54 protein-coding genes, 2 tRNA genes and 1 pseudogene (1 of these 57 only partly in view) are annotated in these 57,671 nt (G+C 32.7%); 31 read left to right on the top strand and 26 right to left on the bottom strand.

The window, feature by feature from the left end; all coding sequences use genetic code 11:
* The 3 genes in view from ACFWV9_RS06250 to ACFWV9_RS06240 are tightly spaced (at most 19 nt apart) and all read left to right on the top strand, a layout consistent with a single transcriptional unit that may run on beyond the window.
* Window positions 1–2,099, top strand: partial view of an efflux RND transporter permease subunit gene (locus tag ACFWV9_RS06250; protein WP_411894385.1) — the 3' portion only. 1,015 nt of this gene lie to the left of the window's left edge; the window shows 2,099 of its 3,114 coding nt (coding positions 1,016–3,114); its start codon lies off the left edge, out of view; its stop codon occupies window positions 2,097–2,099.
* 6 nt (window positions 2,100–2,105) lie between these two features.
* Window positions 2,106–2,777, top strand: coding sequence for an ion channel (locus ACFWV9_RS06245; protein ID WP_411894384.1), 672 nt, complete (start codon window positions 2,106–2,108; stop codon window positions 2,775–2,777).
* 19 nt (window positions 2,778–2,796) lie between these two features.
* Entirely contained in the window at window positions 2,797–3,231 is a 435-nt protein-coding gene (locus tag ACFWV9_RS06240) for a hypothetical protein (RefSeq protein ID WP_411894383.1), read from the top strand.
* Window positions 3,232–3,250: 19 nt separating this feature from the next.
* On the opposite strand, the gene ACFWV9_RS06235 is transcribed toward ACFWV9_RS06240, so the two are convergent.
* Window positions 3,251–4,273 (bottom strand): S1C family serine protease, encoded by a 1,023-nt coding sequence (locus ACFWV9_RS06235; RefSeq protein WP_411894382.1) that lies wholly within the window; start codon window positions 4,271–4,273, stop codon window positions 3,251–3,253.
* Between the two features lie 100 nt (window positions 4,274–4,373).
* On the bottom strand, window positions 4,374–5,204 hold the full coding sequence (locus tag ACFWV9_RS06230; RefSeq protein WP_411894381.1) for a universal stress protein: 831 nt from the start codon (window positions 5,202–5,204) through the stop codon (window positions 4,374–4,376).
* A 150-nt stretch (window positions 5,205–5,354) separates the two neighbouring features.
* Between ACFWV9_RS06230 and ACFWV9_RS06225 the strand changes: the two genes are divergently transcribed.
* Complete coding sequence (locus ACFWV9_RS06225; RefSeq protein WP_411894380.1) at window positions 5,355–6,377, top strand: quinone-dependent dihydroorotate dehydrogenase; 1,023 nt, start codon at window positions 5,355–5,357, stop codon at window positions 6,375–6,377.
* A gap of 31 nt (window positions 6,378–6,408) precedes the next feature.
* Here the strand turns inward: ACFWV9_RS06225 and ACFWV9_RS06220 are convergent, their stop codons facing one another.
* Together ACFWV9_RS06220 and ACFWV9_RS06215 are read right to left on the bottom strand one after the other, a co-directional pair.
* The gene (locus tag ACFWV9_RS06220) at window positions 6,409–8,148 is read right to left on the bottom strand and encodes a T9SS type A sorting domain-containing protein (protein ID WP_411894379.1); all 1,740 of its coding nucleotides are present in this window, start codon (window positions 8,146–8,148) and stop codon (window positions 6,409–6,411) included.
* A gap of 99 nt (window positions 8,149–8,247) precedes the next feature.
* Entirely contained in the window at window positions 8,248–9,177 is a 930-nt protein-coding gene (locus ACFWV9_RS06215; RefSeq protein WP_411894378.1) for a spondin domain-containing protein, read from the bottom strand.
* Between the two features lie 93 nt (window positions 9,178–9,270).
* Between ACFWV9_RS06215 and ACFWV9_RS06210 the strand changes: the two genes are divergently transcribed.
* Both ACFWV9_RS06210 and ACFWV9_RS06205 read left to right on the top strand, forming a co-directional pair.
* Window positions 9,271–9,888 (top strand): LysE family translocator, encoded by a 618-nt coding sequence (locus ACFWV9_RS06210; protein WP_411894377.1) that lies wholly within the window; start codon window positions 9,271–9,273, stop codon window positions 9,886–9,888.
* 44 nt (window positions 9,889–9,932) lie between these two features.
* Window positions 9,933–10,796, top strand: coding sequence for a hydroxymethylglutaryl-CoA lyase (locus tag ACFWV9_RS06205; protein ID WP_411894376.1), 864 nt, complete (start codon window positions 9,933–9,935; stop codon window positions 10,794–10,796).
* A gap of 61 nt (window positions 10,797–10,857) precedes the next feature.
* Here ACFWV9_RS06205 and ACFWV9_RS06200 read toward each other — a convergent pair whose 3' ends face one another.
* Window positions 10,858–13,089, bottom strand: a complete 2,232-nt coding sequence (locus ACFWV9_RS06200; protein ID WP_411894375.1) for a TonB-dependent receptor family protein — start codon at window positions 13,087–13,089, stop codon at window positions 10,858–10,860.
* Between the two features lie 229 nt (window positions 13,090–13,318).
* On the opposite strand from ACFWV9_RS06200, the gene guaB reads away from it, so the two are divergent.
* The 4 genes from guaB (at window position 13,319) to ACFWV9_RS06180 (ending at window position 18,188) form a co-directional block, all read left to right on the top strand.
* Window positions 13,319–14,791: an IMP dehydrogenase gene (guaB, locus tag ACFWV9_RS06195; protein WP_411894374.1), complete on the top strand. Its 1,473-nt coding sequence runs from the start codon at window positions 13,319–13,321 to the stop codon at window positions 14,789–14,791.
* 146 nt (window positions 14,792–14,937) lie between these two features.
* Window positions 14,938–16,419: a 1-hydroxycarotenoid 3,4-desaturase CrtD gene (gene crtD / locus ACFWV9_RS06190; protein WP_411894373.1), complete on the top strand. Its 1,482-nt coding sequence runs from the start codon at window positions 14,938–14,940 to the stop codon at window positions 16,417–16,419.
* Complete coding sequence (locus tag ACFWV9_RS06185; RefSeq protein WP_411894372.1) at window positions 16,413–17,048, top strand: carotenoid biosynthesis protein; 636 nt, start codon at window positions 16,413–16,415, stop codon at window positions 17,046–17,048. Before crtD ends, ACFWV9_RS06185 begins: the two co-directional genes overlap by 7 nt.
* The gene (locus tag ACFWV9_RS06180; RefSeq protein ID WP_411894371.1) at window positions 17,049–18,188 is read left to right on the top strand and encodes a lycopene cyclase family protein; all 1,140 of its coding nucleotides are present in this window, start codon (window positions 17,049–17,051) and stop codon (window positions 18,186–18,188) included.
* On the opposite strand, the gene ACFWV9_RS06175 is transcribed toward ACFWV9_RS06180, so the two are convergent.
* Window positions 18,185–18,421, bottom strand: coding sequence for a hypothetical protein (locus ACFWV9_RS06175; protein ID WP_411894370.1), 237 nt, complete (start codon window positions 18,419–18,421; stop codon window positions 18,185–18,187). The two genes, ACFWV9_RS06180 and ACFWV9_RS06175, sit on opposite strands and share 4 nt — an antisense overlap.
* Window positions 18,408–18,869, bottom strand: a complete 462-nt coding sequence (locus ACFWV9_RS06170) for an SRPBCC family protein (protein ID WP_411894369.1) — start codon at window positions 18,867–18,869, stop codon at window positions 18,408–18,410. Before ACFWV9_RS06170 ends, ACFWV9_RS06175 begins: the two co-directional genes overlap by 14 nt.
* 280 nt (window positions 18,870–19,149) lie before the next feature.
* Here ACFWV9_RS06170 and ACFWV9_RS06165 point away from each other — a divergent pair, with 280 nt between their 5' ends.
* The 7 genes from ACFWV9_RS06165 to ACFWV9_RS06135 all read left to right on the top strand — a co-directional run bounded on the left by ACFWV9_RS06165 (window position 19,150) and on the right by ACFWV9_RS06135 (window position 28,192).
* Window positions 19,150–21,081 carry a peptidylprolyl isomerase gene (locus ACFWV9_RS06165; protein WP_411894368.1) on the top strand — a complete coding sequence of 644 codons (1,932 nt, stop codon included), beginning with the start codon at window positions 19,150–19,152 and terminating at the stop codon, window positions 21,079–21,081.
* A gap of 7 nt (window positions 21,082–21,088) precedes the next feature.
* Entirely contained in the window at window positions 21,089–21,940 is an 852-nt protein-coding gene (locus tag ACFWV9_RS06160) for a peptidyl-prolyl cis-trans isomerase (RefSeq protein ID WP_411894367.1), read from the top strand.
* Window positions 21,924–23,339, top strand: a complete 1,416-nt coding sequence (locus tag ACFWV9_RS06155) for a peptidylprolyl isomerase (RefSeq protein ID WP_411894366.1) — start codon at window positions 21,924–21,926, stop codon at window positions 23,337–23,339. The genes ACFWV9_RS06160 and ACFWV9_RS06155 overlap by 17 nt, the downstream gene beginning before the upstream one ends.
* 4 nt (window positions 23,340–23,343) lie before the next feature.
* On the top strand, window positions 23,344–24,297 hold the full coding sequence (locus ACFWV9_RS06150) for an AAA family ATPase (protein ID WP_411894365.1): 954 nt from the start codon (window positions 23,344–23,346) through the stop codon (window positions 24,295–24,297).
* Window positions 24,298–24,553: 256 nt separating this feature from the next.
* Window positions 24,554–26,821, top strand: coding sequence for an aconitate hydratase (locus ACFWV9_RS06145; protein WP_411894364.1), 2,268 nt, complete (start codon window positions 24,554–24,556; stop codon window positions 26,819–26,821).
* Window positions 26,822–26,944: 123 nt separating this feature from the next.
* Entirely contained in the window at window positions 26,945–27,616 is a 672-nt protein-coding gene (locus ACFWV9_RS06140) for a Crp/Fnr family transcriptional regulator (RefSeq protein WP_411894363.1), read from the top strand.
* A 9-nt stretch (window positions 27,617–27,625) separates the two neighbouring features.
* Window positions 27,626–28,192, top strand: a complete 567-nt coding sequence (locus tag ACFWV9_RS06135) for a TlpA family protein disulfide reductase (protein ID WP_411894362.1) — start codon at window positions 27,626–27,628, stop codon at window positions 28,190–28,192.
* A 3-nt stretch (window positions 28,193–28,195) separates the two neighbouring features.
* Here ACFWV9_RS06135 and ACFWV9_RS06130 read toward each other — a convergent pair whose 3' ends face one another.
* The 6 genes from ACFWV9_RS06130 to ACFWV9_RS06105 all read right to left on the bottom strand — a co-directional run bounded on the left by ACFWV9_RS06130 (window position 28,196) and on the right by ACFWV9_RS06105 (window position 32,276).
* Window positions 28,196–28,642, bottom strand: coding sequence for a beta-carotene hydroxylase (locus ACFWV9_RS06130; protein ID WP_411894361.1), 447 nt, complete (start codon window positions 28,640–28,642; stop codon window positions 28,196–28,198).
* Window positions 28,643–28,652: 10 nt separating this feature from the next.
* On the bottom strand, window positions 28,653–29,492 hold the full coding sequence (locus ACFWV9_RS06125) for a phytoene/squalene synthase family protein (protein ID WP_411894360.1): 840 nt from the start codon (window positions 29,490–29,492) through the stop codon (window positions 28,653–28,655).
* A 49-nt stretch (window positions 29,493–29,541) separates the two neighbouring features.
* Entirely contained in the window at window positions 29,542–31,002 is a 1,461-nt protein-coding gene (locus ACFWV9_RS06120) for a phytoene desaturase family protein (RefSeq protein WP_411894359.1), read from the bottom strand.
* A gap of 9 nt (window positions 31,003–31,011) precedes the next feature.
* Window positions 31,012–31,914 carry a MerR family transcriptional regulator gene (locus ACFWV9_RS06115; protein ID WP_411894358.1) on the bottom strand — a complete coding sequence of 301 codons (903 nt, stop codon included), beginning with the start codon at window positions 31,912–31,914 and terminating at the stop codon, window positions 31,012–31,014.
* 151 nt (window positions 31,915–32,065) lie between these two features.
* Window positions 32,066–32,151 (bottom strand) — tRNA-Leu (locus tag ACFWV9_RS06110).
* Between the two features lie 52 nt (window positions 32,152–32,203).
* Window positions 32,204–32,276 (bottom strand) — tRNA-Lys (locus ACFWV9_RS06105).
* A gap of 128 nt (window positions 32,277–32,404) precedes the next feature.
* Here ACFWV9_RS06105 and ACFWV9_RS06100 point away from each other — a divergent pair.
* Complete coding sequence (locus ACFWV9_RS06100) at window positions 32,405–32,926, top strand: shikimate kinase (RefSeq protein ID WP_411894357.1); 522 nt, start codon at window positions 32,405–32,407, stop codon at window positions 32,924–32,926.
* Here the strand turns inward: ACFWV9_RS06100 and ACFWV9_RS06095 are convergent.
* Genes ACFWV9_RS06095 through ACFWV9_RS06085 form a run of 3 tightly spaced genes read right to left on the bottom strand, consistent with a single transcriptional unit; the run spans window position 32,918 to window position 34,368 of the window.
* Window positions 32,918–33,421 carry a phosphoribosyltransferase family protein gene (locus ACFWV9_RS06095; protein ID WP_411894356.1) on the bottom strand — a complete coding sequence of 168 codons (504 nt, stop codon included), beginning with the start codon at window positions 33,419–33,421 and terminating at the stop codon, window positions 32,918–32,920. The two genes, ACFWV9_RS06100 and ACFWV9_RS06095, sit on opposite strands and share 9 nt — an antisense overlap.
* Window positions 33,378–34,007, bottom strand: a complete 630-nt coding sequence (locus ACFWV9_RS06090; RefSeq protein WP_411894355.1) for a methyltransferase domain-containing protein — start codon at window positions 34,005–34,007, stop codon at window positions 33,378–33,380. Before ACFWV9_RS06090 ends, ACFWV9_RS06095 begins: the two co-directional genes overlap by 44 nt.
* Window positions 34,000–34,368 carry an RNA-binding S4 domain-containing protein gene (locus ACFWV9_RS06085; protein WP_411894354.1) on the bottom strand — a complete coding sequence of 123 codons (369 nt, stop codon included), beginning with the start codon at window positions 34,366–34,368 and terminating at the stop codon, window positions 34,000–34,002. The genes ACFWV9_RS06090 and ACFWV9_RS06085 overlap by 8 nt, the downstream gene beginning before the upstream one ends.
* A gap of 135 nt (window positions 34,369–34,503) precedes the next feature.
* On the opposite strand from ACFWV9_RS06085, the gene ACFWV9_RS06080 reads away from it, so the two are divergent.
* On the top strand, window positions 34,504–35,556 hold the full coding sequence (locus tag ACFWV9_RS06080; protein ID WP_411894353.1) for an FKBP-type peptidyl-prolyl cis-trans isomerase: 1,053 nt from the start codon (window positions 34,504–34,506) through the stop codon (window positions 35,554–35,556).
* A gap of 65 nt (window positions 35,557–35,621) precedes the next feature.
* Here the strand turns inward: ACFWV9_RS06080 and ACFWV9_RS06075 are convergent, their stop codons facing one another.
* Genes ACFWV9_RS06075 through ACFWV9_RS06060 form a run of 4 tightly spaced genes read right to left on the bottom strand, consistent with a single transcriptional unit; the run spans window position 35,622 to window position 38,785 of the window.
* Window positions 35,622–36,221 carry an outer membrane beta-barrel protein gene (locus tag ACFWV9_RS06075; RefSeq protein WP_411894352.1) on the bottom strand — a complete coding sequence of 200 codons (600 nt, stop codon included), beginning with the start codon at window positions 36,219–36,221 and terminating at the stop codon, window positions 35,622–35,624.
* Between the two features lie 54 nt (window positions 36,222–36,275).
* Window positions 36,276–37,229, bottom strand: coding sequence for a transketolase family protein (locus ACFWV9_RS06070; protein WP_411894351.1), 954 nt, complete (start codon window positions 37,227–37,229; stop codon window positions 36,276–36,278).
* On the bottom strand, window positions 37,226–37,936 hold the full coding sequence (locus tag ACFWV9_RS06065; RefSeq protein ID WP_411894350.1) for a hypothetical protein: 711 nt from the start codon (window positions 37,934–37,936) through the stop codon (window positions 37,226–37,228). The genes ACFWV9_RS06070 and ACFWV9_RS06065 overlap by 4 nt, the downstream gene beginning before the upstream one ends.
* A 3-nt stretch (window positions 37,937–37,939) precedes the next feature.
* A complete protein-coding gene (locus ACFWV9_RS06060; protein WP_411894349.1) occupies window positions 37,940–38,785 on the bottom strand; it encodes a transketolase in 846 nt (281 codons plus the stop codon).
* Window positions 38,786–38,953: 168 nt separating this feature from the next.
* On the opposite strand from ACFWV9_RS06060, the gene tgt reads away from it, so the two are divergent.
* The 11 genes from tgt to ACFWV9_RS06005 all read left to right on the top strand — a co-directional run bounded on the left by tgt (window position 38,954) and on the right by ACFWV9_RS06005 (window position 50,440).
* Window positions 38,954–40,084 carry a tRNA guanosine(34) transglycosylase Tgt gene (tgt, locus tag ACFWV9_RS06055; protein WP_411894348.1) on the top strand — a complete coding sequence of 377 codons (1,131 nt, stop codon included), beginning with the start codon at window positions 38,954–38,956 and terminating at the stop codon, window positions 40,082–40,084.
* A gap of 56 nt (window positions 40,085–40,140) precedes the next feature.
* The gene (locus tag ACFWV9_RS06050) at window positions 40,141–41,163 is read left to right on the top strand and encodes an LptF/LptG family permease (protein ID WP_411894783.1); all 1,023 of its coding nucleotides are present in this window, start codon (window positions 40,141–40,143) and stop codon (window positions 41,161–41,163) included.
* Window positions 41,150–42,058 (top strand): DMT family transporter, encoded by a 909-nt coding sequence (locus tag ACFWV9_RS06045; protein WP_411894347.1) that lies wholly within the window; start codon window positions 41,150–41,152, stop codon window positions 42,056–42,058. The genes ACFWV9_RS06050 and ACFWV9_RS06045 overlap by 14 nt, the downstream gene beginning before the upstream one ends.
* Window positions 42,059–42,108: 50 nt before the next feature.
* Window positions 42,109–43,062 (top strand): acetyl-CoA carboxylase carboxyltransferase subunit alpha, encoded by a 954-nt coding sequence (locus tag ACFWV9_RS06040; RefSeq protein ID WP_411894346.1) that lies wholly within the window; start codon window positions 42,109–42,111, stop codon window positions 43,060–43,062.
* A gap of 169 nt (window positions 43,063–43,231) precedes the next feature.
* Entirely contained in the window at window positions 43,232–44,764 is a 1,533-nt protein-coding gene (gene dnaB, locus ACFWV9_RS06035) for a replicative DNA helicase (RefSeq protein WP_411894345.1), read from the top strand.
* Between the two features lie 72 nt (window positions 44,765–44,836).
* Window positions 44,837–45,877: an AI-2E family transporter gene (locus ACFWV9_RS06030; RefSeq protein ID WP_411894344.1), complete on the top strand. Its 1,041-nt coding sequence runs from the start codon at window positions 44,837–44,839 to the stop codon at window positions 45,875–45,877.
* A gap of 56 nt (window positions 45,878–45,933) precedes the next feature.
* Entirely contained in the window at window positions 45,934–46,851 is a 918-nt protein-coding gene (locus tag ACFWV9_RS06025; RefSeq protein WP_411894343.1) for an aminotransferase class IV, read from the top strand.
* Window positions 46,844–47,569 carry a sulfotransferase family protein gene (locus ACFWV9_RS06020; RefSeq protein WP_411894342.1) on the top strand — a complete coding sequence of 242 codons (726 nt, stop codon included), beginning with the start codon at window positions 46,844–46,846 and terminating at the stop codon, window positions 47,567–47,569. Before ACFWV9_RS06025 ends, ACFWV9_RS06020 begins: the two co-directional genes overlap by 8 nt.
* Window positions 47,570–47,714: 145 nt before the next feature.
* The gene (locus ACFWV9_RS06015; RefSeq protein ID WP_411894782.1) at window positions 47,715–48,899 is read left to right on the top strand and encodes an asparagine synthetase B; all 1,185 of its coding nucleotides are present in this window, start codon (window positions 47,715–47,717) and stop codon (window positions 48,897–48,899) included.
* Between the two features lie 10 nt (window positions 48,900–48,909).
* Window positions 48,910–50,001: an adenylate/guanylate cyclase domain-containing protein gene (locus tag ACFWV9_RS06010; protein WP_411894341.1), complete on the top strand. Its 1,092-nt coding sequence runs from the start codon at window positions 48,910–48,912 to the stop codon at window positions 49,999–50,001.
* Window positions 50,002–50,011: 10 nt separating this feature from the next.
* Window positions 50,012–50,440 carry a secondary thiamine-phosphate synthase enzyme YjbQ gene (locus tag ACFWV9_RS06005; RefSeq protein ID WP_411894340.1) on the top strand — a complete coding sequence of 143 codons (429 nt, stop codon included), beginning with the start codon at window positions 50,012–50,014 and terminating at the stop codon, window positions 50,438–50,440.
* Window positions 50,441–50,473: 33 nt separating this feature from the next.
* Here the strand turns inward: ACFWV9_RS06005 and ACFWV9_RS06000 are convergent, their stop codons facing one another.
* The 6 genes from ACFWV9_RS06000 to ACFWV9_RS05975 are packed head-to-tail and all read right to left on the bottom strand — an operon-like array spanning window position 50,474 to window position 57,322.
* Window positions 50,474–51,202: a hypothetical protein gene (locus ACFWV9_RS06000; RefSeq protein ID WP_411894339.1), complete on the bottom strand. Its 729-nt coding sequence runs from the start codon at window positions 51,200–51,202 to the stop codon at window positions 50,474–50,476.
* A 10-nt stretch (window positions 51,203–51,212) separates the two neighbouring features.
* Window positions 51,213–52,085 (bottom strand): toll/interleukin-1 receptor domain-containing protein, encoded by an 873-nt coding sequence (locus ACFWV9_RS05995; RefSeq protein WP_411894338.1) that lies wholly within the window; start codon window positions 52,083–52,085, stop codon window positions 51,213–51,215.
* 49 nt (window positions 52,086–52,134) lie between these two features.
* Window positions 52,135–52,359, bottom strand: coding sequence for a hypothetical protein (locus tag ACFWV9_RS05990; protein WP_411894337.1), 225 nt, complete (start codon window positions 52,357–52,359; stop codon window positions 52,135–52,137).
* 2 nt (window positions 52,360–52,361) lie between these two features.
* Window positions 52,362–54,596, bottom strand: coding sequence for a caspase family protein (locus ACFWV9_RS05985; protein WP_411894336.1), 2,235 nt, complete (start codon window positions 54,594–54,596; stop codon window positions 52,362–52,364).
* 9 nt (window positions 54,597–54,605) lie between these two features.
* Complete coding sequence (locus ACFWV9_RS05980) at window positions 54,606–55,316, bottom strand: hypothetical protein (RefSeq protein WP_411894335.1); 711 nt, start codon at window positions 55,314–55,316, stop codon at window positions 54,606–54,608.
* Window positions 55,313–57,322 (bottom strand): tetratricopeptide repeat protein, encoded by a 2,010-nt coding sequence (locus ACFWV9_RS05975; RefSeq protein ID WP_411894334.1) that lies wholly within the window; start codon window positions 57,320–57,322, stop codon window positions 55,313–55,315. The genes ACFWV9_RS05980 and ACFWV9_RS05975 overlap by 4 nt, the downstream gene beginning before the upstream one ends.
* Before the next feature lie 108 nt (window positions 57,323–57,430).
* Here ACFWV9_RS05975 and ACFWV9_RS05970 point away from each other — a divergent pair.
* Window positions 57,431–57,671, top strand: a pseudogene (locus tag ACFWV9_RS05970) (hypothetical protein); the annotation flags it as partial.

The following is a 57,671-nucleotide window of genomic DNA, read 5'->3' as shown; positions in this document are numbered from 1 at the left end:
TAATTCAGGCTATTGTAATTGTTCTTATAGTGATGCTAATATTCTTAGGGTTAAGAACAGGAGGAATAATTGCTAGTCTTATACCTATGGTAACCATCATGACATTGATGCTTATGGGTGTTATAGATATGGGACTTAATCAGGTAACGCTTGCTGCTTTAATTATGGCCTTAGGTATGATGGTAGATAATGCCATTGTTGTTGCAGAAACCATAATGGTAAAAATGGAAAATGGTGTTGATGCCAAAACTGCAGCAATTGATGCTTGTGCAGAATTATTTACGCCACTATTGATATCAACTTTAACGACCTCAGCCGCATTTTTAGCTTTTTATTTGGCAGAATCTACCATGGGAGACATCGTTGGTCCTATTTTCGTGGTTATATCGCTGGCTCTATTATCGTCTTGGATATTGGCCTTGACGGTAATCACTCTGCTTTGTTTCCTATTCTTAAAAATTACACCAAAAGCAGAAAAAAAGGAGAGTTTAATAGATAAGGTAATCAATAAATTAAAGCTCTATTATAAAGATCTTATATTATTTGCACTATCATTTAAACGCATTGTAATAGTAATAATAGTCTTGCTCTTTTTCTTGTCCTTAAAAGGATTTGGATATATTCCATTTATATTTTTCCCAGATAGTGACCGTAATATGGTGACTATTGATATTAATTTACCGCAAGGAAATAGAATTGAAGCTACTGAAGATATAATAAAACAAATAGAAAGCTACATGTTATCTGATCTTGTGGTCAATGAAACTAGGGCTAATGGTATCACAGATTGGTCTGCTTATATAGGTAAAGGACCAGAATCATATGATTTGGGTTACTCATCAGATGAACCAGACCCTAGTTATGCGCATATTTTGGTAAATACGTCCGATTTTATATACAATAATGAAATGGTTGAAAAACTAAATAGTTATTGCTACGATAATTTTCCAAATGCTGATATTAAAGTAGGAGTATTAGGTTCAGGTGGTGGTGGTACACCAATTGAGATTAAAATTTCTGGCGAAGACCCTGACGTTTTAGCACGATTAGCAGAACAAACCAAACAAAAACTGAGTACTGTTAATGGTACTAAAAATATCAAAGATGATTGGGGCCCTAAAACTAAAAAATTTGCTGTAAATATCGATCAAAATAAAGCACAGTTGGCAGGTGTAACAAGTGCTGATGTTGCGACATCCTTACAGACTGTATTAGACGGTTTTCAAACTGGAGAATATCGCGAGAATGATAAGTCAATTCCAATTTTAATGCGAAGTAATGAAAGTCAGCAACAAACCTTGGCTTCTATCGAAACATTGAATATCTATGCTCAAAATACAGGTAAAAGTGTTCCGTTGCTTCAGGTGGCAAGTATTGAGCCTCAATGGCAATATGCAAAAATTAAGCGCTTAAATATAGATAGAACTATTAACGTTAGTAGTGAATTAAATTCCATAGGTAATGCTTCTGCAATTATGAAAGAAATGGATCCTTACATGATTGAAGTTTCTGAAAATTGGCCTGAGGGATATACCTATAAATTTGGAGGCGATGCGGAGAATACGGCAGAGAATATGGGTGCCGTAATTAATTATTTGCCATTATCTGGTTTTATAATTATCCTGCTTCTCATAATTATGTTTAACTCAGTTAGGAAAACCATTATGGTTGCTGCTACAATTCCATTAGGAATTATCGGTGTTGTTATTGGCTTACTTATTTTTCAAGAACCATTTGGTTTTATGCCATTTTTGGGTGTTATTTCATTAGCTGGAATAGTTATTAATAATGCAATTGTATTAATTGACCGTATACAAATTGAGGAGACTGAAATTAAACGCCCTATTCAAGACGCAATAATTGCTGCGTGCCTGCAACGCTTTAGACCAATATTGTTGGCTACATTTACTACTGTACTTGGTCTTATCCCTCTTTATCTTAGTGGAGGCGAAATGTGGGAAGGTATGGCCGTAAGTATTATGATAGGCTTACTATTCGGTACTGTAATAACCTTACTTTTTATACCCTCTCTTTATAGTATTTTGTTCAAAGTTGATTATAAAGGCTATGAATTTGATAACTCTATATTAGATGAATAAATTTAAATGCTAGATAGACTTTATCCATACCGGTTTGAACTTTTTCTAATAACACAGCTCGCCGTATTATTTGGGTCTTTGTTTATACCCTCTGCTTGGTTTGAAAATTTTGTACTACCTTTTTTGCTATTGTTAAATTTAACTTTTGGATTAATACTGGTTTCAAAGAAAAAGGCTATAACGAGGTTTCTATTTGCAATTTTTTGTCTAACAGTAGTATTCGTAATATTTGAATTTGTTAATAGTGCGAATAAGCTGCACAATATAAAACTTACAGCTTACTTTGTTTTTTATAGTGTTGTCACAATAGAAATCATAAAACAAGTTTGGAAGGCACAAGTAGTAAGTAAAAATGTAATACTTGGTTTAATAAGTGGTTATATTTCCTTAGGATTGCTATCCTTTTTTTTATGCTTGACAATAGAAATTATTAACCCAGGTTCTTTCTCAGGTATTGAAAGTTCAATAAATAGTCCCAACAAATATGAACAGTTGATGTACTTTGCCTATATAACTTTAATGACCATTGGCTATGGTGATATTTTGCCCATTACGGATATGGCCCAAAAAGCCTCCATGTTTATAGGGTTAATAGGACAATTCTATTTGGTAATATTAACAGCCATTGTGGTTGGTAAATACATAAACCAATCGAGTACTGAATTTAACACGCATTGATATTTTAAAATATAGAATTATGAAAATTTATAAATTAGGATTATTACTGGTTTCACTTTTGTTATGCTCAAATTCATTTGGTCAAAGAGACAAAGAACTTGAAAGGAAAATCATTGAACGAAAGGTTGATACGACTTTTACAGTTGAAGAGGCAGCCGAAAATTTCTTGTTATTTTATAATAACATGAAATTAATGAAAATGAATGATGAGCTTGAAAATGAATATTCCAATATTGTTCTAAATAGTGCTGCACGTATGCGCAGATTAGATGATAATGATAAAGATTATACAATTGAAGAACGAAAAGAGCTTTTTGAAGAAATGCTAGATAAGTTAAGTGCTGATCTAAAGAAAATATTAAGTAAAGAACAGTTTAAGCTTCATGAGAAAAATTTCAATGTAATTCTAAAACGTTTTTACGAAAGAGCGCATTGGGCATGGAAACGTGACTAATAGAAGCAAATTATTACCGTTATTTTGATTCTATCGTAATAATTTTCCCTTCTCTCAGAATTTTTAATTTAATCTTTGGTTCATCTCCAAGATTATTAGCAACATCACTCAGTTTTAATAATGTTTCATCATTTAGTTCAATTTTGATATCATTAAAAGCTAGTATAATATCTCCACCAATAATGAGATTTTTACCGTTTAGTTGAACTTCAGAATCACCTCCTTTAACACCCATTCTACCAAAAATTGAATTGGACGAGACGCGTTGCACTAAAAGACCATACTGTTGAGGAACATTTAAAAGTTTAGCTTGTTTGAGTGTTAGTAAATGTAATTCAGCACCAAGCCATGGCATTTTATTTTCAATAAGTAGTTTTGAAGCGAGATTAGAACTACTTGCATATCCAATTCCATCAAATCCTCCAGATTGGGTTGTGATATGACTTACAATCCCAACAACTTCACCTTCTAGATTGAACATTGGCCCACCCGAATTACCTTGATTTATTGCAGCGTCAGTTTGAATAAATTCCGTTGATGTAAATGGATTTTCCCCTAAATTATTTCGTCTAAAACTACTCACATATCCTGAAGAGAAAGAAGCACTTAGCCCATAAGGAGAGCCAACTATGAAAATTTGTTGACCCACTTTTAGCTTATCTGAATCACCAAATTTTACGGTCACGGCGTTTAATTTTGGTCTAAATAACTTAACTAAAGCAATATCAGGAGCATTATAAGAAGAAACAACCTTACCAGTAATTATTTCACCATCACTAAACTTTATCTGAATTCTTTCTGGTACTCTAACAACATGTGCAGCAGTTACTAATAAATTATCTGAAATCATAAATCCTGAACCCAGTCCGTTTACACTTACTTTTTGTGATTTCAAATCACTCGAAGTTACAACTGTATTCTCTTCTACAAATATTGAGACAACTGCAGGGTTTACCTTTGAGTAGACTTCAGACAAATCTTGGGCAGTTAGTTTAATAAAAGTAAAGCAGAAAAGTGAAATTAATAAAGTGATTTTTTGCATTATAACTTGGTATTTAAGAGTATTCGTAACTTTTTATATAACATAGAATTAAAAATAAATAATGAATAAAAAAGCCTTGAAAATCAAGGCTTTTAATTTATTATTTCCTAAATGTTACAACAGGTCGTTTGGCATGATTTACAAGATCTTCTGATATACTACCGCCAAAGAAATGACTTAAGCCTTTTCTGCCATGTGTAATCATGGCTACAGCATCTGCATTAATTCTTCTTGCATAACTTAAAATACCATCTTCAACGTTGTGGTCTGCTATAAAATCAACATTTACATTCTTATCTTCAAGCTGAGACAATTTCAAAAATTCTGATACTCTTCGGTCAATTTCATCTGTGCTCAAGAAACTTAAATTAGGCAGATTAACATGCAATAGAATGACATTCTCAGAAAGATTATTCAGTAATTCAAGTCCAGTTTTAACTGCAGAAATACTACCTTCTAAAAAGTCAGTTGCCATGACTATATTCTTGTATTCAACTGAAGTTGGTTTTGATTTAACCACCAAAACAGGGATATCGCTATATCTAACGACTTTTTCTGTATTAGAACCTGTAAATATACCGTCGTGTTCACTATGTCCTCGAGAACCCATCACCACTAAATCTGCTTTTTCGTAGGTACCCACTTCAGATACTTCTTTCAATACCTTATGGTGTTTGATAAGCGGTGTTACACTAATACCTTCTAGATAAGGCTTATCTAAAAATTCTTCAAACCGTTTATTGGCCAACATTAACATAAATGCTGTTTCTTCATTTCGCGCTGAACTAGAGGATGATATTAGAGATTCTGAAAGTTCTAACATATGCATCACAATTAATTCTGCATTATGTTTTTTAGCAAGTGCCGCACCTGTTTCTAGGGCATATTCTGAATAGACAGAAAAATCGACAGGAATAATGATCTTTTTCATGATTGTTCTTTAATTAGTTATTAGTCAAAGTTAAGAATTACTATGGTTATATTTGATGATAAATGACAGTTTATAGTTAAATATTTATTATGTTTTGTAGCTTCTAATAACTAATAAGATTCTTATTTTTGCAAAGCAAATTAGCACTTCATGTATAAAACTGTTATTAGACCAATTCTTTTCTTATTTGATCCAGAAAAAGTACATTATTTTACCTTTTCATTAATAAGAAATCTATCAAAAATACCAGGTGTAAAAAGCTTGTTTAAAAACTTATATCTAGTTGAAAACCCATTATTAGAACGAGAACTATTTGGTTTAAAGTTTAAAAATCCTGTTGGTCTGGCTGCAGGCTTTGATAAAGATGCCAAGTTATATAATGAATTATCAAATTTTGGTTTTGGATTTATTGAAATTGGTACTTTAACACCTAAGCCACAACCAGGCAATCCTAAAAAAAGATTGTTTAGATTAAAATCGGATTCTGCAATAATTAACAGAATGGGCTTTAATAATGGTGGTGTAGAAGAAGCAGTGCTTAGACTGAAAAAAAATAAAGGTGTTTTAATTGGAGGCAATATTGGTAAGAATAAAATTACTCCAAATGAAAATGCCATAGAAGACTATGAAATCTGTTTCGAAGCCTTGTTTGATTATGTAGATTATTTTGTAGTTAATGTTAGCTCACCAAACACACCTAACTTAAGGGCGTTACAAGATAAGGAGCCATTAACTAATTTATTAAAAGCATTACAGGTCTTAAATTTTGGTAAGGATGTATCTAAACCAATACTCCTAAAAATAGCACCAGATTTAACGGATGAACAATTAATGGATATCATCGATATTGTTAAGATAACTAAGATTGATGGTGTTATAGCAACCAATACAACTATTTCTCGTGAAGGACTAAAAAGTTCAAATAAATCTGAAACAGGTGGGTTGAGTGGTAAACCATTAACAGATCGATCTACTGAAGTTATACGTTTTTTAGCGGAAAAAAGTGATAAATCATTTCCTATTATTGGAGTAGGAGGAATTCATTCTGCAGAAGATGCTCTAGAAAAATTTGAAGCTGGTGCAGATTTGGTTCAACTCTATACGGGTTTTGTTTATGAAGGACCAAAACTTATAAAAGATATTAATAAAGCACTAATAAAAAAGGCGCAGTAAATGCGCCTTTATTTATATTATGATTGTTCTATTATTGTTTTACAAATGACAATACCTGACTAGAATTATCTCTTGTGAGCTTTATAAAGTATATGCCTTCTTTTAAGCTCTCAACTGAAATGCTTAAATCCTGATTTGAGATTATTTTTGATTGTTGGATTAATTGTCCCAGTGCATTATAAATTTCAAAATTATCCGGAAGTGTTTTTGACTTTATTGTCAATGTACTTGAAGTTGGATTTGGGAAAAGACTAATTTCCTCGTTACTAAATTCATTTATACTAAGAACACCGTTAAAAAAACTATTAGATGTACCACTACTAAAATTACCTCCACTTGCCAATAAGGTATTATCATCAGCTCTTAATTCATAATTTCCATTTCCTGAAGCACAACAAATTCCGTCACCATAACTATCATTTATTTCAAATTTGTAGCACAGATCTGGGTTAATTGTAAATGTTTCGGTTTTTGTAGTAAAATCATCAACGCCTTCAATATAAGGCCCTCCAGAATACAAAACATTACCATCTCCATCTGAGAAGTTCCACGATGTTTCTGCCGGCCAATCATCTAATGTAAGACTCAGTCCTATCGTTGCTGTGCTTATTTCTTCAGCACCCACATTAATATATTGTGATTTTACCTTACTAATATTGCTGCTGCCATCTGAGATGGTCAAAGCAACATCATAAGCTCCAACGCCATTGTAAGTATGCGTTATATTTTGCGTAGTGTAATCTACAATATCGTCACCATTTACGTCCCACGACCAAGACGTAGCACCAACGCTATTATCAGTAAAATTTACTGTTAAGTTAGTCTCACAACTATCCGTTTCATCTGCAACAAAATCAGTACTAAAACTTGGGCAAGCCATACTTACTCTAGAAACTTGATAAATAGCGTTAATTCTTGCATACTGCTGTGGTGAAAATAAAGATCTGCATCGTTTACGAGAATAAGACATTAAATTTAATGGATCTGGCTGATATAAATCTCCATTACTATCTAAGCTAGTAGTATCAGTGTAATTACAATCTTGATTAACGTTATTAACTCCTAATTTTGGATCAGCTGGTGTATCACATATAAAATCGCCTGTACTATCACAGTTAGAACCATCTACTAGCTCCTGTGAAGAAGCAAAAACATTGCTGTTGCCATGCGTATGAGACAATGCAAAGAAATGACCCATTTCATGTGATAATGTACTTCCGTTTGTTGTACAACTATTTGCCATTAAAATAGTCTCTGGACCTCCTGGGAAATATGCATATCCACAAAGACTGCCACCTGAGCTGCTAGTTATTGAATTTGTAAAATAAATGTTTATTACACCGTTTACATTATGAACTGATGTCATCAATGACTCTTCAGCACTTTGATAGGTATAATAGTCATCACTATTGATATAATTTATACCATCACATAAAAAGAATTCCAATCCTGCATTAACATAAATTGAATTCATTGCAGCCATGGCATCATTAAGTTCAATATTTGTTAAACCACCAGTACCATCAGACTGTCTTATTATATGTGCCTTTACAGGTACAGAACTTAATAATGTAGAACTTCTACCGGTTAATTGGTTTTCTAAAAATTCAGTTTCTAATTCTTCAATTTGGTCTTTTATAGAATCATAATAGTTTTGAGCTGCTTCCGTAAATTCAAAACCACAATCATCACTTTGTGCATTGATCGAAGTTGAAACGAATAGTAAAAGAAATAATAATAATGTTGTGTGAAGTAAAGTTTTTGGGTTCATTCGGTTAGTTTTATAATTTTCAAAGCACCCCAAAATAAGAATTTACACACAATTAGCAATGAATATTCGATAAAACGCTAAGTAAATTAACAACTAATTCTATTGGATAATCAACTTTCTACTTACAATTTGACCTTCAATACCGTACAGTTTCATTAAATATATACCAGCTTTTAAATCGGGTAATACAATATTAAACTCTTGGTCAGAAGCATTTTGCAAAATTCGTTTTACTTGTTTACCTAACACGTCAAAAAGTTCAATTTTGTTGACAGACGATCCGTTTGAAATAGAAATTATTCCATTGGTTACAGGATTCGGGTAAATCTTTAGATTGTCAAAGTTTTCAAACTCATCAGTGCTGAGAGAGGTACTTTTAAAGGTTACCGTCAATGTTCCTATTTTTTCAGGCCCAAATGGATAACCAGAGGCACCAGCAATGTTTGTAATAACTCCTCTAGGAACAGTCGGAGCGTTACTTGTAGAATAGTTAAATCCGTTTTCTGTACCAGCATCGTAGGGAAAAAGATCTATGGTAAACGATTCCTTCCATTTATTCATGCTTGCATCCCAAAGATTTAAACTATTTACTGCAATCATCCAATCAGGACTTGGTGCGATCATCGAAACTAAAGTTAATAATGGATAATCCTCAGAAACTACTACATCAACCAGCGTTGCGGAACTTATGGCAGCAAAAGGAGAGAAACTTTGTTCTAACCACTGTTCAGCATTACCAGAAATAATAGCCGTTTGTACCTCACTGTTAAAAACACTATTTGATCCTAATTCAGCTACATTTTCAATACCTTGGGTTGCTGAACCACCCATTTCTAAAAAAGTAATATTAGAATTGTGGTTGGCACCAACCAAATTAGACCAATGGGCGTTACCTGGTAGAGTTCCATGATCAGTGGAGTTCCATGTACTTGTAAAATCAATATCATATGTCGCAGTAGACTGCGTAAATCCAATGCTAGATAATAGGCAGGTTAGGATTATGGTAAGTTGAAGTGTAATTTTTTTCATAGCAGCAGTGTTTTTTAATAGGGTTAGTTGGTAAATACCTTTCCTCCTTACATATTATTTCTCATTTAACGTATTTTAGAGCAAAATTAAATTGTGAACATAGAAATACTCATATCCTTTGCATTGGCAACATCTGCACTTGCGATTTCACCAGGTCCGGACAATATTTATGTGCTGGTTCAAAGTATTTCTAATGGCAAGTCATTTGGACTGGCTACGGTTTGTGGCTTAATCACAGGATGTATTGTACATACAACATTACTGGCCTTTGGCGTATCTGCCATAATTAAGGACAATGAGAATATATTTTTAGCTATTAAAATTTTTGGTGCTATTTACCTCTTGTATTTGGCTTACAATGTATTTAAATCAAATTCGGAAATAAATTTTGGTGATAATACAGCACCTAAAAAAAGTTTAAATGCACTTTTTGTACAGGGTTTTTTTATGAATGTTCTAAATCCAAAGGTTACTATATTCTTTCTTGCTTTTTTTCCGGGATTTCTTTTTAGTGATTCCTTAAGCACTGTGATTCAGTTTTATATCCTAGGAGGAATTTTCATGTTAGTATCATTTGTTATCTTTTCAGCAATAGCTTTGTTAGCTGGTGAAATTAAGACCTATACACTAAGTCATAAAAATTCTGGTGTGGTTTTTAAGTGGCTTCAAATAGTTGTTTTTGTTGGTATTGCCATATTCATTCTTATATAATTTATAGTTATGAATTGGATTTTGTAAGCCTTATATTTGAAGCAATGAATAGGCAAATAAAACTAATTGAATGTCCTAGAGATGCCATGCAAGGCATTAAGGAATTTATACCTACCGAGAAGAAGGTGCAATACATTCAGTCATTGCTCCGAGTTGGTTTTGATACAATAGATTTTGGGAGTTTTGTTTCTCCAAAGGCCATACCACAAATGGTTGACACTGCACAAGTTTTAGAGCAATTAGACTTGAGTAAAACACAAAGTAAATTGTTGGCTATAATCGCTAACACACGTGGCGCTAATGATGCTTCAAAACATGCTGAAATTAATTATTTAGGCTTTCCTTTTTCTATATCAGAAAACTTTCAAATGCGTAACACGCATAAGACTATTGCTCAATCAGTAATAACATTACAAGAAATATTAGAAATTGCGGATAAATCTAAAAAGGAAGTTGTTGTTTATATTTCAATGGGATTTGGTAATCCTTATGGTGACCCTTGGAATGTAGATATAGTAGGTGAGTGGACCGAAAGGCTTGCTAAGATGGGTGTTAAGATTTTATCCTTGAGTGACACAATTGGGAGTTCGGATGAAGAGAACATAAATTATTTGTTTTCAAATTTGATACCCAATTATCCAAAAATTGAATTCGGTGCTCATTTGCACACCACACCTTCAACTTGGTTCGAAAAGATTGACGCGGCTTATACGGCAGGATGTAGACGTTTTGATGGTGCTATACAAGGGTTTGGTGGTTGCCCAATGGCTAAAGATGAATTGACAGGGAATATGCCTACCGAAAAAATGTTGTCATACTTTACACAAAAAAAAGCGCATGATCTTAATGCCATGAGCTTTGAAAGTGCTTATAATGAGGCCACAAAAATCTTTTCTAAATATCACTAAACAGAAAAAGCGCTACTTAAGTTTAAGCAACGCCATTTCCAACCAATTAAGCTATTAATTATTAAAATCTAAACTCAAACCCTAGGTTTGCACCAAATGGGTGTCCAGGTCTTAGACCAGCAGGAACTCTAGAAACTGCATAGACTTCATCTAACATATTTATAATATTCGCAGTGAGACTTAAATTTTTAGAAAAGTGATATTTAGCAGAAAAATCAATTATAAAATTTGAAGCTACCAATGCATTATTTGGAATATCTCCAGAACCTGCAAGCGTTCTAAATTCACCATTGTATCGGCCACTTAAGTTTAACTCGTATTTAAAGTGTTCTAGTGAAATAATCGCATTAAACTGATGTGTTGGAATGTATGGCAACTGATCACCCTCATTTACTTCTCCCCAAACGCCTTCATTACTTCCAAAACTATTTAAGAACTCAGTATTAGTAAATGTATATCCAAAAGATACAGGCATTTTAAACTTAGAGTTGTTTGGTAGTAACTCATAATTTAAAAGTAACTCAAGTCCACTAACAGCTACTTCACCAGCATTAAATTGATCTAAAGAACCAGTACCTCCTGTGGCCGCTAAGTCACTTCCTAATAAATTGCTATAGTCATTGTAGAAACCTACAACTTCACCTCGTAACTGACCAATTGTAAAGCGAGTACCTAATTCATAATTTATGCTTTCTTCTGGTTTCTCACCTTCTTCACTACCAGGTGGAGAAAATCCTTTATGTACGCCTCCGAATACAGCAACGTCATTTGAAAAGGCATAATTGAAACCAATACCTGGAATAAAAATGTCAACCTTATTTTCTCGAAATGCTAATTCACTTCCAGTTCTGTTTGGATCATCACTACCAAAGTTTTCACGTTGTAATACAATATTTTCATAACGCACACCAGGTGTCAAGGTTAAGTCATTGAATTTTAATTTATACATTGCATAGGTTGCAAATGCTGTTGCACTGCTAATGCGATTTCCTTGAGCTCCTCTTGGACCTAAAGACGTTCTAGACATCTCTTGGTTTATAATACTGTAACCATCTTCCCACTGAAATCGGTCTTCTTCATCATAATGATAGCGTAAGCCAATCTCTATATCATGAAATGTGTTTTCGCCATACCAGTGATAATCTAATTTTGTCTGTATACCTTTTGAATAATACACACGATTATTGGCTTTTAGTAAAAGTGCATCTGGAGCTGAATCAACATCTCCACGAACAATGGCCATGTGATCTTCAAATTGAGAAGGATTACCAACAACATCAGCAATACGTTGTTTGTCACCATTGAATACAACATCATCCAGTTTAAACCAATTACGTGAAAACTTGTTGTAATATCCATTTGTGGTGATCCTAAAATTCTTAGTGAAATCTATGGTGTGAGTTAACATCAACTGAATTTGTTCAGCTGTCATTTTATCATCTTGTGACGACGCATATCTTCTATATGGAGAGGTTTCAAAGTCTTCTTCAGTTAGTCCGATATAGGTTTCATTTGAACGTTCATCATAATAATGAAACTTTGTTTCAAAGGCTTGCTTTAATTTTGCATTCGGATTTGTATTGATTTTAAATTTAGCTGTAACTTCATTGATGTCAAAGCCGGTGTTACTATTATCTGGAAGATTTTTAAATCCGTTAGACCCAAAATTTAAATATTCGACCATATAACCAAAATTTTGCTTGCTGTCTCCAATTCTTGCTAAAATTTGTTGTGTATCAAAAGCACCGTAGCTGGCTCTAACTTCGCCTTTTAACTTATTTGGGATTTGTGCAGAAATCATATTAATGGCACCACCAGTTGTAAATGGTCCAAATTGTACTTGACTACTTCCTTTTAAAATTTCTACAGCTTGCATACGACCAACAGAAGGAAAGTAGTACGCTGCAGGTGCACTATATGGTGCAGGTGCTATGAGCACGCCATCTTCCATCAATGATATTTTTGCACTACGTTGAGGTGATGTTCCTCTTAGACTTATGTTTGGTCTCAAGCCAAAACCATCTTCTTCGTAAAAAGTGACACCAGGAATACTTCTTAAAACTCTATTAATATCTGTATAATTGAATTTTTTGAGTTCTTCTGGAGATACATAATAAGCAGAACCGGTTCTGTGTCTAGCAATGTACTTATTCCCAAAAATAGTATTTGCATTTAATATGACTTCATCAAGTTTTTGAATTGAATCTAGTTGAGATTTTGTCTGATTTTCTTGGGCTTGTAGTTTTAAGAGTGTTACTAAACCAAGCAGTGATAGGGCTAATTTTACTTTCATTTATTTAGACTGGTTAAAAATAATAATTTAATCAGTGTGCAAAATTAAAACTGAATTTCGTTTTTTCAAAGTTTATTTAGAATAAATAAAAATAAAATTTACTTATGGCTCATTATAAGACATTTATAATATCGCCTTCTATTTGAGTATATATTCATTTAACCTTTAGTTGGCATCAAGTAACTTAAAAAAGACTTATATTTGCACGCAATTATATTTTAATTGCATCATGACAGCACACGAAAACAAAATCTTAGGTGAAGGTCTTACCTACGACGACGTCCTTTTAGTTCCAGCATTTTCTCAAGTATTACCACGCGAAGTAAATATTCAGACAAAATTTACACGAAATATTACTATCAACATTCCTGTAGTTTCTGCAGCAATGGATACCGTAACCGAAAGTAAAATGGCAATTGCCATGGCACAAGAAGGCGGCATAGGCGTATTGCACAAAAATATGACGATTGAAGATCAAGCCGCAAAAGTGAGACGCGTAAAACGTGCTGAAAGCGGAATGATTATAGATCCTGTTACATTGCCGTTAACGGCTACAGTGGCTGATGCCAAACAAAATATGGCAGAGCATAGTATTGGCGGCATTCCTATTGTTGATGAAAAGGGAAAGCTGAAAGGTATTGTGACCAATCGTGATTTACGTTTTGAGCATAAAAATGATAGACCGATTATTGAGGTTATGACTTGTGAAAACCTAGTTACAGCCGCTGTTGGTACCTCTTTAAAAGATGCTGAAAAGATTTTACAACAAAATAAAATTGAAAAGTTACTCATCGTTGATGATAGTTATAAATTAGCTGGTCTAATTACATTTAGAGATATAACTAAAGTAACTCAAAAACCAAATGCTAATAAAGATACTTATGGAAGATTGCGAGTGGCTGCAGCTATTGGTGTTACAGGAGATGCGGTTGAGAGGGCAGAGGCATTAGTAAATGCAGGTGTTGATGCTGTTGTTATAGATACAGCTCATGGCCATACAAAAGGTGTGGTCTTGATATTGAAAGAAATAAAAAAGAAATTTCCACAATTAGAAGTGATTGTAGGTAACATCGCTACTGGTGAGGCTGCAAAATATTTAGTAGATGCTGGTGCTGATGCGGTTAAAGTAGGAATAGGTCCAGGTTCAATTTGTACTACGCGAGTTGTTGCTGGAGTTGGTTTTCCTCAGTTTTCTGCAGTACTTGAAGTTGCTGATGCCATTAAGGGATCTGGTGTACCCGTTATAGCAGATGGAGGAATCAGATACACTGGTGATATTCCAAAAGCAATTGCCGCAGGTGCTGACACAGTGATGTTAGGTTCCCTTTTAGCAGGAACAAAAGAAAGCCCAGGTGAAACAATTATTTATGAAGGACGTAAATTTAAGTCTTATAGAGGAATGGGCTCAGTCGAAGCAATGAAACAAGGAAGTAAAGACCGTTATTTCCAAGATGTAGAGGACGATATTAAAAAATTAGTACCAGAAGGAATTGTTGGTAGAGTGCCATACAAAGGGGAATTGTTTGAAAGTATTCATCAGTTTGTTGGTGGATTAAGAGCTGGTATGGGTTATTGTGGAGCCAAAGACATTGAAGCCTTAAAAGAATCAGGTCGTTTTGTAAAAATAACCGCTAGTGGTATTAACGAAAGCCATCCACATGATGTTACGATTACAAAGGAGGCACCAAATTATTCTAGATAGTACATTTCTAATTAAATATAAATTTCGACATAAAGCAACAGCATCAATTTGATGCTGTTTTTTTTATGGTTTATTAGAAAATCCCTTATAATTATGTTAATACCTATATTAACAAAAAAGCTTTGCTCGTATCTTTGCAAAGACCAATGAAAAAAAAGAAAATTGTTATTATAGGAGCTGGAATTGCTGGTTTAGCATCAGCTATACGTTTACAATCTCAAGGCCACCAAGTTTCCGTTTTTGAAGCAAATGACTATCCAGGTGGTAAATTAACAGCATTTAGTAGTAAAGGTTATCGTTTTGATATGGGACCTTCGTTATTTACTATGCCACAGTTCATTGAAGAATTATTTGAAGTTGCAGATAAGCCGATAGAAAACTACTTCACCTACAAAAGAAAATCTGTTGTTTGTAATTATTTTTTTGAAGACGGTACAGAATACTCCGCTTTAGCTGATATCAATCTGTTTGCTGAGCAAGCATCAAAGACATTCAATGTAGATAAGCATACTATTATTGAATATCTTGAAAGAAGTAAAAGAAAATACGATTTGACTTCAGCACTTTTTCTTGAAAAATCATTGCATAAGTTTTCAACATACCTCAGCACCGAAACTTTGAAGGCCATCATACAAGTTAATGCTCTAGATATTAATGTAGCATTAGATTCATATAACTCTAGTGTTTTTGACGATAAGCGTTTGGTGCAATTCTTTAATAGGTTCGCAACCTATAATGGATCTTCGCCTTACCAGACTCCAGGAATAATGTCGATGATTCCTCATCTAGAACAATATTATGGAACTTTTTTTCCAAAAGGCGGCATGCACTCGATTACGAAAAGTTTATTCCAACTTGCAAAAGACCTTGATGTTAAGTTTAACTTTAATAAAAAGGTTGAAGAAATAGTAACAGAAAGAAATCGAGCTAAAGGGATTAGAATTGATAATGAATTCATAGATGGTGACATCATAATTTCAAATTCTGATGTAGTACCTACTTATCGTCATTTATTAAAAAAGCATAAAGCACCAGAAAAAACATTGAAGCAACCTAGAAGTAGTTCTGCGTTGATTTTCTATTGGGGAATTAAAAAAGAATTTCCAGAATTAGACCTTCATAATATTTTCTTTTCTGAAGACTATAAAACAGAGTTTGATTTTATTTTTAATAAAAAGAAAGTATATGAGGATCCAACTGTATATATAAATATTACCTCTAAGGAAGAACCCGATGATGCGCCAAAAGGATGTGAAAATTGGTTTGTTATGATTAACGTGCCAAGTAATACAGGTCAGAACTGGGATGCAATTATTGAGGCATCTCGTTCTAATATCATCACTAAACTGAGTAGACTTTTAAAGGTGGATATAGAAAAGTTAATAGACTATGAAAGTATTTTAGATCCAAGACGTATTGAATCTAATACACAGAGTTATCAAGGTGCGTTATACGGAGCAGCCAGTAATAATAAATACGCTGCTTTTTTAAGGCATCCAAATTTTAAGCGTTCTATAAAGAATTTATATTTCTGCGGTGGTAGTGTTCATCCTGGTGGTGGTATCCCTTTATGTTTATTATCTGGTAAGATTGTTTCTGATTTAATTGAAAAACCAGCTAAATGGTAGACAAAAAATTCATTAAGTACTTCTCAATTTTCTTGATTTGGTTGTTTTCCATTTCAGGTATCACGGGTATTTTATCACCAGAATATTCGGATTGGTTCCTTAGCATGACACCATTAAATTTGCTTTTAACCTTTATCATTCTATTGTTTAACGTAGAGAAATATAATTTAAAACTACTTATAGCTGTTGCTATTCCTTTCTTTTTAGGATTTATAACAGAAGCATTAGGTGTTAATTATGGATTAATATATGGTGACTATGCTTATGGTGAAAACCTAGGTTATAAAATCATTGGTGTGCCGATTATCATTTGCGTAAACTGGGCATTGTTAACAATGGCCACAGCGGATATTGCACAATTAGTAACCAAAAACATGGTAATTGCTGCTTTAATAGGAGCAATTTTAATGACAGGTTTAGACTTTATTATAGAGGTCTCGGCACCACGATTTGACTTTTGGGAATTTGAAAATGGTAATGTCCCATTACAAAATTATATCGGTTGGCTTTGTACTGCATTTATAGCACAATTGGGTTATCAATACTATAAAATAAAAACTAACAAATTAATCTCATTACACGTATTCATTTCTATTGTTGTATTTTTTACCATGTTTTTATTCTTTTAAATGACCAAACAGGATTATATCATAATAGGAGCTGGTGCTTCGGGATTAGTATTGGCATACCGAATGTCTCAAGATCCATTTTTTGATGATAAGTCCATTTTAATTATTGATAAAGAGGATAATAAGGGTAATGATCGGACTTGGTGCTACTGGGAACAAGGAGAAGGAGAATGGGATGATTTACTTAGAAAAAAATGGCCAAAAATCTTTTTTGGAAGCAAAAAGTTTTCAAAAACGATCAATTTAGTGAGTTATAGCTACAAAATGATTAGAAGTAAAAGATTCTATGACTATTTATGGACTGCTATAAAATCAAAATCCAATTTCTCCTTTTTAAAAGAAGAGGTTATTTCAATAGATGAACTAGAGGATAAGGTGCAAGTTATTACTTCCAAAGGATCGTACGTTGGTTCTAAAGTTTTTAATAGTGTACCTGATGCAAAGATTTATCAAAATCAGGATAAATATCCTGTACTGCAACAGCATTTTGTGGGTTGGTTTATTAAAACAAAAACAAATCAGTTTGATGATAGTGTTGCAACATTCATGGACTTTAAAGTAGTACAAAATAATAATACACGATTCATGTATGTATTACCGATTGAAAAAAATGTTGCACTTTTTGAATACACCTTATTTTCTGAATCGTTACTTCAATTAGATGAATACGAAGAAGCAATAAAGGATTATCTAAATAATAAAGGTATTAAGGACTATGAAATTGTAGAAAAGGAAATGGGTTCAATACCAATGACTTCTTACGAGTTTAATAAACTAAACACAAAGCATGTACTAAATATAGGTACTGCTGGTGGTTGGACCAAAGCCAGTACTGGTTATACTTTTAGAAACACAACAAAAAAAACGAGGCAATTAGTACAATTTTTAAAATCAAATACTGACTTATCTAAGTTTCATAAAAAGACAAAATTTTGGTTTTATGATTTACTGTTTTTAGATGTACTTGCAAATAACAATGAAAAGGGATCTGAATTGTTTGCAACTTTGTTTAAAAGGGCAAAAACAAAAACAATATTTAGATTCTTGGATGAAGAAACAACGCTAGGTGAGGATTTAAAAGTTATTTCGTCAGTACCTCCAAAACATTTCTTAACTGCCTTATTTAAACGACTTTTTTAAGGGTTGTAGATTTGTCCTCGATGTGGCTTCAGCACATCTCTTATTGGTTTCATTTTTGACTCTTCTACCACTAAGTATGCGTAACTATGCATTTCGCTAGTAGTTTCAACTCCTGTAATTTGTATATCTAAATTATTAGCTTTGATATACTCCTTAAGATGAATTAAATGATGCTCTGCTGTATGCTTACTTACAGGACCTCTGAAGTCCCATATCAATTTAAGATTTCGCATTATATACAGATTTACCGTTTTCAACAAAGTTTTTAAAGTTGTTCATGAATTTTTTAGTCTGTTTTCTATATGTTCTTGGCATAAAAAACAGCATTGCATACATAGCGAAGGATGTAGGTTGAAATTCATTTTTAGAAATCCACTTTGTTTGGTCATCAGATATTCTTTCGAAGTAGTTTTGTTGAATATTATGTATTCCTCTTGTGTTATAGGTCGCATAAAATTCATACGGGAAATTACTTTTTGTAATTGTTTCAATAAGTTCCATCTTTCTATTACCAAAATCATAATTGAGCTTCATTTTAGCACCAAATTCTCCAGGAGTTCCAGATAAATGCTCTGTACTTACCAATCCTTCTTGCCAATGCAACATATTTTCTGTTGAATTCATTTTTTTTATGACTTCGGCCAAGGATTTATTAATCATAATTTCAGTGCTGTATTTCATTCATTCAACAGATTAGTTGATTAAAAGTATAAAAAATAGCCGAATTAATTACTTAAAGTCGTTATCTGGTATCAAGTAAAAGATTAAAGCTGAATATCAAGTTTATTCTGAAATTCAGGGTCTAGATAATTAAATAATATTGTTTGAAATAATGCGTTTGGTTTAAGGTAATTTATGGCATAATATTAACTTGTAAAATGTACTAATTATGTTATTTTTGCTCAACTTCAAGAATATAAAAAGTAATTGATTTTAAAATAAAAATTATATGACAACTAAGATGAAATTTTTATTCTTATTTCTATTAGCAATGCAGTTATCTCTGGCACAAGATAAGGACCAGGTGTTACTTACTGTAGATGGTGAATCCATTATGACATCAGAATTTTTGAGAGTTTATAATAAAAATTTAGATCTCGTTAAGGACGAGAGTCAAAAGGATATTGATAGTTATCTCAAGCTATTTACTGAGTATCAATTAAAACTCAAAGAAGCAAAACGATTAAAACTTAATGAGGATCCAAAATATCAAAGGGAATTTTTGAGTTATAAAAAACAACTTACTAAAAATTACCTATCCGAAAATAAAGTTACGGAGGCTTTAGTGGAAGAGGCTTATAACCGTAATTCATATGATATTAATGCTTCGCATGTGCTTGTACGTTTAGATGAATCTGCACGGGATACAACAAATGCTTATAATAAAATTTCTTCATTACGTGAGCGAGTGTTAAATGAGGGCTATGAAGCAGTAAAAGCTGATGCTCATGATGGAGCAACTATTTTTGTAGAGGACTTGGGCTATTTTTCAGCTTTTAAAATGGTTTACGATTTTGAAACGGTTGCGTATAATACACCGGTTGGTGAAGTCTCAGAACCTTTTAGAACTCAGTTTGGTTATCATGTAGTTAAGGTAAATGATAAAAGACAATCTAGAGGTACAATAACTGCAGCTCACATAATGGTAGGTCTTAATCAAAAGGATTCACTTTTAATACCAGAAGATCGTATAAATGAGATATACAAGAAATTAGCCCAAGGTGAAAACTTTGAGGCTTTAGCAAAGCAATTTTCTGATGATAAAAGTTCTGCTAAAAATGGTGGTAAATTATCTCCATTTAAAAGCGGTCAGTTGAGTTCAATAAAGTTTGAAGATGAGGCATTTGGTTTAGCTGAAGATGGTAATTATAGCGAACCTTTTAAAACAGAGTATGGGTGGCATATTGTAAAACGAATTTCCTTAGAACGGATAAAATCGTTTGAAGAATTAAAGCCAACAATAGAAGCAAGAGTAAAGCGAGATTCTCGTTCAAAATTAATAAACCAGGCAATGGTTAAAGAATTGATGGGAAGATATAGCATTACTTATAATGAAGAAGCAAAATCTTATTTTGAATCATTAATCACAAATGAATATTTTTCTCGCTCATGGAGATTACCTGTAGAGTTTAATAAGGATGAAATAATATTCACTATTAATAAGCGTGACTTTACTTACAATGAATTTGGACGTCATATGATGTCAGCCCAACGTAATTATGCGAATAAAACTAAACCAGCTTCAGAAGTGATAGAGAAAGAATTCAATTCCTTTTTTGAATCGTCAATACTAAAGTATAGAGAAGATAATTTAGAGATGGAAAACATAGAATTTGCTAATATCCTAAAAGAGTATAGGGACGGACTTCTTCTTTTCGATTTAATGGAAAAGGAAATTTGGAATAAGGCTTCAAAAGATACGCTTGGATTAGAGACTTTTTATGAAAAGAACAAAACAAAATACCAATGGCAAGAACGTGTTGACTTTATGATGGCATCTTCTGCAAGTAAAGAGATAGCTGCTAAAGTTTTGAAAATGATGAAAAGAGGAAAATCTCAAGAAGAAATTGAAAAAGCTCTAAATAAAGACAAAACACAGAATGTCATTTTCACTAAGGACGTTTACAATACTGATGATAACCGTCTTCCATTAGAATTTGATCCTAATGAAGAGTTGTCTGGCGTTTATAGTCATAATGAAGGATTTCATGTAATAAAGGTCAATGAAATACTACCAGCAGGTATAAAAACATTAAAGGAGGCAAAAGGTATGGTAATAAACGATTACCAAACTGAAATTGAAACTAACTGGGTAAATGCACTCTACGATCGATTTAGTATTGAGGTGAATGAAGAGGCATTAAACGCTGTTAAACAACTAATTAAAAAATAAATTTTATTTGAAACGCTCATTTTACATACTGATTTTGACTTGCTTATTGGTGAGTTGTGAGTTTTTCAAAAAGACAAACGAAGAAGATGCCATTGCACGTGTAAACGAAGTTTATTTATATAAGGATGATATAAGAGATTTGGTTCCAGAAGGTACTTCAGATGAAGATAGTACGTTTATTGTTAATCAGTTTATTAATAGGTGGGCTTCTCAGCTTTTATTAATGGACGGTGCCTTACTAAATTTAAATGAAACAAAACAACAGACATATACCAAACTAGTAGATCAATACAAAATCGACTTATATACTACGGCATATTTAGATGCATTGGTAAAAAAAAATATAGATACGATTGTAGGTCTTGAGGAAGCGGAGGTTTTCTATGAGGCCAATAAGGAATCTTTTAAGCTAAATGATGATATACTTCAATTTAGATATGTAAGTCTGCAGCTGAACCCGATTAATTTAGATACTATAACAAAAAGATTCAAGCGGTTTAATAATGACGATAAGCGTTATTTAGATTCTATTTCAGTACAATTTAAAGCATACTCATTAAATGACTCCTTATGGGTTAAATATTCACAGGTGGCAGAGAAAGTTCCAGTTGTTAATTCTCAAAATAAAAACCAACTGTTAAAAAAATCTAATTTTATACAACTCAAAGATTCAATAAACCTATATTTGATGCAGGTGAATGATGTGAAAATTCAAAATGATTATGCACCACTCGATTACGTTAATAGTTCTATTGAACAGATCGTCATAAATAAGAGAAAGCTAGAGCTTATTAAGCAACTTGAAAAAGATATTACAAAAGATGCCATTAAAAATAAACAGTTTGAAATTTATCAATAAAGCACTATTACTAGTCTGCTTTTTTTGTTTCAATTTTAGTTTCACTCAAGAAATAATTGAGGATGAAAAACCAAAGGTTGAAAAAGATACAATAGTTAATAAAACTCGTCTTAAAGCAGATGGTGTTGCGGCTGTCGTTGGGGAATTCATTGTATTAGAATCTGATTTAGATAGAGAGATTGCACAACTGGAAGCTCAAGGTGCAGATTTGGAAGGTGTTACAAGATGTGAACTCTTCGGTAGTCTTTTAGAAAGTAAGTTATATGCTCACCAAGCGATTCAAGATAGTATTATAGTAAATGAACTTTATATACAGTCACTTGTTGATCAGCAGATTGAAGGTATTTTAGCTCAAACTAATGGTGATATGAATGGACTTCTTAATTTTTACAAAAAAGATTCAGAAGAAGCATTGCGCGAGGAGATGTATGAGATCAATAAAAATGCATACTTGGCCAAAGAAATGCAAGATAAAGTGATACGCGATATTGAGATAACACCTGAAGAGGTAAGAACATTTTTTAATGATATCCCAGAAGAAGAGATCCCAACATTTGGGACTGAATTAAAGCTGGCCCAAATTGTTATTATTCCTGAAGTGACAGAAGATGCAAAGAAAACTGTCATTGATAAACTAAAAGAGTTTAAAAGAGATGTAGAAGAAAACGGAGCAAGCTTTACAACTAAAGCATTGTTTTATTCTGAAGATAGTGGATCTAAAAATAATGGTGGGTTATTGCCAACAATGAATAGAAAACGTCCTAGAATGGTAAAAGAATTTAGGGATGTCGCATTTAACCTTCAAGAAGGTGAAATTTCTGAACCATTTGAGACCGATTTTGGTTTTCATATTATTTATTTAGAGAAAGTAAGAGGGCAAGAATATGAAGTAAGACATATATTATTGAGACCAGAACTAACTCAAGATGCGGTTCAAAAGGCGAAGGACGAAATAGAAACTGTTAGAGAAAAAATTGTAAGCGGTCTTATTACATTTGCTGATGCGGCTAGAGAGTTTAGTGATGAAAAAGAGACCAAGTTTGAAGGTGGCCAATTGACCAATCCAACGACACAAGATTTTAATTTTGAGCTTACCAGAATGGAGCCAGAATTATACTCCCAGGTACAAGACTTAAAAGATGGTAAAATTAGCCCTGTTATACAAGATGAAGATAGAGTAAACAGAATTAAGTTTAAGATTATGACCGTTACTGATAGAATTGACGATCATAAGGCAGATTTTGCTAGAGACTATCTAAAAATTAAACAACTTGCACTTCAAGATAAACAAGTTAAGGCTATAGAAGTATGGCAAAAAGAGACTATACAAGATACTTATATTAAAGTAAATGGCGAGTATAGAAATTGCGACTATCAGAGTAACTGGTTAAAAAATTAGGAATATGTCTGATGTTGCATTAATTGAGAATTTTGTAAAAAAGTATGGCGAACTTAAAAAAGAGATTGCCAAGGTAATTATTGGACAGGAAGATGTAGTAGACCAAATTCTTATATCTATTTTTTCTGGTGGTCACTCATTACTTATTGGAGTTCCGGGATTAGCAAAGACCTTAATGGTAAATACAATTGCTCAGGCATTAGGATTGGATTTTAAACGAATACAATTCACACCAGACTTAATGCCAAGCGATATTCTTGGTAGTGAAATTTTAGATGAGAACAGGCATTTTAAATTTATTAAAGGACCAATTTTCGCTAATATTATATTGGCCGATGAAATAAATAGAACACCTCCTAAGACACAGGCGGCTTTGCTAGAAGCAATGCAAGAACGTGTTGTTACTGTTGCTGGTCATAGATATCAATTGAATTTACCATATTTTGTGTTGGCTACTCAGAATCCTATTGAGCAAGAAGGGACTTATCCATTACCAGAAGCGCAGTTAGATCGTTTTATGTTTGCTATTAACTTGCAGTATCCTTCATTTAAGGAAGAAGTAGAAGTTGTTAAAACAACTACAACAGATATACAGCAAACCGTTAATTCTCTTTTTACGGCTCAAGAGATTATGGAATTTCAGCAAGTAATAAGACGAATCCCGGTTGCTGATAACGTAATTGAGTATGCTGTTTCTTTAGTCTCAAAGACAAGACCAAATACTGATACTGCCGCATCAATAGTAAATGAATTTGTTGATTGGGGAGCAGGACCAAGAGCTTCACAGAATCTAATTTTAGCAGCTAAAACTCATGCTGCTACAACAGGAAAGCTTTCGCCAGATATAGAAAATGTTCAATCTGTAGCAACAGGAATATTAAGACATCGTATTATTAAAAATTATAAAGCTGAAGCTGAAGGAATAACTGACGAAAAAATCATCGAAAACCTGTTTTAATTTTCTCAGAAAGGTGCTAAATAATTCTCATTTTAAACACCGCAAATAATTCATACTTATTCTAAATAAATAATTTTGTTAAATTATTGAATTAATAGCATTTTAATTATTAATAATTTAAAATATTACCATTTATCATACTGATTTATGAATTTATTTTAATAAAAAAGCAAATTCATTACATATTTTTAAATACATATTATAATTCGTAAATTTGTGCCACTAATAATTAATTATCAACCTTTAATTTTATTTTATGGCTTTTGATATAGACATGATAAAAAAGGTTTACGCTAATATGACAGAGCGTGTAGACACAGCTAGATCTATAGTAGGTAAACCATTAACGCTTTCAGAAAAAATATTATATTCACATCTATGGGATGGCAATCCTAACAAGGCCTTTTCTCGAGGTAAAGATTATGTGGATTTTGCGCCAGACCGTGTGGCATGTCAAGATGCAACTGCACAGATGGCTTTATTGCAATTTATGCAGGCTGGTAAAGCTAAGGTTGCAGTTCCTACAACTGTACATTGTGATCACTTAATTCAAGCTAAAAGCGGTGCTGAAATTGATTTGAAGCATGCTAATAGTACAAGTAGTGAGGTATTTAACTTTTTAGAGTCTGTATCAAATAAATATGGAATTGGTTTCTGGAAACCTGGTGCTGGTATAATTCATCAAGTAGTTTTAGAAAATTATGCTTTTCCAGGAGGAATGATGATAGGTACAGATTCTCACACTGTTAACGCGGGTGGTTTAGGAATGGTTGCTATTGGAGTTGGTGGTGCTGATGCTGTAGATGTAATGGCAGGTATGGCTTGGGAATTGAAGTTTCCAAAACTTATAGGTGTTAGATTAACAGGTAAGCTTTCAGGTTGGACAGCTCCTAAAGATGTAATTCTTAAAGTTGCTGAAATTTTGACTGTAAAAGGTGGTACTGGAGCCATTGTAGAATATTTTGGTGCTGGCGCGACATCTATGTCTTGTACAGGCAAAGGAACGATTTGTAATATGGGTGCTGAGATAGGTGCCACGACTTCTACATTTGGCTATGATGACTCAATGGAGCGTTACTTGCGTGCAACTGATAGAGAAGATGTAGCTGATGAAGCAAATAAAATAAAGGATTACTTAACTGCAGATGCTGAGGTTTATGCAAATCCAGAACAGTACTTTGATCAAGTTATAGATATCAATCTTTCAGAATTAGGCCCTCTATTAAATGGTCCTTTTACACCAGATTTATCTACAGAAGTTGGTAGTGATATGACTAAAAAGGCTAAAGCAAATGATTGGCCAATTCAAGTAGAATGGGGACTTATTGGTTCTTGTACAAATTCATCGTATGAGGATTTGTCTAGAGCGTCTTCCATAGCACAACAAGCGTTAGATAAAGGTTTAAAAATGAAGGCGGAATTAGGAATCAATCCTGGTTCTGAGCAAGTACGTTACACTGCAGAACGCGATGGGATTTTAGGGATATTCGAAAATTTAAATGCTAAAATATTTACTAATGCTTGTGGTCCATGTATTGGTCAATGGGCACGTTATAGCGATCCAAAAAATGCACCAAAAAACAGTATAGTACATTCATTTAATAGAAACTTTGCAAAGCGTGCAGATGGTAATCCAAATACGCATGCATTTGTTGCATCGCCAGAATTAACTGCTGCTATTGCAGTTGCAGGTCGCTTAGATTTTAATCCGCTTGAGGATAAGCTGATTAATGAAAACGGTGAGGAAGTAATGTTTGATGAACCAACAGGGTGGGAATTACCACCTAAAGGTTTTGATGTTAAGGATAATGGATATTTAGAGCCTGTAACTGATGGAAGTGGAGTAGAAGTTTCCGTTAATCCAACATCTGAACGTTTGCAATTATTAGAACCATTTACACCTCTTGGAAATTCGATTACGGGTGCTAAATTATTAATAAAAGCATTCGGAAAATGTACAACAGACCATATATCTATGGCTGGTCCTTGGCTAAGATTTAGAGGGCACTTAGATAACATTGCTAATAATACTTTAATAGGTGCTGTAAATGCATTTGGAAAGAAAACAAACTTTGTTAAAAATCAATTGACAGGTGAGTATGGAGGAGTTCCAGATACAGCAAGAGCCTATAAAGCAGCAGGAATTAAATCTTTAGTAATAGGCGATCATAACTACGGAGAAGGGTCTTCAAGAGAGCATGCGGCAATGCAACCACGACATTTAGGAGTTGCTGCTGTTATAGTTAAATCATTTGCTCGTATACATGAAACAAATCTTAAAAAACAAGGTATGTTAGGTTTAACATTTGCAAATGAGTCTGACTATGATTTAATTCAAGAAGATGATACATTTAATTTCTTGGATTTAAATGAATTTGCACCAGAAAAGCAATTACATTTAGAAATTGTTCACGCAGACGGTAGCAAAGATGTTATTGCGTTAAATCATACTTATAATGAGGCTCAAATAGAATGGTATGAAGAAGGATCTGCTTTAAATTTAATAAAAAAGCAAAACGCTTAATACATACTATTTATTAGTAGAATAGATAAAAACTCTCAGTTATGCTGGGAGTTTTTTTTGCTTCATTGTAAGGAATCAAAATATTAGACGACACTTAACATCATAACTATAAATTTTATAGATATGAACTCAATTTGGATTTTTGAAGATGTAAACTTATTTAACTTATTGTGCCCTCATAAATTCAAAGAGTATAAGGCGTGCCATGATTTTGATTCTTATAATAAAGGTGATTACATCTATTTTGTAGAAGATTCAGCCAATAAGATTTTCCTGATCGAAAAAGGTAAGGTGAAGATTGGTTATTATAATGAAGATGGTACTGAAGTCGTAAAAGCCATATTAAAAAAAGGGGAACTTTTTGGAGAAAGAGCAATTTTAGGTCAGCAAAAACGTCATGAATTCGCACAATCTATTGATGCTAACACTTCAATTTGCCCTGTTGGAGTAGATACAATGCATGAGCTAATGCGATCTAATAAATCATTTAGTTTTAAAATATATAAGTTTATTGGTTTTAAGTTTATGAAACTTGAAAGAAGACTTCAACTTCTTTTATTCAAGGATTCTAAAACTAGACTCAGAGAATTTCTAGACGAATTGTGTTCTGATTATGGTTATGACTGTAATCAGACAGGAGATCACATAATTAATCATCCTTATACTCAAAAGGACATAGCTTCTTTAATTGGTATTTCTAGACCTACTTTGAATATTTTAATGAATGAACTTAAAGAGGAACGCGTAATTGATTTCAATAGAAAACAGATTAGAATTTATAAAACTTCTGCTTAATTTTGAAGCATGAAGAATAAACTAATAACCAAACAAAATATATTAGTTGTTATAGTAATTGCATTGTTACTCATTCCACAAACCAGGCAACCAATACAAATAGTTTTACATAAGGGGTTAAGTTTTGTAAATCAATCAACAATTATTGATAAGGAAGAACGAAAAAATATCTCATATGAAAATTGGCAATTAATTTCAGACAATGGTCACCATCTTAATTTAACCGATTTAAAGGGGAAAGTTATTTTCATAAATTTTTGGGCCACATGGTGTCCACCATGTATTGTTGAAATGAAGAGTTTAGATCAACTTTATAATGAGTTTAATGATTCTGTAGTTTTTCTCTATATTACAAATGATGATTTGGAAACTGTTCAGAAATTTATGGATAAAAACAATTATTCCTTCAGGGTGTATAATCCAATTAATAAAATCCCAGATGAACTGGTTGCGAAGTCTATTCCGAGAACATTTATAATTAATAAAAAAGGAGAAATAGCTGTGGATGAAAAAGGGGCAATAAATTGGTATAGTGATAAAGTAAAAGAACAACTAAATCACTTACTCACAGAATAAATATTATTTGAAATACTTTTTTGGTACTATAAGCATTCCGAAGTTTTCACCTCGTTCTTTACCAAGATGCTTATGATGAATTTTATGTGCCCTTCTAACACCTCTAGCGTATTTATTGTCTATATTTCTCAACCACTTAAAGCGTTGGTGTATAAAAATATCGTGTACTATAAAATAGGCCAATCCATATGCCATTATACCAATGCCAATTGGCAAACAAAACCATATATTTTTTTCGCCCCATAAATAAAAGCAGAGCATACTAACTACTGCATAAAATATAAAGAAGGCATCATTTCGCTCAAACCAGCTACCATGATCTTTATGATGGTGATCTTTGTGTAAACTCCACAAAAAACCATGCATAATATACTTATGAGTAAACCAGGCATTAAACTCCATAATAAAAAATGTACCTAGAAAGATCAGTATCCAAAATACAACTTGCATAAGAAAAAGTTTAAAGCAAATTTAATTGATATTTCACATAACTACGAGTTAGCAATTCAATCTTTTTATAATTAGGAACTCTAATTCTTGTAGACTTAATTTCTAAAGCTGGAGTCTTTTTAAGTTTTTGAAGTAGTTTGTTGTAATACCTGTAAGCCATAAACACACCAAATCTTGCTTCTAGAGGTAAACGTTTTATGCCTTGTAAGCCTCTTGCAAAATCACTTTCAATATCATTTATGATAGCTTGCTTAGATTGCTCATCTAGTTGGTTTAAATCGGTATTTGGAAAATATGTTCGGCTTAAATCTTCAAAATCTGCTTTAAGGTCTCTTAAGAAGTTTACTTTTTGAAAGGCGGATCCCAAGCTCATTGCAGAATCTTTTAAGCTATTGTATTTCTCATTATCTCCTTTAACAAAAACCTTTAAGCACATTAAACCAACCACATCTGCTGATCCATAAATGTAATCTCGATATTCTTGTTCTGTTAGGTAGTCCTTTTTATGGAGGTCTAGTTCCATACTGTGCATAAATGCATCCACTAAATGTTTGTCAATATTGTATTTGTGATAGGTCTCTTGAAATGAGTTTAAAATTGGATTAAGGCTTATTTTGTCTATTAAAGCATTTTCTAATTCTTTAGAAAAACGTTTAAATAATTTTTCCTTATCGTAATCATGAAATGTATCTACAATTTCGTCAGCAAAACGCACAAATCCATAAATATTATAGATGTCTTGCCTAATACTGTCAGATAACATTTTCGTAGCCATTGAGAAAGAAGTACTGTAGGCGTTGGTCACCATTTTACTACATTCCTTGGATACATTGTCAAAAATTGATTTCATGATATTCGTTTGTGCTTATTAAGTTATAAAATCCTTTTTGAATATTGGATTATTTTTCGTTTTTATTTATTAATTCTGCCACTAGCTTACCTGATATAAGTGATGGCGGAACTCCTGGTCCAGGTACTGTTAATTGTCCTGTAAAGTACAGACTTTCAACTTTTTTGCTCTTTAATTTTGGCCTTAAAAATGCGGTTTGCATTAATGTATTTGCCATGCCGTATGCATTGCCCTTATATGAGTTGTATTCGCTTACAAAATCATTAACACAGAATGATTCTTTAAAGAGAATGTTGTTCTGAACCTTTTGGTTTGTTAGATTTTCAAAACGATTTATTATGATATCGAAATACTGCTCTCTCAATTCACGTGTGTCTTCTAACCCAGGTGCTATTGGGATTAAGAAAAAACCAGTTTCGCATCCATCAGGTGCCATACTTTCATCTGTAACAGATGGGAAGTTAACATAAAACAAAGGATTTTCTGGCCATTGAGGGTCATCATAAATGTTCTCGGCGTGTGTTTCAAAATTAGTATCAAAGAATAGATTATGATGCTCTATCTCTTTAATCTTTTTATCAAAACCAACATAGAATAGAAGGGAAGAGGGTGCAAATGTGCGCTTTTCCCAATACGACTCGCTATACTGTCTGTATTTCTTATCTAATAATGTTTCTGAATGGTGATAATCAGCACCACTTAATACTAGATCCGATACAATGGTTTCTCCGTTAACAACAATATTGGATGCTTTACCATTTTCAACATTTATTTTTCCCACATTACAATCTGTGTTTATTGTAACGCCTAAGCTTTCGGCAAGTGCCTTCATTGCCTTAATAATTTCGTACATGCCACCTTTAGGGTGCCAGGTGCCAAGACCAAAATCTGCAAAATTCATAAAACTATAAAAAGAAGGAGTTTGGTTTGGCTTTGCTCCTAAAAACAATACAGGAAATTCTAATGTTGATACTAGTTTAGGATTTTTGAAATTTTTACGAACTTCAGAACTTATAGTTTTAAAAAATCGATCTACACGAGTAACAGTTTCTTTGGTAACTAATTCAAAAGGGGATAAACCTGGTTTTAGAACCACTTTATTTATAGCAATATCATAATTTTCTTGTGCCTGGGAAATGAACTTTCTCAAAGGTTTAGAACTGCCGGTTTCGATACGTTCAAATTCCTCACAGATTTGATCCATATGGTCACCAATTGTAATAACCTCATCAGAAAAGAAAATTTTATAGGCAGGACTAAGTTTGTCAAGTTGATAATAGTCGCTGGTTGATTTGCCAAAATCATTAAAAAATTTTTCAAAAATATCAGGCATCCAATACCAACTTGGACCAATATCAAAAGTAAATCCATCTTTTACTAGTTGTCTAGCTCTGCCACCAACAGTCCCATTTTTCTCGTAAATAGAAACCTTATGGCCAGCTTTTGCCAGATAGCAAGAGGCAGATAGTGCTGAAAATCCAGAACCAATTATGGATACAGTTTTACTCATTTAAATATCCTACAAATTATCAATTAAAGATTGAATGCTTTTAAATGCTGTAACGCCTTTAGGAAGTTTATCCAAATCTAAGGCGTTAAGCATATGACCTAAAATCCAAAGTTTTGTATTGCTTCCATTATTAATGAGAAGATTATCAAAGTCTTTTATATATTGATCTATATCTGCTTTCTCTGGTTTCACCGTGAAATATGAGATATAAATTATTTCATCATAATAATTCTGAAGATCAGCTAAGCTATCCATAGGCACACTGAATCCAAGGAATATAGATTGGTAACCTCTATTTACCAATTCATGGTTTATAAACATTAATCCAAGCTCATGTATTTCGTTTTCAGGTAGATACAGGACAAATGCTTTTTTAGAAGTATTAATTTGTTTAGACTGTACCTTCTCTGTGTTTATCAATATTTTTTGTCTTATAAGCGACGTTAGGAAATGCTCATGTGCTGGAGATATAGTATCGGTTTGCCACAACAGTCCTATCTCGGTTAATAATGGAATATAAACTTCATAGAAAATTTCATCAAATGCTTTATTCTTTAAAATTGATTCATAAGTATTATAAAAAAGAGTTTGATCAAAATTTAGCATAGATAGTTTAAAAGAGTTTATAGCATGACTTTCCAGATTACTTTGAGATGCAATCTCTCTCACTATTAGAGGAATCTTGTGTTCTTCTATGGTTGCAATTTTGGATATTTTATAGCCATTATTGTTAAGATAACTCACATTTAGTAGCTTTTGAAAACTCGCTAAATCATAATATCTAATGTTTGTTTCGGTTCGTTTGGGTTTAAGAAGATTGTAACGCTTTTCCCAAATCCTAATAGTATGCGCCTTGATACCAGTAAGATTTTCCAAATCCTTAATACTAAATCTATTCTTAATGTTGTTCATTTTTTATACAAAATGTTTAAACAAAAATACACTATATACCAATACTTCGAATGAGAATTAACAAAAATTAAGTAAAAAAATGATGATTGCTCTAAGAAATAGAGGTTTATTATGCACTATTTGTAAAATTATAATGTAGAAATTATAAAAGTGCGCACGAGAAGACTCGAACTTCCACGACCTAAAACGGTCACTGGCCCCTCAAGCCAGCGCGTCTACCAATTCCGCCACGTGCGCAGGTATATTAAGTAAATATAAAAAAAAAGTTAAGCTTTTAGCTTAACTTATGTGACCGGGCTGGGGCTCGAACCCAGGACCCTCTCCTTAAAAGGGAGATGCTCTACCAACTGAGCTACCCGGTCATTAATTTTTCTCTAACGAGGGTGCAAATATAAAATGATTAATTAATAAAACAATACATTTTTAACTTTAATTTTTGTTTTTTTGTTGTGTTATTTTCTATCAGATTAAAAATCAATTTGTAAGCATAATGATTATAGTTTTAATGGGTTATATGGGTTCTGGGAAGTCTACATTAGGCAAGCAATTGGCTAAGGTATTAGACTACGATTTTATAGACTTAGATGACTATATTATTGAGCAAGAGAAAAAGTCTATAGCTAGTATTTTCAGTGATAATGGTGAAATATATTTTCGTAAAATAGAATCTCAATATTTAAAAGATATTTTATCTATTAAAGAGGATATAATATTAGCCTTAGGTGGTGGTACACCTTGCTATGCTAACAATTTGAATTTAATTACTACCTCTGACAAGGTAATTTCTATTTACCTGAAATTATCAATTCCATTTCTGTGTAATAGGTTGTTTGAAGAAAAAGAAAGTAGACCGTTAATAAGTCATTTAAAAACGTTAGAGAAACTTCAAGAATTTGTTGGAAAGCACTTATTTGAAAGAGTTCAATTTTATTCTATGGCTCATCATACTATTGAAGCTGATAAAAAATCAATGAAGGACGTTTTGGAAGCTGTACTTCTCAAATTAATCTAGGTACGCTTCGTATGGTTTTTTATTTAAATTAACATGTACATGTTCAAATAATGAAGTGGACAGTGAAATGCCTTTAAAATCTGCTTTAACAGGAAATTTTTTATGATTTCTATTCACTAAAACTGCAGTTTTAAATTGCTTTAGCGGAACATCTAAAAAATGTTTAATACCATAAATTAAAGTACTTCCAGAATTTAATACATCATCAATCAATACAATTGATTTATTAGTATAATCTTCCGCAGGTATTGATGTAAGAATTGGTTTTAAAGGATTGCTTTTGTCTATAGTCACTTTGCACAGCAAGGACTTAATCTCAGAAATTTTATCCAATTGTGTTTTAATTTTTCTTGCTAATAAATATCCATTACTTTCAACCCCAGCGATTATGAGTTCAGATTCATTAGCGTTACTTTCATAGATCTGATAAGCAATTCTTTTAATTTTATGCTCAATTTCCTTGTGACTTAGTATGGTATTTTTGGTTAACGCCATTTCCTTTTTTTTCAAAGATAAAAAAGAGTTCTTTACCCTGTCTTTCTTTTATAGAATTTATTGAGGGTTTGAGAATATTGATATTAAATTGACTACCGAATAGTTTTATGTACTCATTTGTATTACCACCAAATGGTGGTCCTGAATCGGTTAGCTCAAAATTAAAAAGTAGACCCACTATTTTGCCATTTGGATTTAATAAGTCAGAAATGGTATCAGCATATGATTTTCTTAAATTAGGACTAAGGGCGCAGAAAAATGTTTGTTCAATAATTAAGTCGTAAGAACCTTTGTGATTAAAAAAATTGCCATGGATTAACTGATTATTTGGAAACTTTGGTATCCTCTTTTTTAGATTTTCAAGTGGTTGTTTGGCAATATCTAGGACATTAATATTTTTAAAACCATTTTGCCAGAAGTATTCTGCTTCATAACTATTGCCAGCACCTGGAATTAGTATTTTGATAGATTTATCCTTTATTTGATCAACATATGTTTTTATAGGAGTTGAGATGTAGCCAATATTCCAACCAGTTTGCTTTTCTTTATATCTATTCTCCCAATATTCTTTGTCTAGATTATTCATCCTCATAAAAATCATCAATATCTCGCCTGTCTTTCTTCGTTGGGCGTCCAGTTCCTTTCTTTCGATAGTAATCCTTGCTGTATTTCAGCAACTCTTTAGCTTCAAATGCTTCTTTTGGTGTAATATCAGTTCTATATATATCAACTAATTTTGCACCAACGCGACTTGATGGTAAATCATTTACAATTAACTGGTAATTGACCTGATCTTTTCGCAGTTCAATTTTGTCGGTAGCATAAACTTCCCTAGAAGGTTTTACTGTTGCGCCATTAACTTTCACATGTCCTTTTTTACAGGCTTGTGTTGCGATACTACGAGTTTTGTAATATCTAACAGACCATAAAAATTTATCAATACGCATACATTTTTAACTAAAAACAACGTTAATCTTATGATGCAAAAATATTATAATATTGTATCTTGCGCCACATATTAAAGCAATTATGAACCTTGATTTTGATTTGTGGTATTTCAAAACCAAGATAAATAGTAACCTATGAAATTTAAATCACTAAAATTTGTCCTTTTTTTATTTGTAATTGTGGCTGTTTTTGTAGCCTGTGAAGAAGAAGATGATCCTATTCAAAATGAATTTGTTGAAGAGGATAGAACGGAGCAACAAGCTAAAGATAAAGACTCTATTTTGAATTATTTAAACTCACATTACTATAATTCAGAATTTTTTGAAACTGGCACCAACCATAACATTGAAGATATTGTAATAACAGAATTGACGGAAGGAGAGGATGTTCCTGCTGGGCATACTTTACTAATTGAAGATGTAGTTACTAAAACTACAACTTATGTCGATGTTGAATACGAATATTATTATCTTCTTCTTAACCAAGGTGGAGGTGAAGCACCTGCATTTACTGATAAGGTTAGAGTGAGATACGAAGGGTTTTTTGTAGATGGTGGTGATACTTTTGATCAAGTTAGCACACCTATAGATTTAGACTTATATGGTATTGCTTTTGGTACAGGAGCTATAACAGGTTGGCAAAGAATTATGCCAGAGTTTAATACGGCAACAAACTTTACTATTGGTAATGACAATATTGTAACTTATGATAATTATGGATTAGGTGTAATGTTTGTGCCATCTGGTCTAGGATACTTTTCATTTCCAAGAACAGGTATTCCGGTTTACTCTAACTTAATTTTCAAGTTTGAATTGTTACAAACAGAGGTTAACGATCATGATGGTGATGGTATACCATCATATATTGAAGATTATGATGGTAGTTTAGACCCTTTTGATGATAATACTGACGACGATGCAGCGCCAGATTATATTGATTTAGATGATGATGGAGATGGTGTTTTTACAATTAATGAGTTGTTACCAACAACTTACGTCGTAGATACAAATATGGGTGAAACAGAACCAGAGCTTGGAGATAATGAATATGAATTAAATAGAGAAGAGGACGGTGGTATAATTACAATTGAAACGGTTACTTTAGTAGATACTAACGATAATGGTATTTTTGACCATTTAGATGAAGAGGTTACAACCAATTATAATGAAGATGAAGACGAAGGTTAAATTCTTCAACTATTCAAAATAAAAAAAGCCACTTAACAGTGGCTTTTCTATTTTATAATATTGTTTTAAAGCGCAATCGATAAACTTAATATTAATTGATCTGGTCTTGTGTCAATTCTACTAACAATATCATTTCCTAAGTTGTTGTCAATAAAGTCCGCTTCATTATTACTAAACCCTCTTTCATAACGTAGGTCAATTCCAATTTTGTTTAAATTAAAACCAATTCCAAAATTTAAACCTAAGGTGAAATCATCTTCTACATTATCAATATTGATACCATCAAATTCGGTATCTAAAATGTATTGTAATGAAGGCCCTGCAAAAACACTTAATGGTCCTATTAGTTTTATACCAACTAACAATGGAGCATCTAATTTTTTTACTGAGAATTCACTACTTTCATAATCACTTTTGGTTGCTGTGTAAACTAGTTCTGGTCTAAAATATAGATTATTACCTATTTTCCCGAAAATACCGAGGTGATAACCTACATTTCTATCAGGATTTTTTGCGTTTTCACCAATAGATTCGAAGTAGTCTCCATTAGCACTGTAGTTTAAACCACCTTTAAACCCAAAGGCACTGCCATTTTGTGCGTTGACAGATATACCAATAAAAGTCAATAATGCAGAAAGAAAAACTGCTTTTTTCAAATTTTTCATAATGTTCGTTTTTAAGATTAGGTATCTAATATCAAAAACGTTGCCAAAATGAACTTATTTTCTAGCTAGTACTGTTTTTGCTGCTTTTTCTAAGGCATCACTATTAAGTCCATACTTATCCATTAACTGCGCAGGAGTACCGGATTCACCAAAAGTATCATTTGTTGCCACAAATTCTTGAGGTGTTGGTCTATGTTTTGCTAATACTCTCGCAACACTCTCTCCTAAACCCCCTAAGTAATTGTGTTCTTCTGCAGTAACGATACAGCCTGTTTTCTCAACAGATTCTATGATAGCTTTATCATCGAGAGGTTTAATGGTATGGATATTAATAACTTCTGCAGATATACCTGCTTCATTTAGTGATTTGGCAGCCTCTAGTGCTTCCCACACCAAATGACCGGTCGCTACTATTGTAACGTCATTCCCATCTGTTAGTTTTACAGCTTTTCCAATTTCAAATGTTCCATTTTCAGTAGTAAAGTTTGGAACTTTAGGTCTACCGAACCTTAAATACACAGGACCATTATGTTTGGCAATTGCCAAGGTTGCGGCTTTGGTTTGATTAAAGTCACAAGTATTAATTACAGTCATACCAGGAAGCATTTTCATTAACCCAATGTCTTCTAAGATTTGGTGTGTCGCACCATCTTCACCCAAAGTAACTCCAGCATGAGATGCACATATCTTAACATTCTTACCAGAATATGCTACACTTTGTCTTATTTGATCATAAACACGACCCGTTGAGAAATTTGCGAAAGTTCCCGTAAATGGAATTTTACCACCAATTGTCATTCCAGCTGCAATTCCCATCATATTTGCTTCTGCAATACCAACTTGAAAGAATCGCTCAGGATGGTTAGCTTTAAACTCATCCATTTTTAGAGACCCAGTTAAATCTGCACAAAGTGCCACAACATTTTCATTAGATTTACCTAATTCGGTCAAACCAGCACCAAATCCTGATCTTGTGTCTTTATTTCCTGTATTAGTATATGTTTTCATTCTGTTATTTTGAAACTGTAATTAATTTTTATTGTTTTCTTTTTATCTACAACCTTAATGGCTTCAATCATTGACTTGTCATTTTCAAAAATTTTCATGATAAGTCCATTAGGCATATCAGGAGCGAATTGGTCTTTAAAACCTGTTTTTTGAAATGCCATTTCAAAAAACCTTTTAAAGATTACAGCATTGTTCACCTGGTAATCTGTATTGACAGCCATTGATACAATATCATTGGGTGAATTACTAGGAAACATAAGATAGACTTGGGCATCCTTATCTAATACCCTAATGGTTTCACCTGTGTCTTCTGTTATTAGGTCAAGACTTTCATCATCGTCTGTACTAAATTCACTTGAAGGTAAAAATGAATCTAAATCTAGATTGAAAAAAATAGAGTTGTTACCTAATTCAAATAAAAGGGTTATGACTCCTTGCTCGGTATCATATATTATGTGGCCCGTTGCACTTTCATAGTCTTTTTGCTTATCCTTAATTAAGGATTTTGCAAGACTCAATGCGAGCTTATTATAATTAGTCCACAAGTATTTACCGTCTTTATTAAAGCCAATTGAAATAGTATCTACTGTTGTATTACGCTCACTTGGGATTGAATAATCCACAACATAATGAATGTCTATTTCTTTTTCTTGACCATTAGAGACTAATAATGCGAAGAAGAAACTAAAGGTAATAACGTATCTCATAGTCTAGTAATCACCTAAGGTTTCCGGATTTTGAGAAAGGCCTATTTCTAATTGTTCATCATTTGGTGCTTTACCATGCCATGCGTGAGTATGCATCATAAAATCTACACCATTACCCATAACAGTTTGTAAAAGGACACAAACTGGTTTACCTTTTCCTGTTAATGATTTTGCACTTGCCATTCCTTTAAGTATAGCTGCTATATTGTTGCCTTCTTCAATTTCAACAACTGTCCAACCAAATGCTTCAAACTTTCTTTTTAAATCACCTAAAGGCAAAACAGTATCTGTTGAGCCATCAATTTGTTGACCGTTTACATCAATGGTTGAAATTAGATTATCAATTTTATTACCTGAAGCATACATTATAGCTTCCCAATTTTGACCTTCTTGTAATTCTCCATCACCATGTAAACTATAGATTAAATGGTCATCATTGTTTAATTTTTTCGCCTCTGCTGCACCAATTGCTACAGACATTCCTTGTCCTAATGACCCTGATGCAATTCTAATACCTGGTAGTCCTTCATGAGTAGTTGGATGCCCTTGAAGGCGACTATCTATTAATCTAAATGTATTTAATTCGTCAACATCAAAATAGCCAGATCTAGCTAAAACACTATAATAAACTGGAGAAATATGGCCATTAGACAAAAAGAAAAGGTCTTCGCCAATACCATCCATATCAAAACCATCTTTGGTTTCCATAATTTCTTGGTAAAGGGCTACAAAAAATTCGGCACAACCTAGTGAACCTCCTGGATGACCAGAATTCACCTTATGTACCATTCGTATTATATCTCTACGAACTTGAGTGGTTAAATCATTTAATGCTTGAATGTTTGGCATATTTTATTGCTTAAATTAGTCGCACAAAAATAACCTTTTACATAAGCCTTACAAAAACACTTTTGGCTCACTTATTAACGATTTTAATGAATTGCTAACAATTTTAAATTTAATTAAGAGTGGAATGTATATGAGTTAATTATATTTGCCTCTATACAAGGATTTTTAATGAAATTTAGTTTAATAGCAAAAGATCAACAATCTAAGGCCAGAGCAGGCTTAATTAATACTGACCATGGGCAAATAGAAACGCCTATATTTATGCCTGTTGGTACTGTTGCTTCAGTCAAAGGAGTACATCAACGCGAACTAAAAAATGATATAAATCCAGATATTATTTTAGGAAACACCTACCACCTATATTTAAGACCTCAAACTACTATTTTGGAGCAAGCAGGAGGCTTACATAAGTTTATGAATTGGGATAGAAACATATTGACAGATTCAGGTGGGTATCAAGTTTATTCTTTATCAGCTAATAGAAAGATTAAAGAAGAAGGTGTGAAATTTAAATCTCACATTGATGGTAGTTATCACGTTTTCACACCTGAAAATGTAATGGAAATTCAAAGAACTATAGGCGCCGATATTATTATGGCCTTTGATGAATGTACACCATATCCTTGCGACTACAATTATGCTAAGCGCTCTATGCACATGACGCATCGCTGGTTAGAACGTTGTTTAGCTCACCTTAAAAAGACCCCACTTAAATACGACTACGAACAAACATTTTTCCCTATTGTACAAGGAAGTACTTATAAAGATTTAAGAAAGCAATCTGCTGAATATATTGCCAATGCAGGTGCAGAAGGAAATGCTATAGGTGGATTATCTGTTGGCGAACCTGCTGAAGAGATGTATGCTATGACTGAAGTTGTATGTGATATTTTACCAGTGGAAAAACCGCGTTATTTAATGGGAGTTGGTACACCAATCAATATATTAGAAAATATTGCGTTAGGAGTAGATATGTTTGATTGTGTTATGCCAACTAGAAATGCACGTAACGGAATGCTTTTTACTGCTCACGGTACAATAAATATTAAAAATAAAAAGTGGGAGAATGATTTCTCATCAATTGATGAAATGGGTATGACTTTTGTTGATTTAGAATATAGTAAGGCCTATTTAAGACATCTCTTTACAGTTAACGAGCTATTAGGTAAACAGATTGCCACTATTCATAATTTAGGCTTTTATTTATGGTTAGTTAGAGAAGCCAGAAAACAGATTATTGCTGGTGATTTTAGCACATGGAAAAATCGAATGGTTAAACAAATGGATAAGCGACTATAGACGTGAAAATTTTAGATTGGTACATATTAAAACGATATATTTTCACATTTCTAATGATGCTGTTATTGTTTATTCCAATAGGTATAACAGTAGATTTAGCAGAGAAAATAGGTAGGATTTTAGAGAACAAGGCACCTTTTGGAGATGTAGCATTATACTACTTGAATTTCACAGTCTATTTTGCCAATTTATTATTTCCGCTCTTTTTATTTTTAAGTGTGATTTGGTTTACCTCTAAACTTGCTAATAATACTGAAATTGTTGCATTCTTAAGTTCTGGCGTTTCTTTTTCTAGATTTTTAAGACCTTATATAATCGGAGCTACGATAGTAGCAACTTTTGCATTGTTTTTAGGTATGTATCTGGCACCAATTGCCAGTCAGGGATTTAATGAATTTAAATACAAATACTTAAAAAAGAACAAGCAAATCCAGAAAACAAAAGACGTATATCGGCAGATAAATGACAATGATTATATTTATGTAAAGAGTTTTATTCCAAAAAGTAATTTGGGTGTTAGTTTTACCTATGAGCATTTTGAAGGGAATGAACTTAAATACAAGATATTTGCAGATAATATCAGATATATAGAAGAAGATTCTAGCTACAGACTCACAAGCTATGTAAAAAGAACTTATGAGAATGGTGTAGAGACAATTGAAAAAGCGAGGCGTCAAAATATGAAAATGCCATTTGAAATTGAAGATCTTGCGCCTGTTGAATATGCTGCTGAAACCAAATCCTATTTTGAATTACTAAATTTTATTGAAGCAGAAAAAAGACGAGGTTCGTCTAATATAGGTAGGTATGAAGTTGTAAAACTTAAGAAATGGAGTTTGCCAGTTTCAATTTTCATACTTACTATCATTGCTGTTGCCGTTTCGTCCATAAAAAGGAGAGGAGGCATGGGTGTGAATTTGGCATTTGGAATTCTAATTGCCATGATTTATGTATTCTTCGATAAAATATTTGGAGTAATGGCTGAACAATCTAACTTTCCGGCGTTTATAGCTGTATGGTTTCCTAATTTTATATTTGGTATTTTAGCAATATACCTTCTACAAAATGCCAAACGCTAAACTTAAGCACTATCTTCATTTACATTTTCTGGTTTTTATTGCTGGTTTTACTGCAATCCTAGGAGAGCTTATTACTATTGGTTCTTTGGAATTGGTATGGTATAGAATGGCCATAGCAGGCATACTAATGTTTTTGTTTATTAAAGTAGTTAAACTAAAACTTAGAATCTCCAAGAAAACATTCGTTCTATTTTCAATTGCAGGAGTTATAATTGCCTTGCATTGGGTTACATTTTTTGAAGCAATTAATCAAGCCAATGTTTCAATAGCCTTAGCTATGTTTTCCTCAGGTGCCTTTTTTGCCTCATTTATTGAGCCCATATTTTTTAAACGTCGCATTTTAGGATATGAAATTATTTTTGGACTAATAGTTGTTTTAGGAGTTTTTCTAATAACTAGTAGCGAGATTAATTACATTAATGGTATTATACTAGGACTATTATCTGCTTTGTTCTCAACTTTATTTGCGGTCATAAATGGTCGTTTTATTGAGCGTTATAATTCAACAATTATTTCATTTTATGAGTTTGTTAGTGGAGTTGTTTTCTTAACCATATTTATTCTATCTACAGGAGGAACATTTAATAAAGAGTTTTTTGTATTGTCATCTATGGATTGGGTTTATCTGTTTATTTTAGCCTCTGTTTGTACAGCATATGCCTTTATTGGCGCAGTAGAAGTGATGAGATATATTAGTCCGTTTACGGTAATTTTGAGTTATAATTTAGAACCAGTATATGGTATTGCTATAGCCTTGATGCTATTTCCTGAAACAGAAAAAATGTCACCACAGTTTTACATAGGTGCCATCTTAATATTGGTGACGGTATTGCTTGATGCAATATTTAAAAATTATAAAAGACGACAACAGAAAACAAATAATATAACCAATTAAAGTTTTTATATTTGTACCCTAACTAACTAATAAAACTAATTTCAAATTGTATGGAATACTTAGAGTTTGAATTACCGATAAAAGAATTAGAAGAACAATTAGATAAATGTCAAATTATAGGTCAAGAGAGTGATGTTGATGTCACTGAAACCTGTAAGCAAATTGAAAAAAAGCTTGCCGAGACAAAGAAGGAAATTTATAAAAACCTTACGGCATGGCAACGTGTTCAGATGTCTCGTCATCCAAACAGGCCCTATACTTTAGACCATATTAAAGCTTTGTGTGGTGAATCATTTTTAGAATTGCATGGTGATAGAAATGTAAAAGATGATAAAGCCATGATTGGTGGCTTAGGTAAAATAGGAGACCAATCTTATATGTTTATCGGTCAGCAAAAAGGGTTTAATACAAAAACAAGACAATATAGAAATTTTGGTATGTCTAATCCAGAAGGATACCGAAAGGCATTGCGTTTAATGAAGTCTGCTGAAAAGTTTGGTATTCCGGTAGTAACTTTGATTGATACACCAGGCGCATATCCTGGCCTAGAAGCTGAAGAAAGAGGGCAAGGAGAAGCTATTGCTAGAAATATATTAGAAATGACTCGTCTTAAAGTGCCAATCATTACTGTTATAATTGGTGAAGGTGCTTCAGGTGGAGCTTTAGGGATAGGAGTAGGAGATAAAGTTTTAATGTTAGAAAACACTTGGTACTCTGTTATTTCCCCAGAGTCTTGTTCCTCTATTTTGTGGAGAAGCTGGGAGTATAAGGAACAGGCTGCAGAAGCTTTGAAACTTACAGCTAAGGATATGAAACGAATGAAACTGGTTGATCAAATTGTAAAAGAACCACTTGGTGGTGCACATACTGATAAAGAGAAAACTTTCTTGGCAGTAAAAGATGCAATTGTGAAATCTTTTGAAGAACTTAAAAACTTATCACCAAAGGAATTAGTTAAACAACGCATGGAAAAATATGCAAATATGGGAGTCTATAAAGACTAAATTCAATATATATAGGTATTTAAGAAAACTGAAGTATTGTACTTCAGTTTTTTTTATGCATATTAACAATATTATAGAGTTATTAACAGTTAGATTGTTAACGAAGTGTTGAGATTGACAAGTGTTAAATTAGCGCTTTGTGGATACTAATTGGTTACATTTGTATCTTATGAAACAACCAAGTCCAATAAAAGGTTATAAAGTAGACAAAAGCACTATCATTAGTTTAGAGAAGGGTAAAATACCACCTCAAGCCATTGATTTAGAGGAAGTTGTGCTTGGCGCAATGATGATTGATAAAAAAGGTGTGGACGAAGTCATTGATATTTTAAGTCCCGATGCATTTTATAAAGATGCCCATAAATATATTTTCGAGGCTATTTTCAAATTATTCGAAAATAGTGAACCTGTTGATTTATTAACCGTTTCTAGCCAACTTAAGAAAGATGAAAAGTTAGATTTGGTTGGAGGTGATTTTTACCTTATTTCACTTACGCAGAGAGTATCTTCTTCCGCGCACATTGAGTTTCATGCTAGAATTATTTTACAGAAGTATATACAACGAAGTTTAATTAAAATTTCAAGTGAGATAATTGAGGAGGCTTATGATGAAACTAATGATGTTTTTGATCTATTAGACAATGCAGAAGCAAAACTTTATGAGGTAACACAAGGCAATGTTAAGAAGTCTACGGAAACCGCTCAAAGTTTGGTAATCCAAGCCAAGAAGAAAATTGAGGAGATATCTAATAAAGAAGGATTAAGTGGGATACCTTCTGGCTTTGATAAACTAGATAAGTTAACATCAGGTTGGCAACCTAGTGATTTAGTCATTATAGCTGCTCGTCCAGGTATGGGTAAAACCGCTTTAACTTTAACAATGGCAAGAAATATTGCTGTAAATAGTAATATTCCTGTTGCTTTCTTTTCCTTAGAGATGTCTTCTGTACAATTAATTACAAGATTGATTTCTAGTGAAACAGGTTTATCTTCTGAAAAACTTAGAACCGGAAAGTTAGAAAAACACGAGTGGGAACAACTCAATGTTAAAGTAAAAACACTTGAGAAGGCACCTTTGTTTATTGATGACACACCATCATTATCAATTTTTGATTTAAGAGCAAAAGCGAGGCGTTTAGCATCACAGTATGGCATAAAATTGGTTATTATTGATTATTTACAATTAATGACAGCTGGTGGCAGTCAGAAAGGCGGTAATCGTGAACAAGAAATCTCTACAATATCTAGAAACCTGAAAGCACTTGCAAAGGAACTTAGCGTCCCAGTGATTGCATTATCACAATTGTCTCGGGCGGTTGAGACGCGAGGTGGAAGTAAAAGACCACTTTTATCAGATTTACGTGAATCTGGTGCCATAGAACAAGATGCAGATATTGTATCTTTTATATATAGACCAGAATATTATAAAATTGATGAGTGGGATGATGAAGAAAGATCTCCAACAGAAGGTCAAGGTGAATTAATTGTAGCCAAGCATAGAAACGGAGGCTTAGATAGTATTAGATTAAAATTCATTGGACATCTTGGTAAGTTTGATAACTTAGATGATTTTGATACACCTTTTGGCGAATTCCATTCAAAAATGAACGCAGCGGCCAATGATGATACCTTTAAACCAGATAATTACCCTTCTGCATCTGATGCATTTGATGGTCCTGAGGATGACGGTGTTCCTTTTTAACAACGAATTTAGAATTTACAAGGTATTTTAAACCTATCTTTACGTTCGTTATTTTTATAATAGAATTGCCTCATGTTAAATCAAAGACGAACAACAAATATTTTGTTGCTAACCATTGCAGTACCTCTTATATTTTATTTACTTAAGATACTGTCTTTCATATTTATACCTCTTATTTTTTCGATGTTTATTGCCTTGCTGTTTTTGCCTTTAATGCGCTGGCTAGGTAGGCGGAATATTCCTAAATTTATAAGCATTATCATTGTTTTATTACTGGTTACTGGAGGATTAAAATTAGGTGTGGAATTGGTTCAGCTATCTAGCAAAGAAATTCTGGCTACACAATCAGAATTTTTCCCTAAAGCAGAAGCTAAACTAACCGACTTAAAAGTGTATTTGGCAGATAATTTTGGATTAGAAATTGAAGAAGATCAAAATATTTTTTCTCAATTTTTTCAAAAGGAAAACATAGGTACTACAATAGGATTTCTAAGAAAGTTTTTAACTACAATTTTGATGACTGCATTCTTTGTTATTCTATGGCTTGCGGAGTCAATTAATGTACATAAACTTCTTAACAATACGCTTTTAAAACAGAGGCATACCTCAATAAAAGCATTTATGAAGATTGAAAAGGATTTAATTAAGTTTATAAAAGTAAAATTTTTGGTAAGTGCATTAACTGGTCTATTTACAGGATTAATGTGTGTTTTTTTTGATGTTAGTTTTCCAATCTTTTGGGGCTTGTTTGCATTTGCAATTAATTTTGTTCAAATGGTTGGATCCTTTGTATCGGTAATTCTATTATCCATATTCGCATTTGTTGAATTAGATCCTACAAGCACATTGTTCTTCTTTATTGTTTCAATAACTTTGGTACAAGTTGTTTTTGGAGCAATTTTAGAACCAATATTTATGGGTAAGTCTTTTTCTATAAATATAATAGCAGTTCTTGTAATGCTTATGCTTTGGGGATTTTTATGGGGAATTCCTGGTTTAATTATGGCAATTCCTATAACTGTTTTTATAAAGATAATACTTGAGCAATTTCCAAGTACCAAAGTTATAGCAAGTTTACTTTCTGGTGATGAAACCAAACTAGAAAAACTTTAGTTACTCCATTTTATTGACTGTATATTTTAAGTATCTTTCTACTTAAAATTTCACCTATGGTACATGGTACGCATAATGCACTTGAGGATTCAAGAAATAAAGACATTTTAATATTAGTTAATGATGAATTATTCCAAAGAGATGAAGCAAAAATATCTGTTTTTGATAGTGGATATTTAGTTGGCGATGGAGTATGGGAAGCACTACGACTTCATCATGATAAATTAGTTTTTGTTAAAGATCATTTTAACAGATTGTGGCAGTCTGCAAAAACTGTAGGTATGGAACTTCCATTGACTAAAGAAGAGCTAATAAAAAAAGTCAGAGATGTACTAAGTGCCAATTCAATGACTGACGGTGTTCATGTGAGGATTATGATTACTAGAGGAATAAAAAAAACACCTTCACAAGATCCCAGATTAACAATATCTGGTCCAAATATTGTTATAATTCCTGAATACAAAAAGGCTTCAACTGAATCAAAAGCTAAAGGAATTACTTTATTTACAAGCACTATTAGAAGAGGATCACCAGATTATTTAGACCCACGATTAAATTGCCATAGTAAATTGCATGAGGTACAAGCTTTGATTCAGGCGATTGAAGCTGGAGCAGATGAAGCTTTAATGCTTGATGTTAATGGATTTGTCGCAACTTGTAACGCAACCAACTTTTTTATGGTCAAAAATAATGAGGTTTGGACATCCACAAGCAAATATTGTATGAATGGAATAACCAGAGGAAAGGTAATCGAGGTTTGCCATGCGAATAACATAAAATGTATGGAAAAAGATTTTTCATTATTTGATGTATATGGTGCTGATGAAGCATTTGTTACAGGGACATTTGGCGGATTGACACCAGTGGTTAAAATTGATGGAAGAACTATTGGAAACGGAAAATTTGGTTCAATGACTAAAAAGTTAAGTAAACTTTATGAGGGATTAATTGATAATGAGGTTGAGAATGGATGATATTAAGCGAATTTGTTTATGGTCTGGGCCACGAAATATTTCAACAGCATTAATGTATTCCTTTGCTCAACGTAAAGACACAAAGGTATATGACGAGCCTTTATATGCTTATTACTTAAAGAATCATTCCGAAGCTCATAAATATCATCCGGGTGCAGAGGATATTCTTGAAGTTATGGAAAACAATGGTGATAAGATAGTTGAAATGATGCTCACTGAAAATGAAAAACCTGTACTATTTTTCAAACATATGATTCATCATTTACTTGGATTGGATAAAGAGTTTATGAGAAAGACCGTAAATATTATATTAACTAGAGACCCTTTTGAAATGTTACCTTCATTTGATAGAGTAATTCCAAATCCTGTTCTTGATGATGTTGGATATAAGTTACATATGGAATTGTTAGAGTATTTTCAAAGTAACAATATTTCATTTACAGTTATTGACTCTAAGCAAGTCTTAATCAATCCAGAAAAAACATTGAATAACCTTTGTGAATTTGCTGAAATAGAGTTTGATAGAAATATGCTTTCATGGAAACCGCAGAAACGAAAAGAAGATGGTATATGGTCCAAATATTGGTATGATAGTGTTCACAACTCAAGTGGTTTTATGAAATATATGCCTAAAGAAGCACCTTTCCCTAATCATCTACAACCATTGTTAACAGAATGTAGACCTTATTATGTTGAGTTGTTAAAACACACACTTTAGGTCTTAAAAGAAATATAATTTTGATATTTGAGACTAAAAATTAAGTATCTTTCGTTGTAAATCTATGAACTTGAAAAACCTAATCATATTATTTTTTACGGTATTCTTTATAAATAGTGTCTGGGCATCGTATATCTTAATACCAATGGATGCAGACTCTCAGGAGAATCATTTAAAAGCTTACGGCGTAACGTATTGGACCTTAGAAAGGGATTTGAAGGTTAATTGGCTATTAAATTATAGAGGTGGTTCTTTTTTATTGCCAGATGCGGATATTATAAGACGTGAGTGCCAAATTAGAGGCGTTTCTTTTGAAGTCTTGTCAGATTCAGAAGCCTCGCAAATTTTAGATGAAATTAGTAGTCCTGCCGTTAATCAAGAAACTGTGGTTTTAGAGAAAGCACCTAAGATTGCAGTATATACGCCTTATGGAAAACAACCATGGGATGATGCCGTTACAATGGTATTGACTTATGCAGAAATACCATATGAAACAATATACGATGAAGAAGTTTTAAAGGATGAATTACTTTTATATGACTGGTTGCATCTGCACCATGAGGATTTTACTGGTCAGTATGGTAAATTTTACAGAACCTATAGATCTGCCGCATGGTATATTGAAGAGAAAAGGGAAGCAGAAGAGTTGGCTACAAAATTAGGTTATAGTAAAGTGTCGGATGCCAAACTAGATGTAGCACTTAAAATTAGAGATTATGTTGTTGGAGGTGGTTTTATGTTTGCCATGTGTTCTGCTACTGATAGTTTTGATATAGCCTTATCGGCTGAAAATGTTGATATATGTGAACCAATGTTTGATGGTGATGGAAGTGATCCTGGCTATCAGAATAAAATTGATTTTACTAAGACATTTGCCTTTAAAGATTATTTACTTGAGCGAAGTCCTAATGTTTATGAGTTCTCGTCTATTGATATGACACGCAAGCGCCAAATTCCATTTAAAACAGATTACTTTACTTTAATGGAATATTCGGCAAAATGGGATCCAATACCAACTATGCTTACACAAAACCATACAGCATTGGTGAAAGGATTTATGGGGCAAACCACTTCATTTACTCGAGACCAAATAAAGTCTAATGTACTTGTAATGGGAGAAAACAGGACAAATGGAGAAGCAAAATATATTCATGGTATAAAAGGAAAAGGATTTTTTACGTTTTATGGTGGTCATGACCCAGAAGATTATACACATAGAGTAGGAGATCCGAAAACTGAATTAGACCTTCATCCTACATCGCCTGGTTATCGCTTAATTCTGAATAATGTATTATTTCCGGCGGCAAAAAAGAAGAAGCAAAAGACTTAATTACTTTTAAATGGGTATTAGAATCCAATCTTTTCTTCAACTATTTTTGTCTTCGCTTATTTACTGGCTATTAGCTTTCGTATTTTTTATTGCAATACGTTATAATGGTTTAATTGAAGAATTGGCTATTTATACGGATGAGGATTTAGGGCTACCTATATTTGCATACTACAAATACGGCCTTATACTTGGACTGTTAATAGGTGTGTTTTATGCACTTATAGAATATTTGTTTGACGAACATATAAGTAAAAAACTTAGCCTTGGGTTTAGTTTAATTACAAAGTCTTTCGTTTACTTAATTCTTATAATTATAGTTCTAAGTTTAATGTCCTTCAGAATTGAAGAGCAAATAGATATCGATTTACCTAATGAAAAAGGTTGGTGGCGAACAGATCCGTTTTTTTGGAATACTGTAATTTATTTTGTCAGTGCATCTATTGTATTCTCTTTTATAAGAATTGCAAACGACAAATTTGGTCGAGGAATGTTTATAAATATCCTGCTGGGAAAGTATAGGAAGCCTAGGGAGGAAGAAAGAATACTTATGTTTTTAGATTTAAAGAATTCTACTAAAATAGCTGAGAAATTAGGGCATGTCAGTTATAGCAAATTTATACAAGATTGTTTTACAGATTTAAATAAGGTATTAAATAGGCACGATGCAGAAGTATATCAATATGTTGGGGATGAAGCTGTAGTTACCTGGTCCGAAAAAAAAGGATTTGATAAGAATAATTGCGTAAACTTATATTTAGCATTTAAGGATAAATTAAAAAAAAGAAATGATCATTACATATCTAATTATGCTTTTCAACCTATCTTTAAAGCAGGTATTCACTTTGGCAAACTTATGATTGCTGAGGTTGGTACAATCAAAAAAGAAATAGCGTATCATGGCGATGTCATAAATACTGCTTCTAGAATCCAAAACTTATGTAAAACTTACGATGCAACGCTATTAGCTTCTGAAACAGTGTTAAAAAACATAAAAAACAAAAAACAATATCTTATAGAATCAAAAGGTTCAATAAAGCTAAAAGGGAAAGAAAAAGCGACTGAAATATTTTCTATTTCCGAAATTAATGATAATAAATTATAGAATATTCTAAATGCAATTTTATCAAAAGGAAATAATACTTTCTGAAAAACCTAGAGGATTCCATCTCATCACATCTCAGGTTATGTCGAATATTCAAGAGATTCGTGAAATTAAAGTAGGAATACTACATTTATTTATAAAACATACTTCTGCTAGTCTTACTATTAATGAAAATGCAGATTATACAGTCAGGGAAGATTTTGAATCGCATATTAACAAAATGGTACCTGAGAATATGCCTTATTATGAGCACAATTATGAAGGGCCTGATGATATGCCAGCACATATTAAAGCGTCATTGATGGGATCTTCAGTACAAATTCCTATTACAGATGGAAAATTAAATCTTGGAATCTGGCAAGGTATTTATTTAGGTGAACATAGAATCCATGGTGGTTCTAGACGTATGATTGCATCAGTGATTGGTACTACGTTTTAAAATTCATTCTCTTCAATAAAAATGACTAATTATTTAGTAGTATCTTATTTTAACCCAAACCTCAATTTGATTCTTTTTTATTTCTAAAACGTAAGCTTTAGAACTTGGTCTCCATCCTTCTCCGTTATCATCTGAGTCGAAACTAGCGTCTTCATAAGTTGTTCGATTTCTCACACGTACTAATTGTATTATATCGTCTTTTTCTGGTTTGGTATTTTCTATTGATGATATTTGATTTTCTTCTTCATGCCCCCTTCTCCATACTATTTTAAATACTTGACCATCATCGTGATGAACAAAAGGACCACTTGCAGTTTCTTTACCAATATATACCCATCCTTCAAATCCTATTAGACCGTTCTCATTTGATTCTTCTTTTAATGTTAATTTAATGTTATTTTGAGCTGAATTTAAATCAACAGAGTCTCTTCTTATCCCCCAAATATTTGTAAAATATTCAATATAGCCTTCAACTGAATTTTCATCTTTAATATAGTTCCAATAATCTTCTGGTCGAAGACTGTTTTCAAGACTATCAATATATAATTTTTTAATTTCCAACTCTTGTCTTAGAATTGTATCTTTTTTTGCTAAGTCTATATAAGCATCAGAAGCTAATATTTCAGCTTTTTCTAAGTTTTTATGATAATAGCCAATTGTGATTAGAAATGCGGCAATTAAGCCAATAATAACAAAGAATAAAAATCTATTTTTATTGTCTTTTTTCTCTATTTCTTTAATTTTTTCGTCAATTCGTTTCATAAGATTGGGATTATATGGTAATGTGTTCGTAGAATTCAGAATTAAATTCTTCAATCTCTTTGTTAGACAGTTTGTTTACTACTCGGGTTAACCGTTCACGTTTTAATTTTAATAATTCTATTAAATCAATATTTCGTTTTCTTTTATTTATAGAACCAAATAATCGCACAGATAATAAATTAATTAATAAACAACCTATAATTGCAAAGGATATTTCAAGCTTTGCAAGTTCTAGTTTATTAAGTACTATTACAATTCCCATTAGTACAACACTTATAACTGCGGTAATTATAATCATTCGTGTATTCGTTTTTATACCCTTTTTATGCATTATAATTGCACGGTCAATTTCGGAATCTGATACTAATAAATCTCTCGCGTCAACCTCTTGCTCAATTTCTTTACCAGAAGATTCTTCTTTTATTTTTTGAACTACTTTTTCTTGTGCTTCGGAAACACCAATTAAGTTTAGTACTTTTTTTAAGCTCGATGAGGCTTTTTCCTTTAGGCCAAGAAATGTTAGAATATCATTTATAGCCTTATCCGGATTATTGGCCAAATCTGCATACTGTCTTCGTTGCCAGCGCATTGGTAACTTACATTCTTCTATTAGAATTGGCACCATTTTTTTTTGTGTGTTAATTGCAATAGAAACTTCATCTTGAACATTGGGTGACTCCACCGAAGTTGGAGACAAAATGAGCATAAAGGTCTCTGATTTTTCTAATGCTTCCTCTATAGCATTATCCCAATTTTCTCCGAGTCCAATTCCTAACTGATCTATCCATACGTCAGCACCCAAATTCTGTAATTCTTTTACGAGTCCAAGAGCAAATGGTCTGTCTTTACTAGAGTAGCTCACAAAAATAGTTTCTGCACTCATATTAATAGTTTTTATGTTGGATTAATTGAAGGGGTCGAAAATATACGAATTATATTGTTATATCATAACTTTTTTTAAATATACTATTATCACAAGGGTACATTTCTCCATTCACACCAATCATAAGCCAATCCCCTTTTTTACCTCTCATTTTCCCCTCTAAGGTCTCGACTTCAAAAGGCTCATTAATTTGCAAACACCTAATGGGTATTGGTTTTTTAATTGCACTTTTAAATTCTAAATCTGGTATCCTGTTTTGTTTAAATTTCAACATTATTAGCTTAGTAACTGTGCTTTTAAAAACTGTGTAAAATCATCATTTTCCCTATTTGTCAGAGCAACATAGCCAGCATAGGCATTAGTGTGCATAGATAATTTTTCCCGGATAGGAATGTTTTCTGATGCCTTAATATAAAACTCTTTTGCCTTATCAAAATTCTCTAAATACATATTGCCTTCTGCTACTGTAGCAAATTTCCAAAGGTTATCATCACATTTTTCAGCAGCCTCTAAGGCTTGATTAGCATATTTTTTCATTTCTCCTTTACCTGTTTCAGGATCTGTAACAATACTTAAAAAAGCTAAATTTATAGCATGATAATAGATTTGGGAATGCACTTCATTTTCTGCAGATATATCCAGTGCTTTTTTATAGTAATTTCTAGATGCTTGGCTAGATTTAAATGAATAAGTTTTTAAATAATCTCGTTTATGTCTTCCACCTATAATTCCCATTAAATCTGTATTGCTTTGCGCCAAAGGATGTGTGTTTAATATATCGTAGACTTCATCTTTACGTTCTAATCCTTCTAATGCAAAAATTAATTGAGTTAAGCCTCTTTTGTCTAAATCATCTTTATTTGGAAGCAATTTGTTCACAACAGAATCGTATTTACCTAGTGTTAGATTAATTTCTTCCTTGTTAGTGTATTGGTTAAAGAATTTACTTCCTGTTAAGGTACTTAGAATTAAAGAATAGGCATCATCTTTCTCATCTTTTGGCTTAACCATCATAAGATGTTTGTCATCTACAAATTCACAATATTTAGAATCAAATGGTTCATGACAGGAGTCAATTGAAACATATTCGTCTTGTGCTGAGGCTGCCACCTTAAACTTAAATGGGTACTTGCCATTAAACGTTGTTTTCCAATTAGACCGCAGTGACTTAATAAAATTACCTTCACTGCTTAAATCGCTATATTTTTTATTCCACTGTTTATCTAATATTTCTGGTGCTATTCCATTACTAGGTGCACCAAACATGATAAGGTGAGAAATTCTTTTTCGGTCTTCTTCATCTAGAGCTAATATTGCCTTTTGAGCAACGATACCTCCAAGACTATGCGCAACAATGGCAATACGATCATAATTTTTGAACTTAAATTTGATTGATGTTTTTAAATTTCCGGCAATTTTATCTACGTCTAGTATTGCGCCCCATACGTCTTTGCCCAATTTTGGTTGCGCAATGGATTTATAACCTAAGGGTTTCATTGCCCAACCTTTAAAGTTTGGATCTTTTTGTAATAAATTAGGTGTAATACCAAAGGAATCTCCTGATTCACCAGAAAAACCATGAACAAAAAGCAATAAGTTATTTCCTTCATCGCGTTCCCATGAAATGTCAGTATCACTTTTAGACAAAACAGCTTGGCCAACACTTTTTTTCGTCTTGAATTTATCTGTAACTATCTTAGATCTTAATTCTTGAGGAATATAGCAGATAACAAAATCATCAGACATTTGTAGATTAGCATATGGTGTTTGATCTTTTACTATATCACTTCTCTTTTTCAATTGATCGATTAAGACTGGTGTTCGTTCAAAAACATAGTTTACGGTTTCTACGGTTCTTACAAATTCATCCGCAAAAAAGTGTTTGTTTTGAGCTTTTAAGCTCTCAACTAAACATTGCGTAAAAACACTTGTCTCCGCATCACCCCAAGAAAGCTCTGCCGCCTGAGATGAAGCTACTATGACCATACCTCTTTCATCATCAATCTCTTGTGCTAATCCTTCGAGTGTAGAATTTTGATGTGTAATTAGCTCTTTGGTATTATTTGCAATAGTCTCTGAAATAACTTCGTCTTTACCTTCAAAAAAGGATCCGGAATGGCAACAATCAAATAGAATAAATATCTTTTTTGATTTCATTTTACTCAGTTTTCCCCTGAGTTCTTTACCGCTTATATATATATCTGCTGTTTTATCGTAAGGGCATAAATAAGAGATGTCATATTCTTTGGCATATCCTCCATGTCCAGAATAATAAAGTAAAAACGATGAATTCTCGTCCATTTTTTCAATAAGATCATCAAAGGCATCAGTAATCCTCTTACAGGTAGCATCACTATTTAATAAAAGTGTAATATTTTCTTTTTTATATCCACAAAGTTCTTTGTTTGATAAAACGTCATAAATATTTTGGGCATCCTTAATTACACTTTCTGTTTTTTGCTTAAAGTCCACACCAATGATTAACGCGTATGCGTTTTCAATTTGATTCATTTTAAACAATTAAAAGTTAATATTATTGAAAAGTTTTTTCATCTGAGTTGCTTGCTCATGAGTGGTTTCAGGACTATTAAGACCCATAGTATTCAATTCAATCACGGCTCTTAATTTTTTTGCTGTATAACTATCAATTATTTTATTGGAATAAAGACTATTAACCAAAGAGTAATTTGATTTACCTTGAACATTAATTCCATTACTATTTGCTTTACTTGTTAATTTATAAGATATAGCATCTTCTAACTCGATAAGCATTTGATATGGTGATTCTGCAATACTAGGTTTTGAGTTGAAGTTATCTGTAGTTTTTGGATTAATTCCAGAATCACTTTTAGGATTAATACCACCGCCTTCCTTTGGATTGATGCCTCCGCCATCTTTTGGGTTTATATCTCCTCCGTCTTTTGATAAAACATCAGAGCTGCCTGTACCGATAAGTTCCGTATGTTGCTGAAGTTTAAAGGCTAGACCAGTAGGCGTAATATTGGCAGACTCAAATCTGTTAATGATACTTGCAATTTGCTTTTTGAATAGATATAACATCAAAATCACTGCAATTGGCCATATAATTACTTCTAATGTTTTATTTAGATTCTCCCAAAAGTCTTGACTTTGCTCAATGGCCTCAACACGTGCAGCCAGAGCATCGGTGTCATTTACTAATTTAGTTATGGTTGTGTCTAAAGAATCTTTTACGTGTCTAATGTTTATCATAGTGTCTTGTTTTTCCAATAATCTAAATGTTCCTTAAAGGTTGAATCATTTTTAAGGTTTTTGAAATGGGGATCGTGATGATAAGTTGTTGGAGTAAAGTTATATCCTTGTACTATAGATTTGATAACGTGTTCTAGAGCTTTATCAGTATTACCTATAGATGCATAATACTGTGCCCAGCGATAATCTATCTCACCAAATTGATAATCAGATCTATTGTCTTCCAATTTTTCAATAATTTTTCTAGACATTTCATCATTACTGTTTTTATAGTAAGAAACCGCTAAATGAGTGATATACTCGTAGTTATCAGGATTCTTTAAATATAAATCTTGATATTCTTTTTCTGCATTTACATAATCATCACTGAAGTAGAATGCTTTTGCCAAATATTCGTTTTGTGTAGCGTAGTTTTTCTTCGATATTAATTTATCGAAATACTCTTTGGCTTTGCCTATGCTGTTGGTATTAATAAGTTGTATTCCACTAAAAGTATAGAGATACTCCATATCTTCTTTAGTTCCAGTTAAAGCATATTCTGAAAGATACTTATCTAGATTTGTTATGTCACCTGATTTGATATAAGCCATAATCAAAGGGCGCTTTAAGTAATTAGTCTCAATAATATCTGTTACAGGAATTAAAGTTTTTATAACATCATCATAATTTCCTAATTCAACATCTGCTAAGGCATTTAGATAATATCTATAGCCACATCTCGAACAATTTTCCAATACAACATCATCCATTGGAATTTCATCATAAAATTTCTTAATAACCTCAGGTTTATTAACAAACTGTAAAGCAATGGTCATTGTAGTTTGATTTGTTGATACATCTAAAGAAGCAATTTCATACTCCTTTAATATAGCACGATATGCTTTGTCATTTTTTCCGTTATTTATAGATTCATAAAATAAAATCCAATTTTTCTGCCTTGTACTTAGTCTAGAATTATTAGTCGTAGTACTAATCAAAGAATCAGTTTTTGCAAACTGTTTTTTATTATAGAAATAAGACATCATATGTATCTTAGGCTCAAAGAAATTAGGGTCTAATTCAATAGCTTTATTCAGTAAAGTCAAATAAGTTTTATCGTCATCTTCTTTGTCTAATGCTTCAAGCACGTACTGATAGGCTTTAAAACTAGGTGGTTTCTCTTCATAGTATGACGTTAAGGTATTGTCATCCTTAATATAACCAGAATCGTCTTTTCTGTCTTCAGTTGAAAGATATCCCAATATTTGTTGCTTCAATTGTTCAGCGCAATCTAATGGCTCATTAGGATCACATGTAACTGTTTCAAATGAAATAAGAGTTTCATCCATCAATCCATTTTTTATCGAGCTTTGTAAGAGTAATTCATCTTTTTCCATATAAAAAACTCCTTCAATAACCTTACCTGGCTTTAAGTATTTTATCAATAGACTGTTGATGCTTTCATTGCCAACCTCTGACTTAATCATGCTTTTATAGTCATTGACTAATTTTGAGGAAATAGCCTGACCAGCATCCTTTTCCGTTATACCGTGAATAATCCAGTTAGCCGCAATTTCACCAATATTATTAAGTTCTTCATTTCCTGTAGTATTTTCAAAATCCAATACTGCAATTTTATTGTTCTCTTCCAGTTCAGCTAAAAGTACACTCTTACCAAAGTTCTTTTTTATAATTAAGGTGACGGCAATTCCACTTAATAGACTAATTACAAACAATGAAGAAAAGTACATTTTCTGAAAAGCACTTTTATTATATGGAGTAGATGGATCTTCGGTTTGTTGGATTTCATATTTCAATAATCTAAATTTCCAGATATAATAAATATGCACCGGAAACCCAACTAATAATATTATAATCAAATAGGTTACTATTTTTACAGGAAATCCCAAGGGTTCAGAAACAAGGGCCAATACTTGAAGTAAAACCCAACTCGAGACTATATAGATAGAAAGCATCTTAAATACTTCCTTTTTGTGACACTCAGTTACAAAACCTTTTAAGGTCATTTAATGTTGGTTAATAAGGTTGGTTAATAATAAAGGGTAACAAATGGCTTGTTAAATTAATATTTTTTAGTTAATATAGATAACAATTAATCCAAAAAATATAAAACAATGACTTTAGAAGGCGGAGGCATCAATCCAAAAGAGGGTGGCGGTATCAATCCAAAAGAAGGCGGGGGAATTAACCCTAAGCCTGGAGGAGGAATCAATCCAAAAGAGGGCGGAGGAATTAACCCTAAGCCTGGAGGAGGAATCAATCCAAAAGAAGGCGGAGGAATTAACCCTAAGCCTGGAGGAGGAATCAATCCAAAAGAGGGCGGAGGAATTAACCCTAAGCCTGGAGGAGGAATCA

Source organism: Winogradskyella sp. A2 (genome assembly GCF_046762865.1).
Lineage (GTDB): Bacteria > Bacteroidota > Bacteroidia > Flavobacteriales > Flavobacteriaceae > Winogradskyella.
Note: the sequence above shows the minus strand (reverse complement) of the source record. Positions and strands in the feature narration are given on the sequence as shown.

What these genes read in the sequence shown, in the direction of transcription:
- ACFWV9_RS06235 (WP_411894382.1), bottom strand. Translation starts at nt 4,273, where the DNA reads ATGCAAAAAATCACTTTATTAATTTCACTTTTCTGCTTTACTTTTATT.
- ACFWV9_RS06005 (WP_411894340.1), top strand. Translation starts at nt 50,012, where the DNA reads ATGCAATTTTATCAAAAGGAAATAATACTTTCTGAAAAACCTAGAGGA.
- ACFWV9_RS05995 (WP_411894338.1), bottom strand. Translation starts at nt 52,085, where the DNA reads ATGAGTGCAGAAACTATTTTTGTGAGCTACTCTAGTAAAGACAGACCA.
- ACFWV9_RS06095 (WP_411894356.1), bottom strand. Translation starts at nt 33,421, where the DNA reads ATGGCGTTAACCAAAAATACCATACTAAGTCACAAGGAAATTGAGCAT.
- ACFWV9_RS06225 (WP_411894380.1), top strand. Translation starts at nt 5,355, where the DNA reads ATGTATAAAACTGTTATTAGACCAATTCTTTTCTTATTTGATCCAGAA.
- ACFWV9_RS06090 (WP_411894355.1), bottom strand. Translation starts at nt 34,007, where the DNA reads ATGAATAATCTAGACAAAGAATATTGGGAGAATAGATATAAAGAAAAG.
- ACFWV9_RS06145 (WP_411894364.1), top strand. Translation starts at nt 24,554, where the DNA reads ATGGCTTTTGATATAGACATGATAAAAAAGGTTTACGCTAATATGACA.
- ACFWV9_RS06075 (WP_411894352.1), bottom strand. Translation starts at nt 36,221, where the DNA reads ATGAAAAATTTGAAAAAAGCAGTTTTTCTTTCTGCATTATTGACTTTT.
- ACFWV9_RS06240 (WP_411894383.1), top strand. Translation starts at nt 2,797, where the DNA reads ATGAAAATTTATAAATTAGGATTATTACTGGTTTCACTTTTGTTATGC.
- ACFWV9_RS06220 (WP_411894379.1), bottom strand. Translation starts at nt 8,148, where the DNA reads ATGAACCCAAAAACTTTACTTCACACAACATTATTATTATTTCTTTTA.
- ACFWV9_RS06185 (WP_411894372.1), top strand. Translation starts at nt 16,413, where the DNA reads ATGGTAGACAAAAAATTCATTAAGTACTTCTCAATTTTCTTGATTTGG.
- ACFWV9_RS06165 (WP_411894368.1), top strand. Translation starts at nt 19,150, where the DNA reads ATGAAATTTTTATTCTTATTTCTATTAGCAATGCAGTTATCTCTGGCA.
- tgt (WP_411894348.1), top strand. Translation starts at nt 38,954, where the DNA reads ATGAAATTTAGTTTAATAGCAAAAGATCAACAATCTAAGGCCAGAGCA.
- ACFWV9_RS06200 (WP_411894375.1), bottom strand. Translation starts at nt 13,089, where the DNA reads ATGAAAGTAAAATTAGCCCTATCACTGCTTGGTTTAGTAACACTCTTA.
- ACFWV9_RS06115 (WP_411894358.1), bottom strand. Translation starts at nt 31,914, where the DNA reads ATGAACAACATTAAGAATAGATTTAGTATTAAGGATTTGGAAAATCTT.
- ACFWV9_RS06025 (WP_411894343.1), top strand. Translation starts at nt 45,934, where the DNA reads ATGGTACATGGTACGCATAATGCACTTGAGGATTCAAGAAATAAAGAC.
- ACFWV9_RS05990 (WP_411894337.1), bottom strand. Translation starts at nt 52,359, where the DNA reads ATGTTGAAATTTAAACAAAACAGGATACCAGATTTAGAATTTAAAAGT.
- ACFWV9_RS06020 (WP_411894342.1), top strand. Translation starts at nt 46,844, where the DNA reads ATGGATGATATTAAGCGAATTTGTTTATGGTCTGGGCCACGAAATATT.
- ACFWV9_RS06205 (WP_411894376.1), top strand. Translation starts at nt 9,933, where the DNA reads ATGAATAGGCAAATAAAACTAATTGAATGTCCTAGAGATGCCATGCAA.
- ACFWV9_RS06100 (WP_411894357.1), top strand. Translation starts at nt 32,405, where the DNA reads ATGATTATAGTTTTAATGGGTTATATGGGTTCTGGGAAGTCTACATTA.
- ACFWV9_RS06120 (WP_411894359.1), bottom strand. Translation starts at nt 31,002, where the DNA reads ATGAGTAAAACTGTATCCATAATTGGTTCTGGATTTTCAGCACTATCT.
- ACFWV9_RS06135 (WP_411894362.1), top strand. Translation starts at nt 27,626, where the DNA reads ATGAAGAATAAACTAATAACCAAACAAAATATATTAGTTGTTATAGTA.
- ACFWV9_RS06070 (WP_411894351.1), bottom strand. Translation starts at nt 37,229, where the DNA reads ATGAAAACATATACTAATACAGGAAATAAAGACACAAGATCAGGATTT.
- ACFWV9_RS06130 (WP_411894361.1), bottom strand. Translation starts at nt 28,642, where the DNA reads ATGCAAGTTGTATTTTGGATACTGATCTTTCTAGGTACATTTTTTATT.
- guaB (WP_411894374.1), top strand. Translation starts at nt 13,319, where the DNA reads ATGACAGCACACGAAAACAAAATCTTAGGTGAAGGTCTTACCTACGAC.
- ACFWV9_RS06180 (WP_411894371.1), top strand. Translation starts at nt 17,049, where the DNA reads ATGACCAAACAGGATTATATCATAATAGGAGCTGGTGCTTCGGGATTA.
- ACFWV9_RS06050 (WP_411894783.1), top strand. Translation starts at nt 40,141, where the DNA reads ATGCTGTTATTGTTTATTCCAATAGGTATAACAGTAGATTTAGCAGAG.
- ACFWV9_RS06140 (WP_411894363.1), top strand. Translation starts at nt 26,945, where the DNA reads ATGAACTCAATTTGGATTTTTGAAGATGTAAACTTATTTAACTTATTG.
- ACFWV9_RS06010 (WP_411894341.1), top strand. Translation starts at nt 48,910, where the DNA reads ATGGGTATTAGAATCCAATCTTTTCTTCAACTATTTTTGTCTTCGCTT.
- ACFWV9_RS06175 (WP_411894370.1), bottom strand. Translation starts at nt 18,421, where the DNA reads ATGCGAAATCTTAAATTGATATGGGACTTCAGAGGTCCTGTAAGTAAG.
- ACFWV9_RS06215 (WP_411894378.1), bottom strand. Translation starts at nt 9,177, where the DNA reads ATGAAAAAAATTACACTTCAACTTACCATAATCCTAACCTGCCTATTA.
- dnaB (WP_411894345.1), top strand. Translation starts at nt 43,232, where the DNA reads ATGAAACAACCAAGTCCAATAAAAGGTTATAAAGTAGACAAAAGCACT.
- ACFWV9_RS06030 (WP_411894344.1), top strand. Translation starts at nt 44,837, where the DNA reads ATGTTAAATCAAAGACGAACAACAAATATTTTGTTGCTAACCATTGCA.
- ACFWV9_RS06125 (WP_411894360.1), bottom strand. Translation starts at nt 29,492, where the DNA reads ATGAAATCAATTTTTGACAATGTATCCAAGGAATGTAGTAAAATGGTG.
- ACFWV9_RS06040 (WP_411894346.1), top strand. Translation starts at nt 42,109, where the DNA reads ATGGAATACTTAGAGTTTGAATTACCGATAAAAGAATTAGAAGAACAA.
- ACFWV9_RS06085 (WP_411894354.1), bottom strand. Translation starts at nt 34,368, where the DNA reads ATGCGTATTGATAAATTTTTATGGTCTGTTAGATATTACAAAACTCGT.
- ACFWV9_RS05975 (WP_411894334.1), bottom strand. Translation starts at nt 57,322, where the DNA reads ATGACCTTAAAAGGTTTTGTAACTGAGTGTCACAAAAAGGAAGTATTT.
- ACFWV9_RS06045 (WP_411894347.1), top strand. Translation starts at nt 41,150, where the DNA reads ATGCCAAACGCTAAACTTAAGCACTATCTTCATTTACATTTTCTGGTT.
- ACFWV9_RS06150 (WP_411894365.1), top strand. Translation starts at nt 23,344, where the DNA reads ATGTCTGATGTTGCATTAATTGAGAATTTTGTAAAAAAGTATGGCGAA.
- ACFWV9_RS05985 (WP_411894336.1), bottom strand. Translation starts at nt 54,596, where the DNA reads ATGAATCAAATTGAAAACGCATACGCGTTAATCATTGGTGTGGACTTT.
- ACFWV9_RS06230 (WP_411894381.1), bottom strand. Translation starts at nt 5,204, where the DNA reads ATGAAAAAGATCATTATTCCTGTCGATTTTTCTGTCTATTCAGAATAT.
- ACFWV9_RS06170 (WP_411894369.1), bottom strand. Translation starts at nt 18,869, where the DNA reads ATGAAATACAGCACTGAAATTATGATTAATAAATCCTTGGCCGAAGTC.
- ACFWV9_RS05980 (WP_411894335.1), bottom strand. Translation starts at nt 55,316, where the DNA reads ATGATAAACATTAGACACGTAAAAGATTCTTTAGACACAACCATAACT.
- ACFWV9_RS06245 (WP_411894384.1), top strand. Translation starts at nt 2,106, where the DNA reads ATGCTAGATAGACTTTATCCATACCGGTTTGAACTTTTTCTAATAACA.
- ACFWV9_RS06065 (WP_411894350.1), bottom strand. Translation starts at nt 37,936, where the DNA reads ATGAGATACGTTATTACCTTTAGTTTCTTCTTCGCATTATTAGTCTCT.
- crtD (WP_411894373.1), top strand. Translation starts at nt 14,938, where the DNA reads ATGAAAAAAAAGAAAATTGTTATTATAGGAGCTGGAATTGCTGGTTTA.
- ACFWV9_RS06080 (WP_411894353.1), top strand. Translation starts at nt 34,504, where the DNA reads ATGAAATTTAAATCACTAAAATTTGTCCTTTTTTTATTTGTAATTGTG.
- ACFWV9_RS06060 (WP_411894349.1), bottom strand. Translation starts at nt 38,785, where the DNA reads ATGCCAAACATTCAAGCATTAAATGATTTAACCACTCAAGTTCGTAGA.
- ACFWV9_RS06000 (WP_411894339.1), bottom strand. Translation starts at nt 51,202, where the DNA reads ATGAAACGAATTGACGAAAAAATTAAAGAAATAGAGAAAAAAGACAAT.
- ACFWV9_RS06015 (WP_411894782.1), top strand. Translation starts at nt 47,715, where the DNA reads ATGGATGCAGACTCTCAGGAGAATCATTTAAAAGCTTACGGCGTAACG.